Origin of the sequence: Nocardia jinanensis (assembly GCF_014645735.1) — a bacterium.
Classification (GTDB): Bacteria; Actinomycetota; Actinomycetes; order Mycobacteriales; family Mycobacteriaceae; genus Nocardia; species Nocardia jinanensis.
The window spans coordinates 1-57,231 of sequence record NZ_BMMH01000022.1 but is presented as its reverse complement, the minus strand read 5'-3'; the positions used below and the strand labels follow the sequence as shown (position 1 = coordinate 57,231).

The 57,231-nt window shown below is 67.5% G+C and carries 54 protein-coding genes (1 of these 54 only partly in view); 27 read left to right on the top strand and 27 right to left on the bottom strand.

All coding sequences use genetic code 11. The features are described from left to right. On the top strand, positions 1-358 hold the 3' portion of the coding sequence (locus tag IEY68_RS30455) for a winged helix-turn-helix transcriptional regulator (protein WP_063000042.1). The gene continues 101 nt to the left of window position 1, outside the view; only the last 358 of its 459 coding nucleotides appear in the window; the start codon falls outside the window, past its left edge; the stop codon is at positions 356-358. Positions 359-467: 109 nt separating this feature from the next. On the opposite strand, the gene IEY68_RS30450 is transcribed toward IEY68_RS30455, so the two are convergent. Then, positions 468-1,100: a TetR/AcrR family transcriptional regulator gene (locus IEY68_RS30450; protein ID WP_063000040.1), complete on the bottom strand. Its 633-nt coding sequence runs from the start codon at positions 1,098-1,100 to the stop codon at positions 468-470. Positions 1,101-1,186: 86 nt separating this feature from the next. Here IEY68_RS30450 and IEY68_RS30445 point away from each other — a divergent pair, with 86 nt between their 5' ends. Further along, on the top strand, positions 1,187-2,005 hold the full coding sequence (locus IEY68_RS30445) for an SDR family oxidoreductase (RefSeq protein WP_063000037.1): 819 nt from the start codon (positions 1,187-1,189) through the stop codon (positions 2,003-2,005). Between the two features lie 45 nt (positions 2,006-2,050). After that, positions 2,051-2,911, top strand: coding sequence for a haloalkane dehalogenase (locus IEY68_RS30440; RefSeq protein ID WP_063000035.1), 861 nt, complete (start codon positions 2,051-2,053; stop codon positions 2,909-2,911). 217 nt (positions 2,912-3,128) lie between these two features. Here the strand turns inward: IEY68_RS30440 and IEY68_RS30435 are convergent, their stop codons facing one another. From IEY68_RS30435 to IEY68_RS30420, 4 genes are read right to left on the bottom strand one after another with little or no spacing between them, the layout of a single operon-like run. After that, complete coding sequence (locus tag IEY68_RS30435) at positions 3,129-4,433, bottom strand: MFS transporter (RefSeq protein WP_063000032.1); 1,305 nt, start codon at positions 4,431-4,433, stop codon at positions 3,129-3,131. A gap of 30 nt (positions 4,434-4,463) precedes the next feature. Further along, positions 4,464-5,675: a CaiB/BaiF CoA transferase family protein gene (locus tag IEY68_RS30430; RefSeq protein WP_063000030.1), complete on the bottom strand. Its 1,212-nt coding sequence runs from the start codon at positions 5,673-5,675 to the stop codon at positions 4,464-4,466. 8 nt (positions 5,676-5,683) lie between these two features. Then, entirely contained in the window at positions 5,684-7,144 is a 1,461-nt protein-coding gene (locus IEY68_RS30425) for a dihydroorotase (RefSeq protein ID WP_063000028.1), read from the bottom strand. 39 nt (positions 7,145-7,183) lie between these two features. Beyond that, complete coding sequence (locus tag IEY68_RS30420; RefSeq protein WP_229719132.1) at positions 7,184-8,551, bottom strand: FAD-dependent oxidoreductase; 1,368 nt, start codon at positions 8,549-8,551, stop codon at positions 7,184-7,186. A gap of 245 nt (positions 8,552-8,796) precedes the next feature. Between IEY68_RS30420 and IEY68_RS30415 the strand changes: the two genes are divergently transcribed. The 4 genes from IEY68_RS30415 to IEY68_RS30400 are packed head-to-tail and all read left to right on the top strand — an operon-like array spanning position 8,797 to position 12,783. After that, complete coding sequence (locus IEY68_RS30415) at positions 8,797-9,591, top strand: IclR family transcriptional regulator (protein ID WP_063000024.1); 795 nt, start codon at positions 8,797-8,799, stop codon at positions 9,589-9,591. Then, positions 9,588-10,430 (top strand): HpcH/HpaI aldolase/citrate lyase family protein, encoded by an 843-nt coding sequence (locus IEY68_RS30410; protein WP_063000021.1) that lies wholly within the window; start codon positions 9,588-9,590, stop codon positions 10,428-10,430. The genes IEY68_RS30415 and IEY68_RS30410 overlap by 4 nt, the downstream gene beginning before the upstream one ends. Beyond that, entirely contained in the window at positions 10,427-11,266 is an 840-nt protein-coding gene (locus IEY68_RS30405) for a cyclase family protein (RefSeq protein WP_189094569.1), read from the top strand. The genes IEY68_RS30410 and IEY68_RS30405 overlap by 4 nt, the downstream gene beginning before the upstream one ends. Next, positions 11,263-12,783, top strand: coding sequence for an MmgE/PrpD family protein (locus IEY68_RS30400; RefSeq protein ID WP_229719131.1), 1,521 nt, complete (start codon positions 11,263-11,265; stop codon positions 12,781-12,783). The genes IEY68_RS30405 and IEY68_RS30400 overlap by 4 nt, the downstream gene beginning before the upstream one ends. Before the next feature lie 172 nt (positions 12,784-12,955). Here the strand turns inward: IEY68_RS30400 and IEY68_RS30395 are convergent, their stop codons facing one another. Together IEY68_RS30395 and IEY68_RS30390 are read right to left on the bottom strand one after the other, a co-directional pair. Next, a complete protein-coding gene (locus IEY68_RS30395) occupies positions 12,956-13,699 on the bottom strand; it encodes a hypothetical protein (RefSeq protein WP_189094568.1) in 744 nt (247 codons plus the stop codon). Between the two features lie 219 nt (positions 13,700-13,918). Continuing rightward, positions 13,919-14,746 carry an alpha/beta fold hydrolase gene (locus IEY68_RS30390; protein WP_063000017.1) on the bottom strand — a complete coding sequence of 276 codons (828 nt, stop codon included), beginning with the start codon at positions 14,744-14,746 and terminating at the stop codon, positions 13,919-13,921. Positions 14,747-15,003: 257 nt separating this feature from the next. Here IEY68_RS30390 and IEY68_RS30385 point away from each other — a divergent pair, with 257 nt between their 5' ends. After that, the gene (locus tag IEY68_RS30385) at positions 15,004-15,798 is read left to right on the top strand and encodes an LLM class F420-dependent oxidoreductase (protein WP_063000015.1); all 795 of its coding nucleotides are present in this window, start codon (positions 15,004-15,006) and stop codon (positions 15,796-15,798) included. 171 nt (positions 15,799-15,969) lie between these two features. On the opposite strand, the gene IEY68_RS30380 is transcribed toward IEY68_RS30385, so the two are convergent. Beyond that, positions 15,970-16,623, bottom strand: a complete 654-nt coding sequence (locus IEY68_RS30380) for a DUF8020 domain-containing protein (protein WP_063000013.1) — start codon at positions 16,621-16,623, stop codon at positions 15,970-15,972. A gap of 379 nt (positions 16,624-17,002) precedes the next feature. On the opposite strand from IEY68_RS30380, the gene IEY68_RS30375 reads away from it, so the two are divergent. After that, positions 17,003-17,299, top strand: coding sequence for a hypothetical protein (locus IEY68_RS30375; protein WP_063000011.1), 297 nt, complete (start codon positions 17,003-17,005; stop codon positions 17,297-17,299). Between the two features lie 67 nt (positions 17,300-17,366). Here the strand turns inward: IEY68_RS30375 and IEY68_RS30370 are convergent, their stop codons facing one another. Together IEY68_RS30370 and IEY68_RS30365 are read right to left on the bottom strand one after the other, a co-directional pair. Further along, positions 17,367-17,555 carry a hypothetical protein gene (locus IEY68_RS30370; RefSeq protein ID WP_189094567.1) on the bottom strand — a complete coding sequence of 63 codons (189 nt, stop codon included), beginning with the start codon at positions 17,553-17,555 and terminating at the stop codon, positions 17,367-17,369. Beyond that, on the bottom strand, positions 17,552-18,253 hold the full coding sequence (locus IEY68_RS30365) for an SDR family oxidoreductase (protein WP_063000055.1): 702 nt from the start codon (positions 18,251-18,253) through the stop codon (positions 17,552-17,554). Before IEY68_RS30365 ends, IEY68_RS30370 begins: the two co-directional genes overlap by 4 nt. A gap of 237 nt (positions 18,254-18,490) precedes the next feature. Here IEY68_RS30365 and ggh point away from each other — a divergent pair, with 237 nt between their 5' ends. Beyond that, a complete protein-coding gene (ggh, locus tag IEY68_RS30360) occupies positions 18,491-19,828 on the top strand; it encodes a glucosylglycerate hydrolase (RefSeq protein WP_063000054.1) in 1,338 nt (445 codons plus the stop codon). A 9-nt stretch (positions 19,829-19,837) separates the two neighbouring features. Here ggh and IEY68_RS30355 read toward each other — a convergent pair whose 3' ends face one another. Beyond that, positions 19,838-20,257 carry an SdpI family protein gene (locus IEY68_RS30355; RefSeq protein ID WP_063000052.1) on the bottom strand — a complete coding sequence of 140 codons (420 nt, stop codon included), beginning with the start codon at positions 20,255-20,257 and terminating at the stop codon, positions 19,838-19,840. A gap of 309 nt (positions 20,258-20,566) precedes the next feature. On the opposite strand from IEY68_RS30355, the gene leuS reads away from it, so the two are divergent. Continuing rightward, the gene (gene leuS, locus IEY68_RS30350; RefSeq protein ID WP_062999996.1) at positions 20,567-23,461 is read left to right on the top strand and encodes a leucine--tRNA ligase; all 2,895 of its coding nucleotides are present in this window, start codon (positions 20,567-20,569) and stop codon (positions 23,459-23,461) included. A gap of 131 nt (positions 23,462-23,592) precedes the next feature. Continuing rightward, positions 23,593-25,632, top strand: coding sequence for a PhoX family protein (locus tag IEY68_RS30345; protein ID WP_189094566.1), 2,040 nt, complete (start codon positions 23,593-23,595; stop codon positions 25,630-25,632). 19 nt (positions 25,633-25,651) lie between these two features. Here the strand turns inward: IEY68_RS30345 and IEY68_RS30340 are convergent, their stop codons facing one another. Beyond that, entirely contained in the window at positions 25,652-26,407 is a 756-nt protein-coding gene (locus IEY68_RS30340; protein ID WP_373293034.1) for a glycoside hydrolase family 25 protein, read from the bottom strand. A 206-nt stretch (positions 26,408-26,613) separates the two neighbouring features. Between IEY68_RS30340 and IEY68_RS30335 the strand changes: the two genes are divergently transcribed. Genes IEY68_RS30335 through IEY68_RS30325 form a run of 3 tightly spaced genes read left to right on the top strand, consistent with a single transcriptional unit; the run spans position 26,614 to position 28,730 of the window. Next, positions 26,614-27,525 (top strand): TIGR04222 domain-containing membrane protein, encoded by a 912-nt coding sequence (locus tag IEY68_RS30335; RefSeq protein ID WP_062999993.1) that lies wholly within the window; start codon positions 26,614-26,616, stop codon positions 27,523-27,525. Positions 27,526-27,528: 3 nt separating this feature from the next. Next, positions 27,529-28,386, top strand: a complete 858-nt coding sequence (locus IEY68_RS30330; protein ID WP_062999991.1) for an MbnB/TglH/ChrH family RiPP precursor modification enzyme — start codon at positions 27,529-27,531, stop codon at positions 28,384-28,386. Beyond that, positions 28,383-28,730, top strand: a complete 348-nt coding sequence (locus tag IEY68_RS30325; protein WP_062999989.1) for an SCO6045 C-terminal-like domain-containing protein — start codon at positions 28,383-28,385, stop codon at positions 28,728-28,730. Before IEY68_RS30330 ends, IEY68_RS30325 begins: the two co-directional genes overlap by 4 nt. A gap of 163 nt (positions 28,731-28,893) precedes the next feature. Here IEY68_RS30325 and IEY68_RS30320 read toward each other — a convergent pair whose 3' ends face one another. After that, positions 28,894-29,409: a hypothetical protein gene (locus IEY68_RS30320; protein WP_062999987.1), complete on the bottom strand. Its 516-nt coding sequence runs from the start codon at positions 29,407-29,409 to the stop codon at positions 28,894-28,896. Between the two features lie 214 nt (positions 29,410-29,623). Here IEY68_RS30320 and IEY68_RS30315 point away from each other — a divergent pair, with 214 nt between their 5' ends. Further along, positions 29,624-30,136, top strand: coding sequence for an EXLDI protein (locus tag IEY68_RS30315; RefSeq protein WP_062999985.1), 513 nt, complete (start codon positions 29,624-29,626; stop codon positions 30,134-30,136). A 467-nt stretch (positions 30,137-30,603) separates the two neighbouring features. Here IEY68_RS30315 and IEY68_RS30310 read toward each other — a convergent pair whose 3' ends face one another. Beyond that, on the bottom strand, positions 30,604-31,263 hold the full coding sequence (locus IEY68_RS30310; RefSeq protein WP_189094564.1) for a YqgE/AlgH family protein: 660 nt from the start codon (positions 31,261-31,263) through the stop codon (positions 30,604-30,606). Positions 31,264-31,390: 127 nt separating this feature from the next. Here IEY68_RS30310 and IEY68_RS30305 point away from each other — a divergent pair, with 127 nt between their 5' ends. Next, positions 31,391-32,152: a lysophospholipid acyltransferase family protein gene (locus IEY68_RS30305; protein ID WP_062999982.1), complete on the top strand. Its 762-nt coding sequence runs from the start codon at positions 31,391-31,393 to the stop codon at positions 32,150-32,152. A 254-nt stretch (positions 32,153-32,406) separates the two neighbouring features. Here IEY68_RS30305 and IEY68_RS30300 read toward each other — a convergent pair whose 3' ends face one another. Beyond that, complete coding sequence (locus IEY68_RS30300; protein ID WP_062999980.1) at positions 32,407-32,718, bottom strand: GNAT family N-acetyltransferase; 312 nt, start codon at positions 32,716-32,718, stop codon at positions 32,407-32,409. Between the two features lie 74 nt (positions 32,719-32,792). Continuing rightward, positions 32,793-33,890, bottom strand: a complete 1,098-nt coding sequence (locus tag IEY68_RS30295; protein ID WP_063000004.1) for a zinc-binding dehydrogenase — start codon at positions 33,888-33,890, stop codon at positions 32,793-32,795. A gap of 266 nt (positions 33,891-34,156) precedes the next feature. Here IEY68_RS30295 and IEY68_RS30290 point away from each other — a divergent pair, with 266 nt between their 5' ends. Continuing rightward, the gene (locus IEY68_RS30290; protein ID WP_062999978.1) at positions 34,157-34,615 is read left to right on the top strand and encodes a nitroreductase/quinone reductase family protein; all 459 of its coding nucleotides are present in this window, start codon (positions 34,157-34,159) and stop codon (positions 34,613-34,615) included. A gap of 25 nt (positions 34,616-34,640) precedes the next feature. Here the strand turns inward: IEY68_RS30290 and aroQ are convergent, their stop codons facing one another. Beyond that, complete coding sequence (aroQ, locus tag IEY68_RS30285) at positions 34,641-35,105, bottom strand: type II 3-dehydroquinate dehydratase (RefSeq protein ID WP_062999976.1); 465 nt, start codon at positions 35,103-35,105, stop codon at positions 34,641-34,643. A 310-nt stretch (positions 35,106-35,415) separates the two neighbouring features. Between aroQ and IEY68_RS30280 the strand changes: the two genes are divergently transcribed. Beyond that, entirely contained in the window at positions 35,416-37,089 is a 1,674-nt protein-coding gene (locus IEY68_RS30280) for an NTF2-like N-terminal transpeptidase domain-containing protein (RefSeq protein ID WP_063000002.1), read from the top strand. Positions 37,090-37,110: 21 nt separating this feature from the next. On the opposite strand, the gene IEY68_RS30275 is transcribed toward IEY68_RS30280, so the two are convergent. The 6 genes from IEY68_RS30275 to IEY68_RS30250 form a co-directional block, all read right to left on the bottom strand. After that, entirely contained in the window at positions 37,111-37,479 is a 369-nt protein-coding gene (locus IEY68_RS30275) for a DUF3054 domain-containing protein (protein ID WP_062999974.1), read from the bottom strand. 211 nt (positions 37,480-37,690) lie between these two features. Continuing rightward, positions 37,691-38,794, bottom strand: coding sequence for a lysylphosphatidylglycerol synthase transmembrane domain-containing protein (locus IEY68_RS30270; protein ID WP_062999973.1), 1,104 nt, complete (start codon positions 38,792-38,794; stop codon positions 37,691-37,693). A gap of 66 nt (positions 38,795-38,860) precedes the next feature. Next, the gene (locus IEY68_RS30265) at positions 38,861-40,339 is read right to left on the bottom strand and encodes an adenylate/guanylate cyclase domain-containing protein (protein ID WP_189094575.1); all 1,479 of its coding nucleotides are present in this window, start codon (positions 40,337-40,339) and stop codon (positions 38,861-38,863) included. 215 nt (positions 40,340-40,554) lie between these two features. After that, positions 40,555-41,388 carry a helix-turn-helix domain-containing protein gene (locus IEY68_RS30260; protein WP_062999971.1) on the bottom strand — a complete coding sequence of 278 codons (834 nt, stop codon included), beginning with the start codon at positions 41,386-41,388 and terminating at the stop codon, positions 40,555-40,557. Continuing rightward, positions 41,385-41,897 (bottom strand): DUF6879 family protein, encoded by a 513-nt coding sequence (locus tag IEY68_RS30255; RefSeq protein WP_062999998.1) that lies wholly within the window; start codon positions 41,895-41,897, stop codon positions 41,385-41,387. The genes IEY68_RS30260 and IEY68_RS30255 overlap by 4 nt, the downstream gene beginning before the upstream one ends. Continuing rightward, the gene (locus tag IEY68_RS30250; RefSeq protein WP_062999969.1) at positions 41,878-42,210 is read right to left on the bottom strand and encodes a hypothetical protein; all 333 of its coding nucleotides are present in this window, start codon (positions 42,208-42,210) and stop codon (positions 41,878-41,880) included. Before IEY68_RS30250 ends, IEY68_RS30255 begins: the two co-directional genes overlap by 20 nt. A gap of 215 nt (positions 42,211-42,425) precedes the next feature. Between IEY68_RS30250 and IEY68_RS30245 the strand changes: the two genes are divergently transcribed. The 3 genes from IEY68_RS30245 to IEY68_RS30235 all read left to right on the top strand — a co-directional run bounded on the left by IEY68_RS30245 (position 42,426) and on the right by IEY68_RS30235 (position 44,832). Continuing rightward, positions 42,426-42,656 (top strand): hypothetical protein, encoded by a 231-nt coding sequence (locus IEY68_RS30245; protein ID WP_062999967.1) that lies wholly within the window; start codon positions 42,426-42,428, stop codon positions 42,654-42,656. Between the two features lie 82 nt (positions 42,657-42,738). After that, the gene (locus IEY68_RS30240; RefSeq protein ID WP_189094562.1) at positions 42,739-44,055 is read left to right on the top strand and encodes an AI-2E family transporter; all 1,317 of its coding nucleotides are present in this window, start codon (positions 42,739-42,741) and stop codon (positions 44,053-44,055) included. Between the two features lie 123 nt (positions 44,056-44,178). Beyond that, a complete protein-coding gene (locus IEY68_RS30235; protein WP_189094574.1) occupies positions 44,179-44,832 on the top strand; it encodes a DUF1707 SHOCT-like domain-containing protein in 654 nt (217 codons plus the stop codon). A 13-nt stretch (positions 44,833-44,845) separates the two neighbouring features. On the opposite strand, the gene IEY68_RS30230 is transcribed toward IEY68_RS30235, so the two are convergent. The 3 genes from IEY68_RS30230 to trmB are packed head-to-tail and all read right to left on the bottom strand — an operon-like array spanning position 44,846 to position 50,181. Continuing rightward, positions 44,846-48,634, bottom strand: a complete 3,789-nt coding sequence (locus tag IEY68_RS30230) for an MMPL family transporter (protein ID WP_062999958.1) — start codon at positions 48,632-48,634, stop codon at positions 44,846-44,848. Next, positions 48,635-49,363: an NYN domain-containing protein gene (locus IEY68_RS30225; RefSeq protein WP_058853979.1), complete on the bottom strand. Its 729-nt coding sequence runs from the start codon at positions 49,361-49,363 to the stop codon at positions 48,635-48,637. It abuts the gene before it with no gap. Then, positions 49,363-50,181, bottom strand: a complete 819-nt coding sequence (gene trmB, locus IEY68_RS30220) for a tRNA (guanosine(46)-N7)-methyltransferase TrmB (RefSeq protein ID WP_082681209.1) — start codon at positions 50,179-50,181, stop codon at positions 49,363-49,365. Before trmB ends, IEY68_RS30225 begins: the two co-directional genes overlap by 1 nt. A gap of 124 nt (positions 50,182-50,305) precedes the next feature. On the opposite strand from trmB, the gene IEY68_RS30215 reads away from it, so the two are divergent. The 5 genes from IEY68_RS30215 (at position 50,306) to IEY68_RS30195 (ending at position 56,163) form a co-directional block, all read left to right on the top strand. Beyond that, positions 50,306-51,430 (top strand): hypothetical protein, encoded by a 1,125-nt coding sequence (locus IEY68_RS30215; protein ID WP_229719129.1) that lies wholly within the window; start codon positions 50,306-50,308, stop codon positions 51,428-51,430. Beyond that, entirely contained in the window at positions 51,417-52,982 is a 1,566-nt protein-coding gene (locus IEY68_RS30210; protein WP_082681208.1) for a hypothetical protein, read from the top strand. The genes IEY68_RS30215 and IEY68_RS30210 overlap by 14 nt, the downstream gene beginning before the upstream one ends. Positions 52,983-53,223: 241 nt before the next feature. Further along, the gene (locus tag IEY68_RS30205) at positions 53,224-55,056 is read left to right on the top strand and encodes a phosphoenolpyruvate carboxykinase (GTP) (RefSeq protein WP_058853977.1); all 1,833 of its coding nucleotides are present in this window, start codon (positions 53,224-53,226) and stop codon (positions 55,054-55,056) included. Between the two features lie 269 nt (positions 55,057-55,325). Continuing rightward, positions 55,326-55,508 (top strand): hypothetical protein, encoded by a 183-nt coding sequence (locus tag IEY68_RS30200; RefSeq protein ID WP_058853976.1) that lies wholly within the window; start codon positions 55,326-55,328, stop codon positions 55,506-55,508. A 340-nt stretch (positions 55,509-55,848) separates the two neighbouring features. Further along, positions 55,849-56,163, top strand: coding sequence for a hypothetical protein (locus IEY68_RS30195; protein ID WP_058853982.1), 315 nt, complete (start codon positions 55,849-55,851; stop codon positions 56,161-56,163). A 1-nt stretch (position 56,164) separates the two neighbouring features. On the opposite strand, the gene IEY68_RS30190 is transcribed toward IEY68_RS30195, so the two are convergent. Continuing rightward, positions 56,165-56,890, bottom strand: a complete 726-nt coding sequence (locus IEY68_RS30190) for a class I SAM-dependent methyltransferase (protein WP_058853981.1) — start codon at positions 56,888-56,890, stop codon at positions 56,165-56,167. Positions 56,891-57,231 lie beyond the last annotated feature (341 nt).

Here is a 57,231-nt window from a genome sequence, read left to right as displayed (position 1 = left end):
TCGTGACGCCATGGACGGCGCGGCATCGTTCACGGAGTTCCGGCAGCGGCTCGGGATCGCCCGCAATATCCTCACCGACCGTCTCCGCCGCCTCGTCGACCACGGAATCCTCACGACCAGTACAGCTCCCAGCGGAAAGCGGCACGTCTACGAACTGACCGCCGCGGGCAAGGACCTGTTCACCACGATCGTCGCGTTGCGGCAGTGGGGCGAGCGGCACGCGTTCGCCACCGGCGAGCCATACTCGACACTCACCGATCTCACCGGTGCCGAACTCGCCGAACTGAGCCCATGTAACCGAGCCGGCGACGAACTCCGCGCCGATACGACCCGGGTGCGAAAAGTCGGGTCCGGGTGATATCCGGCGAAGTCATGTCGCCGTTTCCGGCGCGCGAATACGACTCGGCCACCGGTCGTTCGCCCTCGCTTGTCGACCCATCATGATGGGGGGTCGCGAAGTCGGTCCGCTACGGGCGCGCCCTGTGAGACGCGGACGCACCACCCGATCTCCGCAGTGGCCGGTCCATCGAATCGATCCAACGCTCCAGGCGACGACCTTCGGTCGACATCAGCTCCGGATCGCGAAGTGTATTGGTCAGTACGGAGACGCCCTGGTAGGCGGCGATCAGCGCGACCGCCGATTCGCGGGCATCGTCGCGGCCCAGTTCGGCGAATTGCCGTTCGGCCCAGTCGATGAGGGCGCGCATCAGGGTGGCGACCGTCGCGTCCAGGCCGTCGGCCCGCTTGTCCAGCTCGGATGCGAGCGTTCCGGTGGGGCAGCCGAACCGTACCGCGGTGTCGCGTTGTTCGACCCATCCGGCGATGAGCGCCTTCAGTCGCTCGGCGGGGGTGGGTAGCGCGTCGAGGGCGTCGATCATCCCCGCCAGGCCCCGCGTGCGGGTCTCGATGGCGGCTTCGACCAGCTCGTTCTTGGTCTTGAAGTCGTAGTACACATTTCCCACGGGAACCTCGGCCGCCCGCGCGATATCCGCCAGCGTGGTCTTCTCGACCCCTTGTTCGTGCAGAACCGTGGCTGCGGCGGCGGCCGGCCGCTCGCGCTTTCCGTGGTTCCGGCGCCCCCCAAGATCTGAGTCAGTCACCTGACTGAATATAGACGAAGATCGTGGAGCCGTGCTACGGTCCGTCTCGCTACTTAGTTAGCTGACTTACTGAAATAGGAGTCTCGATGATCGTAGTCACCGGTGCCACCGGGAACGTCGGCCGCGAACTGGTCCGTGTACTCGCCGCGGCGGGCGAGGAAGTGCGTGCTGTCTCGCGCGGCGGGACACAGGACCTTCCCGCCGGTGTGCCGCACATCCGGGCCGATCTCGCCGATCCCGCAAGCCTGCGTCCCGCGTTCGAGGGCGCCGACGCGCTGCTGCTGCTCGTGGCCGGGGAGGATCCGCAGGGCATCCTCTCCGCCGCGAAGGCCGGCGGCGTCCAACGGGTCGTCCTCGTCTCCTCCCTGGGCGTCGCGACCCGTCCCGGCGCCTATCGGCACCCCGCGGATTTCGAAGCCGCGCTGCACGGCTCGGGTACGGACTGGACCGTGCTGCGCTGCGGCGGCCTGGATTCCAATGCCTTCGCTTGGGCCGAGCCGATTCGCATCGATCGGGTGGTTGCCGCTCCGTTCGGCGACGTGGGCCTGCCGATGGTCGATCCGGCGGACGTCGCCGAGGTCGCCGCCGCGGCACTGACGCTGCCCGGCCACGCCGGTGCCGTGTACGGGCTCACCGGTCCCGCCCTCACCACCCCGCGCGAGCGAGCCGCGGCCATCGGCCGCGCGATCGGTGCGCCGGTCCGTTTCCTCGAACAGACGCGTGAACAGGCACGCGAACAGATGCTCACCTTCATGCCCGAGCCGGTGGTGGACGGCACTCTCGCCATCCTCGGTGACCCGCTACCCGCCGAGCGCCGGGTGAGCCCCGACGTCGAACGAGTCCTGGGTCGCGCGCCGCGCCCTTTCGCGGACTGGGCCGCCCGTAATGCCGGCGCCTTCCGCTGATCCGACCAGGGCGTTCGCGCCCTTCGCTGAACCTCTGGAGATTCCATGCCGGTCACCCCGGTCCTCGATTCGACGATCTTCCACCACGAGCGTGGATCCGGTACTCCGATCGTCTTCCTGCACGGCAACCCCACCTCATCGCACCTGTGGCGCAATGTCGTCCCGGTGGTCGGCCGGGGCCGGTTACTCGCCCCGGACCTCATCGGCATGGGTGCGTCCGGCAAACCCGGTATCGCCTACACCTTCGACGATCACGCCCGGTATCTGGACGCCTGGTTCGACGCGCTCGGGCTCGACGGCGCAGTCCTGGTCGGCCACGACTGGGGTGGCGCACTGGCCTTCGATTTCGCGGCCCGCCACCCCGGCCGGGTCCGCGGCATCGCCTTCACCGAGACCATCGTCAAACCGATGACCTGGGAGGAGTTTCCCGAAGGTGGGCGGGAACTGTTCCGGGCCATCAAGACGGAGGGGGTGGGAGAGTCGATGATCCTCGACGACGATCTCATGATCGCCCAGGGTCTCCCCGGGACCGTCGCCGGCACCCTGGACCCCGCGGATCTGGAGGAATACCTACGGCCCTTCCCGACAAGGGAGAGCCGCCGGCCGCTGCTCCAGTGGCCACGCGCCATGCCCCTGGGTGGTGAGCCCGCCGATGTCGTGGCCCGTGTCGAGGCGTACGGAGCGTGGCTCGCGAAAAGTGACGACGTCGCGAAGTTGCTGATCGAATTCGCGCCCGGACCCGGTGTGATGATGGGCCCCGCCCTGCTCGAATGGTGCGCGGACCATATCGCCGCCCTGGAGGTCGAGCGCTACGACCTCCCGGCCGGGCACCACACACCGGAGGACCGTCCCGCCGAGATCGCCGCGGCCGTTTCCACCTGGACCGACCGCCACGGTCTGCGTTAGATCCGGTACCCGCGGATTTCGGCCGCAGCGTCGCCGCCGGGTACGGCGCTGCCGGGCTTCCGGAAGCCTCTCGCGCTGACCGGAGCACGACGCCATTGGTCGGAAGAGTTTCCGGACCAGGGCCGTCGTCGGCATCCTCGCACGCGAAACGCACCGCGTAACACCCTCATCGGGTCACGCGGTGCGTCGCAGCGATGCCGGATGACTCCGGTGGTCGCTAGCTCGTGGTGGTGAGCTCGCCTTCGGGTTCTTCCGGACGTAGCTGCGCGCCCGCCGGACGTTCCGGTTCCTTGGTGAAGAACAACATCGCCGCCGAGCCGATCAGGCACAGGACCGACATGACGATGAAGCCGCCGTCGTAGGTGCCGGTCTCGGAGACGATGAAGCCCATCACCGACGGGGCCACGATCCCGGATAGGGCGAAGCACGCGTCGGCGAAACCGGCGGCTGTACCGGGCTGGGTCGGGGCGGCGTCGATCGAGGCCACCCACCAGATCCCGCCGGTGATGAAACCGAAGCCGACGCCCGCGGAGATACAGATCAGGGCGATGGTGAGGTTGCCGGGGAAGAACAGGATCGGAGCGATCGAGGCACCGGCGAGCAATAGCGCCACACCGATGATGAGGAACCGCGACCGGATGCTCTCGGTGCGCTTGTACACGCGGTCCACCAGGATGCCGCCGGCGAGCGCGCCGACTACACCGGCCGCCCACGGCGCCACCGAGAATCCACCGACCTGCTTGATGGAGAGCCCGAATTCGTGTTCCAGGTACTGGGGGAGCCAGTACATGAAGGCCCAGAACATGAATCCCCAGGCGAAGTAGCCGAGTCCGACGAGCCACAGATTGCGGTTGCGCAGGATCTCGCCCCAGTCGACCTTCGACTCGTGGCCGCTGTCCTCGCCCTCGGCCTGGCCCGACTTGATGTAGGCCAGTTCCTTCTCCGAGACGAAGGACGCCTCGCTCGGGGAGTTCCTCAGGAACGGATATGCCACGATCACCCAGACGATTCCGGCGATCGCGAGCACATAGAACATGCCCTTCCAGCTGACCAGTTCGATCAACTGGGTGAGGATCGGCCCGCCGATCAGGAGGCTGCCGGAGACGGCGACGCCGCCGATGAGGGCGAGCGCCTTACCGCGTTCGTGCACCGGCAGCCACCGGCTGGCGATCCGCGTCGCGGCCGGGAAACAGGGCGCTTCACCGGCTCCGAGGAGAATACGTAGCAGGATGAGACCGATGAACCCGCCCGCGAACGGGGTCAGCGCGGTGGCCGCGGCCCAGATGAACATCCCCACGATGAGGACGCGACGCGAACCGTAACGGTCGACCAGCGGCCCCGATAGCAGGGCGAACAACATATAGCCGATCGAGAATGCGGAACTGATGAGGCCGTACTGGCCGGTCGTGATGCCGAACTCGTCCCGCAGATGGCTGGCTGCGAACGAGATGGCGCTGCGATCGACATAATTCACCACCACCAGGCCCAAGATGATGGCGATTGTCCACCAACGCGATTTCATTGCGAACTCCTCGGATAAAGCTGCCGCGGGTCAGATGACCCCGCGTGCCCGCAGGTCGTCGATGGCCTCGGGGCTGCGCCCGAGGTGGGTGAGGACCTTGTCGGTGTCGGCACCGGCGGGTCGTCCGGTGTGCCGGATCGCGCCGGGCGATCGGGTCATGCGCCACATCACGTTCTGCATGCGCATGGGGCCGAGCTCGCTGTCCTCGACGGTGGTGACCATGTCGGTGGCGACGACCTGCGGATCGGTGAGCAGGTCGCTCGGGCGGTAGACCGGCGCGACGGCCGCGCCGGCTTCTTCGAAAGCGCTCGTGACCTCGTCACGAGTTCGTTCGGCGATCCAGTCGCCGACGTATGTGTCGAGCAGGTCCGCGTGCTGGGCGCGAGTGCGCCCGGTCGCGAACCATGGCTCGTCGATCACCTCGGGATGTCCCACCAACTGCATCACCCGTTCGGCGATGGCCTGGGCGCTGGTGGAGATCGCGACCCAGTGGTCGTCCTTGGTGCGGTACAGGTTCCGGGGCGCGTTGTTCTGCGACCGGTTGCCGGTCCGTTCCTGGTCGATCCCGAGTTGATCGGCGTAGATCACCCCGGGGCCGACCGCGGTCATGATCGGGGTGAGCAGGTCGAGATCGACCTCCTGCCCGGTTCCGCCGTTGCGTTCGCGTTCGAACAGCGCCATCGAGATCGCCGAGGAACCGGCGACACCGGCGATGGAGTCCGCGAGCCCGAAGGCGGGCAGGGTGGGCGGCCCGTCGGGCTGACCGGTGAGGTAGGCGAACCCGCTCATCGATTCGACGAGCGTGCCGAACGCGGGACGTTTCGCGTAGGGGCCGTGCTGACCGAAACCGGTGACGCGCAGCATGATCAGCCCCGGGTTACGGTCCGACAGCTCCGCGTAGGACATACCCCAGCGTTCGAAGGTGCCCGGCCGGAAGTTCTCGATCACCACATCCGCCTCGGCGGCCAGATCCCGGAAGATCTGCTGACCGTCGGCGGTACTGAGGTTCAAGGTGACCGTCTGCTTGTTGCGGGCGACCATCTTCCACCACAGTGGAATCCCGTCCTTGTCGAGGCCGTGGCCGCGCATCCCGTCCGGTTTCTGCGGGTGCTCGATCTTGATGACCTCGGCGCCGAAATCGCCCAGGATCTGCGCGGTCAGCGGTCCGGCCAGAATGGTGGAAGCGTCCAGGACCTTGATTCCGCGCAGCGGTCCGGTCGGCTGTTTCTCGTCGTTCGACACCGGGCTCCTCAGTACGGACGCGAGATGTAGCGGCCCTCGGGCGCGCCGGTGACGACGCCGTCGGCCAGCACCCGGTTACCGCGCACGAAGGTGTCGGTGACCGCGGCGGTCAGCTCGAAGCCCTCGAACGGCGTGTACTCCTGGGTGGATTCGGATTCCGTGGCCCGTACGGTCCAGGTGCGGTTCGGGTCGACGATCGCGATATCGGCGTCGACGCCCTCCACGAGACGGCCCTTGCCGGGCAGGCCGTAGCGGTCGGCCGGGTTGGACGCGATGAGCTGGGCGATCCGGCGCAGCGACAGCCCGCGCTTACGGCCCTCGGTCACCAGGCCGGGCAGCAGGTATTCGGTACCGCCGAAACCGGACTTGGCGGCGAACACGTCGTCGCGGTCCGCGCCGAACTTCACCTCGTCCTTGCAGCAGGCGTGGTCGGAGACGACCCAGTCGATATTGCCGGCGAGCAGGTGCTCCCACAGCGCCTCGACATCCTCACGCGGGCGGATCGGTGGATTCACCTTGGCGCCCAGGCCGTTCGCGTTGTCGATATCGGTCAACAGGTGCCCGATGGTGACCTCGCGGCGGAAGTTCACATGCGGGAACGCCTCGGCCATCTTCATGGCGGCCTTCAACGCTTTGGCCGAACTCAGGTGCAGCAAGTTGATATTCGGCAGCCCGGTCTCGTCGGCGAGGAAGGACGCGATGGTCACGGCGAGGCCCTCGGAGTGCTGCGGGCGGGAGGCGCTGTAGGCGGCGAGGCCGCTGAGCTTCCCTTCCTGCTCGACGATCTTGGTGTAGGCGCTCATGATCTCGGCGGTCTCGCAGTGCAGCGATAGCGAGATGTGCTCGGCGAGCTCGGGGAATTGCTCACGGGCCTGCTGCACCCCGCGCATCACGAACTCGAAATGGGCGATGTCGTAGCGTTCGTCCTCGGGGATCATGAGGAAATCGCTCTGCGAGGTGGAACGACCGTGCAGGCCGTGGCTGCCGTAGAACATGAAGATCTTGAACGAGGTCACGCCCTGATCGGAGGCCAGGTCCGGGATCTCGCCGATATGTTCCTTGGACATCGGTGCCAGGTGGAACGCGTAGTCGATATAGCTGCGCCCGGCGGAGGCATCGAGGACCTCGGGGAAGAAATCGGCGTAGGAGCCGCCCTTGTTCAGGTAATACTGCCCGGTCCGCATATAGGTCAGCGCGGTGGTGACACCGCCCTGCGCGCTCGCGCGGGATTCGGTCTGCGTGTCCTCGGCCAGGGGGTTGTAGATGCCCCAGTGCTGATGGGCGTCCACCACACCGGGGAAGATCAGCTTGCCGGACGCGTCGACGATCTCGGCATCCGCGGACTGCAGGTTCGCGCCGATGGCCGCGATCTTGCCGTCGACGATCAGGATATCCGCGGCCTCGCCCTCCTCGGGGGCCGCGTTGTCGGTGCGCACCACGGTGCCGTTCTTGATCAGGTACGAGGTCATTTCTTCTCCTGGCGAATATCCGATATGTGAAATCTGTGGTCAGGCGGTGACCGGGCTCGTCACGTGCTCGGCGGCGAGATAGGCCAGCCCGAGCGCGGTGATGAGGCCGTTACCGGCGAGGTAGCCGCCGGCCCCGTGACCGGAGATACCGATGGCCGCGCCGCCCGAGGCGTAGAGGCCGGGAACCGGAGAACCACCGGCCAGCACTCGCGCGTGCTCGTCGACGACCAGCCCGCCCTGGGTGTGGAACAGGGCGGGGGTGACGGCGATGGCGATGTAGGGCGCGGTGACCGCGTGGCGGTCGTCGGTGCGTCCCTGCCGGTCCGGTTCGGCGCCGGTCGCGGCGCGTCCGGCGGCGGCGAGCTCGTCGTCCAGCGTCTCGGCCGGTACGCCGATCCGTTCGGCGAGCTCGGCGGCGGTCGTCGCGCGGACCAGCGATCCGCTCTCGGCGACCGTGCGGAAATCGTCGAACACCGAGCACAGCGCTTCGATGTGCTCGTCGATGACGATCCAGCCGGTACCACCGGGCTGTGCGGCGAGGATGGCCGCGAACTCCGAATAGCCGGTGGTCTCGGGTGCGAACCGGCGGCCCTCGCTGTTCACGATGACGCCGCCGTGGACGACGGTGGCCCAGCCGATGAGGGTCTGGCTGCGCGAGGAAAGCGCCGCGTGACCCTGGTAGGCGTCGAGGTAGCCGGTATCGGCGCCCAGGCCCCGGCCGATCCGCAGTGCGTCGCCCCGGCTGAACCGGCCGCCGTGGTAGTGGGCGTCGGCGATCTCCGGGATCCACCGGCGGACCAGGTCGCTGTCGGCGCCGAACCCGTTGGTCGCGAGCAGTACGGCGGGTGTGGTCAGGTGTTCGGCGTTTCCGTCCGGGGTGGCGATCTCGACCCCGCTGATCCGGCCGCCGGTGGTGTGCGCTTCCCGCAGGGTCATCGGGGCGATGAGTTCGATCCCGGGATGTGCCCGAGCGCGCTCGACGAGGTGGCGCAGCAGCCGGGAGCCGTGGCGTCCGGGGATGGTGTGGCAGCGGTCGGCGCTGTGGCCGGGATAGCGGAAATCGGTGACCAGTTCGAGGTCGAGTTCCTGGGCGTCGGCCAGCCAGGTGACCAGCCGCCCGCTCGATTCGGCCAGGGCGCGGGCCAGGCGGTGATCGGCCGTACCGCCGGTCTTGCGGTCGATATCGGCGAGGAACCGGTCCGGGCTGTCCTCGACGCCCGCGGCCCGCTGCCAGCGGGTACCGGCGGCCGGGATCATCGCGGTGCACATCGAGGTGTTGTTACCGCGCTGGAAGTACTCGTCGGCATCGACCACGAGCACGTGCGCGCCGAGCTCGGCGGCGCGCAGCGCGGCGACGAGCCCGCCACCCGCACCGGCGACGACGAGATCGAAATCCGGACCGTCCACGCTTCCTCCTATCATGTTCCGCTCAGCGGAACGCAAGAATGTGGTCCCCTGCACTATGCACGTTTGACAATCCGGGCACAAGTGCCTGTAGAAAGGATTAACGCCGCAGAAACTCGAGTATGAGCCGATCCAGCGGCCTGGACATTCGTTTCGCTTAGCGGTACAACTTTGTTCAGATGTATGACGGTCACGGCGGTAGCGTCGCTGTCGGAACAACGAAAAGACCCCGCAGAAACGGAGCAACGATGGAGTCCTCCAGTGGAGGCACCACGTCTGCCGCGCGAGCAGCGGATGTGCTGCTCGAGTTCGGCCGCCGGTCGAGCGCGCTCGGCGTCTCGGAGATCGCCCGCTCGACCGGTATGTCGAAGGCGGTCGCCCACCGCATCCTGACCACCTTCGTCGAATGCGGTCTGCTGCTGTACGAGCCCTCGACCCGCCGGTACCTGCTCGGACCGGCGGCGGCGACGTTGGGCGCACGCGCACTGGACGTGTCCCCGCTGCGGCGGATGGCCCGCGAGGCCCTGGTCGACCTACAGCGCGCCACGGGCGAGACGGCGACCGTCACCGGGCGGCTGCCCGGGGGTCGCGTCTACCTCGACCAGGTCGAGAGTACCCAGGAAATCAAGATGACCGTCGAGCTGGGTCGCCGGTTCGACCTGCACAGCGGGTCGTCGGGCCGCATCATCCTGGCCCACCTCTCCGAGGCGGAACAGGACGATCTGCTGTCGCGACCGCTGCCCCGGCTGACCTCCACCACGATCATCGACCCGGAATCGCTGCGCGAAACGCTGCGCGCGGCGCGCGAGCGCGGAGTGTGCCGGTCGACCGGCGAACGCCAAGAGGGCGCGGGGTCGATAGCCGCGCCGGTGTTCGGGGCCGACGGCGCGGTGATCGGGTCGGTCTCGGTCTGCGGACCGAGCTACCGAATGACCGAGGAAGCCTGCGACCGCTACGAGAGCGCGCTGGTAGAAGCGGCGCAGCGGGTTTCGCGCGCGCTGGGCCACCGGGCTCCGGAGGCTGTTGCGGCGGAGGCGAAATGACACCGCGCAGCTGGCTCTACGTACCCGGACATCGTGACGACCGGATCGGCAAGGCGATCGACAGCGCCGCCGACGCCGTGGTGATCGATCTGGAGGACGCGGTACCGGTCCACGCGAAGGATCGTGCGTTGACCAATGCCCTCGCGGCCCTGCGCGCTGCACCGACACAACGACGGATCTGGTTGCGGCTCAATGCCATCGGATCCGCCTGGCTGGACAACGAACTCACCGAACTGGCCGGAACGCCGGCCCCGCCCGCGGGTGTGCGGCTGCCGAAGGCCGAGACACCCGAATCCGTGGCGGCCACGACAGATCGGCTCACCTGCCAGGTGCACGCCATCATCGAATCGGCCGCGGGCCTGCTCGCGGCGCCCGCGATCGCGAAATGCCACCCGCGGGTCACCGGAATCGCACTGGGGGAAGCGGATCTGGCCGCCGATATGCGCACCGAGGGCGACGGCCTGGCATGGGCACGGGGCTGGATCGTCACCGCGGCACGCGCCGCCGGACTGACTTCACCGGTGCAGAGCGTCTGGACCGCGGTCGACGATCCGGGGGGTCTGGCGGATTCGTCGCGCACCGGCCGCACCCAGGGTTTCTTCGGGCGTTCCGTCATACATCCCAATCAGATCGGCATCGTCAACCAGGCCTATACGCCGTCGCCGGAGGAACAGAGCCGAGCCCGGCGGATCGTGGAGTGCGCGGCCGCGTCGCAGGCGGCGGGTGAATCCGCGGTTCTCGACGAGAACGGCAGATTCATCGATCCCGCGGTCGTCGCGAACGCCCGCGTGGTTCTCGACCGGGCCGAGGCCACCGCAGTACGAGGAGTGAGAGCATGACCGAACAAACCGTGACCACCGCACCCGACGCGCTGCTGCACGCGGTGACCAGCAGCGATGTCGATACCGTCGAACTCGGGCACCCGTACACGACCGGGATGCCCTGCTCACCCAACCATCCCGGGTTCCGGATGACCCTGATCCGCCGGCACGGCGATATGGTCCGCCCGGACGGTGGTTCGGCGTCCAACGAGATCATCGTGACCGGTGGGCACGTCGGTACTCATGTCGATGCCCTCTCCCATGTCAGTCACTGCGGCAAACTGCACGGCGATATCGACGCCGAGGAAGCGCAGCGGGGCGGGCGGTTCTCCGAACTGGGTGCCGAGAACATTCCCTTCATGCTGCGGCGCGGGTTGCTCCTGGACGTGCCGCGGGTGCGCGGTGTCGAAACCCTCGACGCCGGCCAGGCCGTCACCGAACAGGATCTGCGCGATGCCGCCGATGCCGCCGGCGTGACGCCGCGGCGTGGGGACGTCGTACTCATCCGCACCGGCTGGGCCCGGTATTTCGACGACGCCCAGCGTTACCTCGGGCAGCAGGACGGGGTACCGGGCGCCGACGTGAGCGCGGCGCAATGGCTCGCCGACGCCGGGATCGTGGCCGCGGGCGCGGATACGACCGCCTTCGAACATATTCCACCGGGCAAGGGGCACAGTGTCCTGCCGGTGCACCGGGTGCTGCTGGTGGAGAACGGGATCCACATCATCGAGCATCTGAATCTCGAGGATGCGAGCGCTCGCGGTCTCACCGAGTTCACCTTCGTGATGGCGCCGCTGCGCATCACCGGAGGCACCGGTTCGCCGGTTCGCCCCGTCGCGGTGGTGCCGGCGTGAGCGAGTCGGGCCCGGAGGCGGTAGCGAAGCGTGACCACGCAGGGCCCTCGCGCACGCCCGAACCACACAGCGTGAGCGGGTCGGGCTCGGAGGCGATCGCCGCCCGTCACGATTTCACCGGTACCGTTGTCGGCCGGCTCGCCGCGCTCGCGGCGAACACCCGCACCGCCGGGCTCTCCGACGAACTCCGTAAAGATGTGGCCCGGCGCGTTCTGGATGTGCTCGGTAATTCCCTTGCCGCGCGAGGACAGCCCTCGGCGCAGGCCGTCACGGCCGTGGCCCGTGGCTGGGCGGGTGCCGCCGCGGCGACCGGTTTCGGCACCGGCGAGCGTTTCCCCGCCGCCACCGCGGCGCTGGTGAACGGCACCCTCGCGCATTCGATGGATTCCGACGACACCCATCTGCCGTCGGTACTGCACCCGTCCGCCTCGGTGGTCCCCGCGGCTCTCGCGGTCGGCGAGGCCACCGGCGCGACGGGCGCAGTGGTCCTCGACGCGGCGGGTGTGGGTATCGAGATCGCGGTACGCCTCGGAATGGGCGGCTACGACGAAGAACTGGGCAACTCCGAATTCTTCGAACGTGGTCAGCACGCGACCTCCATCTGCGGTGCCGTCGGGTCGGCCGCCGCGGCCGCGATGTTGTACGGCCTCGACGCCGAGGGCATCGCCGACGCGATGGGCATCGCCGCCAGTTTCGGCGCCGGTCTGCTGGAAGCCAACCGCACCGGCGGGACGGTCAAACGGGCGCACTGCGGCTGGGCCGCGCATTCGGGCGTCACCGCCGCGGAATTCGCCCGGCACGGGCTGACCGGACCGCCCACGGTGATCGAGGGCCGCTTCGGCTTCCTGCACGCGTTCTGTGGTGACCGCGCCGATACGGCCAAGGTCGTCGATCGGCTCGGCGATCACTGGGAACTCCCGGGTATCTTCTTCAAGCCCTATCCGTGCAACCACTTCACCCACGCCGGTATCGATGCGGCCCGCGCGTTGCGCAGCGGCGGTCTCGATCCGGACCAGATCGTGGAAATCGTGCTCGGTGTGCCGAAACCGGTGTTGCGCACCATCGCCGAACCGCCCGCTGCCAAGGCGGCTCCGGAATCCGGCTACCACGCGGCCTTCTCGGGTCCGTTCACGGTGGCGCGGGCACTGCTCGGCGGTTCCGGGCTGGGTGTGGGACACGCCGATTTCACCGACGAAGCCGCCCGCGACCCACGCACGCTCGAACTGGCCGCACTCGTGGTCAGCCATGGCGACGACCGATGCGACGAGATCTACCCGCACCAGTTCCCGGCCGTGCTGCGGGTGCGGACCCGCGACGGGCAATGGCACGAGGCGCGCGTCGACCACAATCGCGGTGGCCCGGCGAACCCGCTCTCCGATGACGAACTCACCCGGAAGTTCGACCTGAACGTGGAGGGCCGGTTGTCCGAGGTGCAGGCGGCCACGGTCGCCGAGCGGGCGCTCGGACTGCCCTCGGCCCGATCACTGGACAACCTCATGTCGCTCGTCCGGGGCTGATCTGTCCCGGTCGTCCGCCCGGTCCGGTAGCGGTCGCGAACCGTCGCTCTCCGCCGGGGCCGGGGCAGCGGAAGAGCCCCGCGGAATCCAAAGCAAGATCCGCGGGGCTCTTCGGTATTCGCTTTGGCCGATACCTACCGCTGGGCGCCCTCGACCACCGCCCAGAGGAGATCTAGCGGCGTTCTTCCATCTCGTAGGGCGAGTTCACCGACCCACTCGAATCAGACCCCTGACTCGACTGCTGACTGTCGCCGAAGGATCCGGATCGTGACTGCTGACTGTCGACGCCGCCGGAATCGGACTGCCGGCCGTCCACGGACCCGGATTGTGATTGCTGACTGTCGACGCCGCCGGACTGCGGCTGCTGACTGTCGACGCTGCCCCCACCCGGGTACGAGCCGCTGTCCTGGCCGCCGGATTGTGATTGTCGGCTGTCGCCTACGCCGCCGGAGTTCGGTAGTGGGCTGCCGTCCGGGGAGCCGGATTGCGCTTGCCCGCTGTCGCCCGCACCCCACCCTGGGTACGAACTGCCGTTCTGGTCCCCGGATTCTGCTTGCCCGCTGTCGACGCTGCCGGAGTCGGATTGCGTTTGTCCGCTGTCGACGCTGCCGGGGTCGGATTGTGCTTGCCGGCCCTCGCCGATCCCCCCGCCGGGGAACGGGCCGCTGTCCTGGCCGCCTGATTGTGACTGCTGACCGCCGCCGGTGTCCGACGGGAACCCGGGCCGCGAGGTATCCTCCCCACCCGCTGGATCGTCGTCCTGGGCCAAGCGGGTGTGATCACCGATTCCCGGCCGGTAGCTCGAGTGGGTGCCGGGCTCCGCGTCCGGCGCCGCGAGGGCACTCGCCGCGGCGGGTCCGGTCACTGCCGCGGCCGCCATCGCGGCGACCATTACGGCCCGAATGCTGTTTGCCACTGTCCAACCTCCCGTGATCGTTCGGTTTGAAGCGGTACAGCGAAACGGTAGACAAACCCCGCCGAGAATGCCCGGTGTCCGGCGGGGTCGGCGTTTCAGTCGAACGGTGATCCGCTGACCTGCGCCGATGCCGAGAATTACGAATGATCGCCCCTCGGACAGCACGAAGGACCGCGTTCCCGGAAATCCCGATGGAACGCGGTCCGTGATCTGTTGCTGTCAGCGGTCGAGGAATTCCAGCAGATCGGCGTTGAACCTCTCTTTGTCGCCGGGGACCAGCGCGATCCCGTGCGAACCGCCCTCGTACACCTTCAGGGTCGAATCCTGCACGATCGCTGCGGATTTCCGCCCGGTGGCATCGATCGGGACTATCTGGTCATCGTCACCGTGCACGATCAGGGTGGGGATATCGAATTTCCGCAGATCCTCGGTGAAATCGGTGTAGGCGAACGCGTCGACGCATTTCACGCCGGCCTGGATGCTCTCCTGCATTCCCATGTGCCAGAACGCGTCGCGATTTCCCTGAGTCACCTTGTTGCCCGGTCGATTCGCGCCGAAGAATCCCTCGGAAGCGTCTTTCCAGAATTGCGAACGCTCGGTCAGGATCCCGGATTTGATCTCTTCGAAAACCTTGTCCGGCACGCCTTCCGGGTTGCTCTCGTTCTGGCTCATGAGGGGCGGGATCGCCGAGAGCAGCACCGCCGAGTGCACCCGTGCGGTGCCGTGCCGGCCGATGTATCGGGCGAGTTCACCGCCACCCATACTGTGTGCCACCAGCGTCGCGTCGTGGATATCGAGTGCGGTCAGCAGATCGTCGAGATCGTCGGCGAACGTATCGAAATCGTAACCGTTCCACGGCTGATCCGAACGCCCGTGGCCGCGCCGGTCGTGGGCGATACCACGGTAGCCGTTATCGGCCACGCATTTCATCTGATCTTCCCAGGCATCGGCGTTCAGCGGCCAGCCGTGGATGAAGACGACAGGGCGCCCGTTTCCCCAGTCCTTGTAGTAGATGTTCACTTTGTCGCGAGTCGTGCACACAGGCATGGACGTAGCCTCCTTCTGTGCGTGATCGCCGACCGGGAACAGGTCGTGACAACGAGACGCGGTCGAAATGCTACCTACGGAAAAGGACCGAATAGAGGGTGTATTCATCTGTTATGTAATCCATGCCCGAACGGAACTCGCGCAGATATCGACCGCGGGCGATGAGTGGCGGACGCTCCGCTTCCGCCGGGCCGCGGAGGCCTACCCCCGGTAGCCTCGGATCCGGGAGATCACCCGACGACGAGGAGTCAAACAAGATGAGCCGACCGGTTCGGATCGGAGTACAACTCCAGCCCCAGCACGCGCCCGACTACGGACTCATCCGCGATGCCGTGTTGCGGGTCGAAGACGCGGGTGTGGACATCGTGTTCAATTGGGATCACTTCTATCCGCTGTACGGGGACCCCGACGGCGCGCATTTCGAATGCTGGACCATGCTCGGTGCGTTCGCCGAGCAGACCGAGCGGGTGGAGATCGGCGCGCTGGTCACCGGCGGCGGCTACCGCAACCCGGACCTGCTCGCCGATATGGCCCGCACGGTCGACCAGATCAGTGGCGGCCGGCTCATCCTCGGCATCGGGTCGGGCTGGTTCGAACGTGACTACGACGAGTACGGGTACGACTTCGGTACGGCGGGTAGCCGCCTGAACCTCCTCAAGGAGTACCTGCCGCGGATCACCGGCCGGTTGGCGAAGCTCAATCCGCAGCCGGTGCGGGAGATTCCTGTCCTCATCGGCGGTGGCGGGGAGAAGAAGACGCTGCGCCTGGTGGCCGAATATGCCGATATCTGGCACAGTTTCGGTGAACTGGACGTCTTCACCCACAAGAGTCAGGTGCTCGAGGAGCACTGCGCCCGGGTGGGCACCGAAACGGACAAGATCGAGCGCTCGGTCTCCTGGCCGGGTACGGAGAAGGCCCCGGACTATCTGAAGGGTGGTGCCACCCTGTTCACCGTCGGGATCACCGGTCCGGACTACGACCTGACCCAGGTACGCGACGCCATTGCCTGGCGCGACGAGATCAACCCGGAGCCGGTCAGCGGTATCGCCTGACAGTAGACGCGGAAACGGGGCCCGGTCCGCGGGCCGAACTGGTCCCCGGAGAGTTGGACCGAGAAACTCGGTTCCGACTTCCGGGGAGCAGTTCAGTGGCGGACCGGGCCCCGTTACCTGTGCTCGACGGATCGGGTCACCGACCCGTGTTTCCCGATCCGTGGTGGGCACTCAGTTCGTCGACTGCACCTGCTGGCGCGGCGCCCACTGAGTGGTTCCGGGAGCGGCGGCCAAGGTGTTGACCAGGTCGACGCCGGCGATGATCAGCGTCGGCCCGCCCACGACTATGGTGCCGATGATCCCGCCGATCGCGGCGCCGGTGATCACAGTGGCCGGAGCAAAGACGCCGCCGGTCCCCAGACCGGCGGCCAGTCCGACAACTGCGCCGAGTGCGGTCCCGATGAAGCCGCCGATGGCGGTGGCGAGGCCGAACTGTGAGGCGAAGTTGTTCTGTGCCGCGTAGTTCTCCTGCGGCGAGGCCACCGGCTGCGCCGCGGGCCGGGCCGCCGCCACATCCTTGATTGCCGTCAGTTCCAGCACCCTGCCCTCGTCCCGCACGGCGTGCGGAAGCGGGTACTCGGTCGCGCCCTCGCGGACCGCCAGGGGCAGGGAGACGACGGTGGTGCCGGAGTTGTCCAGGATCTCGACGGCTTCGCCGTCGATCTCGAATGTACCGTTGGTGAGAGTGGTGACCACCCTGTTACCGATGAGCTCGGCGCGGTAGCCGATCTCGGGAGTCGCGGGTTCTGCGTGCACGACTGCCGCGCCCACAGTGGTGGTAGCAAGCAGCGGCACTACGGCCGCAACGATCTTGCGGATCATCATGAGGTCTCGTGTCCGATCTTCATCACGGTATTGCCAGTGGGATACCAGCCAGAACTGACGCGCAGCTAAGACCGCCGGGCATAAAGACTGTCGCCCGGCGGTTTCGAACTACACCGACATTACGCGGTTGGTACTCGAAAGACATAGAAACAGCGTGAAAAATTCCCGAATCACGTTTAAAGATCGGATGATTCGGGTAACAGTCAATGTTTGCCACGGTGGGGAAGGGGTGGGGGCGCGGCTGATGAATCGCCGCTATATCGGGGCCGGCGCATATGTAGCTACCTGCATTGATGCGCACTTGGTAATGTATTCGAGTGTGTAGTTCCAGGTGACCGTTTCGAAGAAAGCATCCGCGTCGAGGAAAGAGGGAGCACCGATGACAACGGCACATGATCAGCACACCGAACACACCCATGTGCACGGACCGGACTGCGGTCACGTAGCGGTTCCGCACGGTGATCACGTCGACTATGTCCATGACGGACACCTGCACCGCGCCCACGAGGGGCACTTCGACGAATGCGAGAACCAGGGCCACACCGAGCACGCAGCGCACGATCACGTGCACGGTGAGGGCTGCGGTCACGTCGCCGTTCCGCACGGTGACCATGTGGACTACATCCACGACGGACACCGGCACGCCCCGCACGACGGCCACTACGACGAGCACTGACCGCACCGGGCACGCTGCACACCACGGCTCCGGCGGCGGACGCGGTCTCGCGCCCCCCGCCACACTCTCATCGGAATTGCCCGACGAGCACGCCGTCTTCGTCGAGCATCGCGATCGACGGCGTCCTGTCCATCACCTCGTCGAGGTCGTAGACCCGCCACGGCCCGCCGTAACGCCATGCGCCGACGCGTCGCGCGTGATCGGCGGTCCAGGGCCGTACAACGAGACGATCCGGCCAGGGCCGATGCATGCTCATCTGGGGCGCAGCACGATTTCGGTCGGATGCGCGTCGCCGGGGGTCTCGATCGCGGTACGGATCGTGCGGGCCACCGTCTCCGGGCGCAGGAACTGGTTCGGATCGTAGGCCCGGCCCTCACCGGCGACGATCGCGCGCTGCATATCCGTATCGATGCGGCCCGGATGGATCGAGGTCACCCGCAGTGCGGGTTCCTCCAGGCGCAGTGCGTCGCCGAACGCCCGCAGACCGAATTTGCCGGCCGCGTAGGACGCCCAGCCGGCATGGGCGCGCAGCCCCGCACCCGAATTGATCAGTACTACATGGCCGTTCGCGGCGCGCAGGGCCGGCAACAGCAGCCGCGTCAGTTCGGCGACCGCGATCAGGTTGGCCTCCAGTGTCTCGCGCCACTGCCGCACCGAGGACTCGGCGATCGTGCCGAGATCGGCGATACCGGCATTGTGCACCAGCACATCCAGCCGTTCGATCGGCCGCACCGCCGCCGCTACCGCGTCGTAATCGGTGAGCTCCACCGGCCAACCGGTGGCATCGGGAAGTTCGGCCAGTATCGATTCGAGACCGGCTGCGGTGCGCGCCCCCAGTAGCAGCCGGTGGCCGGGGGCGAGTTCTCGTGCGATGGCCGCGCCGAGCCCGCGCCCGCCGCCGGTGATCAGTGCCACCGGCCGTTTCCGGCGCGCGCTGTCGGCTTCCTGCTGCATATCGCCCACTCCTCGTTTCGTCCCCCGGCTACTGTGTGCCGCCGAACGGTCGACGGCTCGCCGGGGTAGTGCGTACCACACCGCGCCGCGGTCACACGCGGCGATGCGAGGGTTCGGCGAGTTCGTGTAGCGCGCGCGAAATATGGCGCACACTGGAGCGAAACCGTGATTCGGTAGATATTGCGTTCGCACGCACCGATGCTGCGTGCCCCCGGTCCCGACCAGCAAGATGTAGAGATGGCGCACCCAGGTTTCACCCCCACGCAGCTCGCCGCCCGCGCGGCCTATCTGCTGCGCGGCAACGATTTGGGAACCATGACCAGTGCCGCGCCGCGGTTGTATCCGCATATGTGGAGCTGGGACGCGGCCTTCGTGGCGGTGGGGCTGGCGCCGCTGAGCGTGGAACGAGCGGTGATCGAGCTCGACACCCTGCTCTCGGCGCAGTGGAAGAACGGCATGATCCCCCATATCGTCTTCGCCAACGGGGTCGATGGTTACTTCCCCGGACCGGCCCGCTGGGAATGCCGGCTGCTGGCCGCGAACGCGCCGGACGGTCCGGACACCTCCGGGATCACGCAGCCGCCGGTACACGCCATCGCGGTGCAGCGGATCCTGGACCATTCGCGCCGCCACGGTCGCAGTACCCGCGCGGTGGCCGAGGAGTTCCTCAACCGGCGCTGGGCCGACCTCGTACGCTGGCATCGCTGGCTGGCCCACGCCCGCGACCCACTGGGCAGCGGCCGCATCACGCTCTACCACGGCTGGGAATCCGGGATGGACAACTCCCCGCGCTGGGACCGGGCCTACGGGAATGTGAGGCCCGGCGATCTGCCGCCCTACCGGCGCGAGGACGTCCTCGTCGTCGCCGACCCCACCCAGCGGCCCACCGACCGTGAATACGACCGGTACCTGTGGCTGGTGGAACAGATGCGCCGCGCCCGCTACGACGACGACGCGTTGAGTTCGACGATGGACTTCGCGGTCGAGGACGTCTTCGTGACCGCGATCTTCGCACTGGCCTGCGAGGTGCTGGGACAGATCGGCGAGGAGTACCACCAGGCCAAATCCGATACCCGGGAGCTCTTCGGCTGGGCCGAGAGGTTCCGAGCCGGAGTGATCGCCACCACCGATGCCCGCACCGGTGCGGCCCGCGACTACGACACGCGCCTGCAACGCTGGATCACCACCGAGACCTTGGCGATGTTCGCGCCCCTCATCAGCGGCGGCCTGCCCCGGGCCACCGAGAGCAACCTGCTGCGCCTGTTCGAGGGCCCGCGCTTCTGCGGCCATCCGGATCTGCGTTACGCGCTACCGCCCTCCACCTCGCCGGTATCGAAGGATTTCCGGCCGCGCGAATACTGGCGGGGCCCGGTGTGGCCGGTGATGAGCTGGCTGTTCTCGTGGGTGTTCGCCCATCGCGGTTGGGCGGAACGCTCGTACATGCTGCGCGCCGAGGCGCTGCGGCAGGCCAGCGACGGCAGCTTCGCCGAATACTACGAACCATTCACCGGGGAACCGCTGGGCAGTATGCAGCAGTCGTGGACGGCCGCGTCGGTACTGGACTGGCTGGGCTGACCGGCGTGATCAGGCCGACTGCGAGACCGCCGGTGCACAGGTGCTCTCGAGCGAGCAACCCCTACAGGAGCCACCACATCCGCCGGTCTCCGGCGGCGGCGCGATCGCTTCGGCGGCCCGCGCGCCCGCATTGGCACCCGCCCCCAGCGTGAACAGCGCGATCGCCAGGACCACCACTGTCACCACCACGGCGATGAAACCTCCGGCGGCCAGAACCACCAGCGCACCCGCGGCCAGCAACGCACCGGCGGCGATCGAGGTGGGGGCGGCGACCCGGTTGGCGGTGCGGAACGCGGCTTCGTCGCGGAGCGCGGCCTCGGTGTGGACGCCGATGTAGCGGTTGCCCGGAAGACGGCCGACGAAGCCGAGTAAACCCGTCGTCAGGGCCACCAGGGCCACGACGAACAGGAGAATTGCGACAACGAACACCAGGTGAGAGTAGCTGTGTTCATCTGCCCCGCCTGCGGCGGGGCGGGGTCGGGGCCCTGTTAACCCCGGTTCTTCACTCCTGCGCTCAGTCGCTGCGCTCAGTCGCTGCGCTCCTTCGCTTCGTCGCTCCAGAACCGGGGCGGGCCCCGACCACTGGGCTGGACCATCCAGGGTAGAAGGGAGGGTTTCGTCCGTGATCACCGTCACCAGCACCTGCCACGCCCATACCCTTTTGGGCTTGTCAGCTCGCACGTCTTAGGCTGTTCGACGACGGAATTCTCCCCATCAGCAGCTAGAGAAGGCAGGACCGTGCAGGACTCCCGCGCAACCGAGACGGCCGGGCAGGGCTCGGTAGACCCTGGCGCACCCCAGGGTCGCGCCGGTGATACGCCCGCCCACCGGTACACCGCCGAGCTCGCCGGGGAGATCGAGCGGCGGTGGCAGCAGCGCTGGAACGAGCGCGGCACCTTTTTCGCCCCGAACCCGGTCGGTCCGCTGGCGGGGGAGGTGCCGGCCGACAAACTGTTCGTTCAGGACATGTTCCCGTACCCGTCGGGGGCGGGGCTGCATGTCGGCCATCCGCTGGGCTATATCGCCACCGATGTATTCGCCCGCTACCACCGGATGCGGGGCCGCAATGTCCTGCACGCCCTGGGCTACGACGCGTTCGGCCTGCCCGCCGAGCAGTACGCGGTGCAGACGGGGGCGCATCCGCGCGATACCACCGAGTCCAATATCGCCACCATGCAGCGGCAGCTGGATCGGCTGGGGCTGGGACACGATCGGCGGCGGTCGTTCGCGACCACCGATCCCGAGTACTACAAGTGGACGCAGTGGATCTTCCTGCGCATCTACCACGCCTGGTACGACCAGGAGATCGGCCGCGCCCGGCCGATATCGGAGCTGGAGCAGCAGTTCGCGGCGGGCGCTCGTCCGGCGCCGGACGGTAAGGACTGGGCGGGTCTGTCCGTCGCCGAGCGCAATGCGGTGATCGACTCCTATCGCCTGGTCTACCAGACGGATTCGGTGGTGAACTGGTGTCCGGGTCTGGGGACGGTGCTGTCCAACGAGGAAGTCACCGCCGACGGCCGTAGCGAGCGGGGCAATTTCCCGGTGTTCCGTAAGCGGCTGTGGCAGTGGATGATGCGGATCACCGCCTATTCCGACCGGTTGATCGACGATCTGGACCGGGTGGACTGGCCGGAGAACGTGAAGGCCATGCAGCGCAACTGGATCGGTCGCTCACGTGGCGCTCGGGTCGAGTTCGCCACCGCGGCCGGTGATGTCGAGGTGTTCACCACCCGACCCGATACGCTCTTCGGCGCGACCTATCTGGTGCTGGCTCCCGAGCACGAGATGGTGGACCGGTTGACGGCGGCCGCCTGGCCCGCGGGAACCGATCCGCGCTGGACGGCCGGTAGCGCGACACCGGCCGAGGCCGTGGTGGCCTACCGGAAGTCCATTGCCGCGAAGTCGGATCTGGAGCGTCAGGAGAACAAGGACAAGACCGGTGTCTTCCTGGGTGCCCATGCCACCAATCCGGTCGACGGCGCGCGGATCCCGATCTTCATCGCCGACTACGTCCTGAGTGGTTACGGCACCGGCGCGATCATGGCGGTGCCCGGTCAGGACCAGCGCGACTGGGATTTCGCGACCGCTTTCGGTCTGCCGATCATCCGTACCGTCGAGCCGCCCGCGGATTTCGACGGTACGGCCTACAGCGGTGACGGACCGGCGATCAATTCCGGTTACCTGGACGGACTGAACATCGCCGACGCCAAAGCCACCGTGATCGCGCGGCTGGAGGCCGACGGGCACGGCGCCGGCACCGTCCAGTACAAACTGCGCGACTGGTTGTTCGCGCGGCAACGGTACTGGGGTGAGCCGTTCCCGATCGTCTACGACGAATCCGGTGCACCACACGCGCTGCCGGAATCGATGCTGCCGGTGCGGTTGCCCGAACTGGACGATTTCGCACCGGTCACCTTCGATCCCGACGACGCGAACTCCGAGCCGTCGCCGCCGCTGGCCAAGGCCACCGACTGGGTCGAGGTGGAGTTGGATCTGGGCGACGGCCCGCGCACCTACCGCCGCGACACCAATGTGATGCCGAACTGGGCCGGTAGTTCGTGGTACCAGCTGCGCTACGCCGACCCGACCAATTCCGCGGAGTTCTGCGCGAAGGAGAACGAGACCTATTGGCTGGGCCCGCGGCCCGCCGAGCACGGCGCCGACGATCCCGGCGGGGTGGATCTGTACGTGGGCGGGGTGGAGCATGCGGTACTGCATCTGCTGTACGCCCGGTTCTGGCAGAAAGTCCTGTTCGACCTGGGCGAGGTGAGCGGCAGCGAACCGTATCGCCGTCTGTTCAACCAGGGCTATATCCAGGCCTTCGCCTATACCGACGCGCGTGGCGCCTATGTGCCCGCTGCCGAGGTGACCGAACGTGACGGCCGGTTCTACTGGACCGACGCCACGGGTGCCGAGGTCGAGGTGAACCAGGAGTACGGCAAGATCGGCAAATCGTTGAAGAACGCGATCGCCCCGGACGAGATCTGCGATCTGTACGGTGCCGACACCTTCCGCTTCTACGAGATGTCGATGGGTCCGCTGGACACCTCACGGCCGTGGGCGACCAAGGACGTTATCGGCGCGCAGCGGTTCCTGCAGCGGGTGTGGCGACTGGTGGTGGACGAGGAGACCGGCGCGACCCGGGTCACCGAGGACAATCCGGCCGACGAGACGCTGCGGCTGCTGCACCGGACGATCGCCGGGGTCGACGAGGATCTGGCGGCCATGCGCGATAACACCGCGGGTGCCAAACTGATCGAACTGACCAACCACCTGACCAAGGTCTACCCCGGCGGTGCGCCGCGTTCGGCGGTGGAGCCGGTGGTGCTGATGCTGGCGCCGCTGGCCCCGCATATGACCGAGGAACTGTGGGAACGGCTGGGGCACAGCCACTCCCTGGCGCACGGCCCCTTCCCGGTCGCCGATCCGGCACTGCTGACCGCGGAAACGGTGGAGTACCCGATCCAGGTCAACGGCAAGGTCCGCAGCCGTATCCAGGTCGATCCCGAGGCCGATCAGGCGGCGATCGAAGCGGCCGCGCTGGCCGACGAGAAGATCGCCGCCCTGCTCGACGGCAAGGCCCCGCGCAAGCTGATCGTCGTGCCGGGTCGGTTGGTCAACATCGTCGCGTAGCTGTTATCGGCCCGCACGGTGGCCTGGGCTTTCCATGGCCACCGTGTTGGTCCGCAGTTAATTCAACAGACTCCTGGGACTCGCCTGGGTCGGCTAGCGTGCGGGCGTTCAGCCCGGAACAGGAGTCAACTGTGAAACCTCTCGAGCTCTTCGTCGCCCACGACCCGGCCGGGTCGCGGGCGCGCGTCACCTGTCAGTACAAATGCGGAAACGCCTGCTTCCACGAGGTGCCCAACACCTCGTCGAACACCTACTTCGGGGATATCGTCGCGGGGATCTCCCGGCGGCGCCTGCTGCAGGGCAGCGCGGCCGCGGTGGTCGCGGTCGGCGCGGCGAGCGCACTCGCCGCCTGCGGTGACAGCACGGAGGTCGGGACGACCGCGAGCACCGACGGTACGGGAACCGGGTTCACCCCGGTGGCGCCGAACACCCAGGACGCGCTGGTCGTTCCGGAAGGCTACGAGCAGGGTGTCGTCATCCGCTGGGGTGATCCGTTGTTCGCGGACGCACCCGAATTCGATTTCTTCCGCCAGACCCCGGCCGCCCAGGCGAAGCAGTTCGGTTACAACAACGATTTCGCCGGTCTGCTGCCGATCGAGGGACAGCCGGGCAAATACCTGCTCGTGGTGAACCACGAGTACACGACCGAGCAGTTCATGTTCGCGGGGTACAAGCCCGAGGCGATCACCCGCGAGCAGGTCGATATCGCGATGGCCGCGCACGGTCTGACCGTCGTGGAGGTGCACGGTGAGCCCGGGACCGGCCGGCTGGCGCCCGCGTTCGGGAAATACAACCGGCGGATCACCGCGACCACCGAGTTCCGGCTGACCGGCCCCGCGGCGGGCAGTCCGCTGGTCAAGACCTCCGCCGACCCCACCGGCACCAAGGTCCTCGGCACGGTCAACAACTGCTCCGGCGGCGTGACCCCGTGGGGCACCGTGCTCTCCGGCGAGGAGAACTTCAACGCCTATTTCGTGGGCGCCGCCGCCGATCCGGTATCGGCCGCGCGACTGAAGCGCTACGGGATCGGCGAATCCGATGCGCCGCACTACTGGGAGAAATTCGACAAACGCTTCGATATCGCCGCCGAGCCCAATGAATCCCACCGCTTCGGCTGGGTGGTCGAACTCGACCCGTGGGATCCCGCCTCCACCCCGGTCAAGCACACCGCTCTGGGCAGGTTCAAGCACGAGGCCGCGAATATTCATGTGACCGCCGACGGCACCGTCGTCGCCTACTGCGGCGATGACGAACGCTTCGACTACATGTACAAGTTCGTCTCCTCGCGCAAGATCGAGGCGGGCACCGGGGCCGCGAGCCGCCGCCACAATATGACCATCCTGGACGCGGGCACGCTCTACGTCGCGAAACTCACCGGCGACCACCCCGACCGGATCGATGGATCCGGCACGGTCCCGTCCGACAAGGGGTTCACCGGGACCGGCCAGTGGATTCCGATCCTGCGGACGGCCGCGGACGGCCGCGGTGAATCGCTGGTGGACGGGATGACCGCCGAGGAGGTCGCGGTGTTCACCCGACTCGCCGGCGACAAGGTGGGCGCCACCAAGATGGACCGCCCCGAGGATTTCGAGGCGAATCCTAAGACCGGCAAGGTCTATGTGGCGCTGACCAACAACGACAAGCGCGGTACCGAGGGCAAGGCGGCGGTCGACGAGGCCAACCCCCGCAACAAGAACAAGAACGGGCAGGTCCTCGAGCTGACCGATGAGCACGCGGGTACCGCCTTCACCTGGACTCTGCTGCTGGTCTGCGGTGACCCGGCCGTCGCCGACACTTATTTCGCGGGCTACGACAAGACGAAGGTCAGCCCGATCTCCTGCCCGGACAACCTGGCGTTCGACCCGTACGGCAACCTGTGGATCAGCACCGACGGCAACGCGCTCGACGCCAACGACGGCCTGTTCGCGGTGGTGCTCGACGGTGATCGGCGCGGCGAGACCAAACAGTTCCTGTCGGTCCCGGTCGGCGCCGAGACCTGTGGTCCGGTGATCACCGAGGATCGCGTCGTAGTGTGCGTCCAGCATCCGGGTGAAACCGATGACGCGTCGGTGGAGCGGCCCGCGTCGCATTGGCCCGACGGCGGAACGACCCAGCCGCGCCCCGCCGTGGTGGCGGTCTGGAAGTCCGGGGGCGGCCGGATCGGAGTGTAGGGGTACGTGTCCTGCGGGCCTATCCGCTGCCGGTGAGCCCGCCCATCCGGGCGAAGCGGGCGAAATCGCCCTGTGCGCCGCTGTACACGTTCACATCGGTATTTCCGTGGATACCCGGGATCGAGCCGGAGTCGGTCTGCTGCCAGAACGTCCAGGCGGGCCAGCGACCGGGGACCTCTGGTTCGGCCCGGTCACGGTAGTCGGCGATCCACAGCGGGTAGCGGTGGAACTGATCGCTGTCGGCCATCGCGGTCTGCCAGAACCTGGGGTAGGTGTAGACGATCGGAATCCGGCCGGTGAGGGTCTGCACGGTGTTGAGATAGCGGTGGGTCCAGTCGATCAGCGCGCCCGGCGCCAAGCCGCCGGAATTCTCCATATCCAGTACCGGTGGCAGGTCCAGCGGGCCGTTCTGGCCGAGCACGATCGTCGAGTAGAGGGCAGCCTGCGGTTCCGGCGGCAGTTCGGGACGGGCGTAGTGATAAGTCCCGCGGGCCATTCCGGCCACGCGCATCTGCAGGCTGTCCTGCACGAAGAACGGGTTGATGTAGTCCAGGCCCTCGGTGGCCTTGACCATGGCGAAACGGTGACCGGCCGCGCGGACGGAGAACCAGTCGATGGGCCGTCCGCCGCCGTGCTGCCAGGACGAGACATCCGGGCCGGTGGGTTCGGCGTGTGTCGGCGCGGACACCAGCGTGAGTCCCGCTACCAGCGCGAACGTCACCAACCCGAACCCGGGCCGGCCGAAGCGGCGTCGAACTGTGCTGCCCGGCCCCATTTGCGAGCCGGACCTTTTCACGGTCGATCTCCTACGGGCAGTGTTCATGGTCCCCGACCCTAGGCACGCGTCCGGGCACTCTCCGGTATTGAGCCGCCGTGTCCGAAGGTCCCACAGCGACTTCCTTCCCGGAAGGCTTTCCTCGTGGCGTGGCCGGGGTTCGGACCGGATACTGGATTCAATATTGTGCGGAGCCGGAGGTTGGTATGCACACAGTCGAATGGCCGGCGGCGGGTTCGGTGCTGTTCGCCGGGGAGACCTGGGGTATCTCCGGTCCCGGATTCCTGCTGCTCTACCTGCCGTTCGTGATCGTCGCCGTGGCGCTCGGCGTGTGGCTGCGGCACCGGATCGTCACCGCGCCCGCGTCCGCACCGGCCCCGGCCGGTGAGTTGACCGCACCCGAACTCGGTCTGCTGACCAGTGATCGGCGGGCGGTGATGGCTTCGATCGCGTTGTTGCGCGGCCACGATCTCATCGACGCCGGTGGCCGACCGGTCGGTGCCGCCACGAGTACGGTCACGCTCGATCCGTTCACCCTCGCCGTGCGCGATCGCCTCGACGTCTCGACACAGAGCATCACCCTGGTGACTCATCGGCTCCGGGGCGATCTGGATCGGATGCGCAAAGTTCTCGTCGATCGCGGTTACCTGGCCGACGACCGGTTCAGGAAGCAGCTGCGTGAGGCGGGTCTCCCGATCCTGGTAGTCGGCCTCTTCGGGGTGGCCCGCCTGGTCACCGGGCTGTTCAACGGCAATCCGGTGCTCTTCCTGGTCTTTGTGCTGGTGGCGCTGGGTATCGCCTGGTGGCGGGTCGTGGCCCCGGCGCGGGTCACCCCGGCGGGCCGGACGGCGCTGGCGGAGGCCGCGAACGGTCACCGTTATCTGCGTCCGGGCAACTCTCCGTCCTACGAGACCTACGGTCCCGCGGCCGCGGGCCTGGCGGTCGCACTGTTCGGTGTGCAGGCACTGGTATTGCTCGATCCGGCATTGAACACCGCCATGGGTGGTTTCAGCGCCGACGGCGGGTCCGGGGGCGGCTCCGGCGGTGGTGATGCGGGGGGCGGCGACAGCGGTGGCGGCGGCGGCTGTGGTGGTGGCGGTGGGGGTTGTGGTGGCTGATCGGTGACCGGCCCGCTACCCGAATCGGCGCTCGGAATCGGCTGGCGCCCGGAGATCTGCGGTGTCATAGATCAACTGGACGGACTCGGCTTCTGCGAGGTCGTCGCGGAATCGCTGGGCCGCGGGCGCGGCGGGGTCGAGGTTCCGGTCGAGCTGGCGGCGCTGCGGGATCGGGGTACCGCTGTTGTTCCGCACGGGATCTCGCTTTCGCTGGGAGGCGCCGAACCGGTGGACGGCCGCCGGATCGAGTACCTGGCGGCCTGTGCGCGGGCGGTATCGGCGCCGCTGGTCAGTGAGCACATCGCGTTCGTGCGGGCCGGCGGTCTCGAAGCCGGTCATCTGCTCCCGATTCCGCGCAGCCGTGAAGCGCTCGACGCGTTGACCGCGAACATCACCGGTACCCGGGCCGGACTGGACGTACCGCTGGCGGTGGAGAACATCGCCGCGCTGTTCGACTGGCCCGACGACGAATTCAGCGAATCGGAGTTCCTCACCGAGATCGTCGAACGCACCGGGGTGTATCTGCTGCTGGATATCGCCAATGTGTACGCGAACGCGCGTAACCGCGGCCGCGACCCGCGCACCGAGTTGCGGCGCCTGCCGGCCGAGCGGATCGCCTACTGCCATATCGCCGGCGGTCACGAATCCGGCGGGCGCTATCACGACACCCATCGGCATCCGATACCCCCGGAGGTGCTCGCGCTGGTCGCCGAGTTCGTACACGATCATCCGGTTCCGCTCATGCTCGAGCGGGACGGTAACTATCCGCCTGCCCATGAGCTGCTCGACGAGCTCGATGCGATAGCCGACGCCGCGGCCCGCGCACCGATCACCGCCGCCGCCCGGGCGGGGTCGCGGTGACCGACGTGCCCGGATTGGCGGACCGGCAGGCGGCGCTGGTGCGCGCACTGGTGGCGGGGGCAGCCGTCCCGCCGGGTTTCGATCGGGCCGCGGTGTGCGCGGCGGCGCACGCACTGCGGCACAAGCGGGCCCGGGAAGTCGCGGCCCGCTATCCCGAACTGGTGCATGCGGCCGGCCCGGATTTCACCACACGGTTCGTCGAGTGGGCGCGCGACCGGCCGAAGGTCGGAACGACACCCGACGCCCTGAGTTTCGCCCGCGAGTGCGGTATTCCGTGGCCTCCGTCCCGCCCGGGATTCTTCGCCCCGGTCGCCCGGCTGTTCCGGCGACTTCGTTCGCGCTGAGCATCGGAATCGCCATCGCCGCCGATATCGGCGGCGACGCCACTGCACAGGCCAGGGCTGCGGGTGGTAGACCCGCCCCCATCGGGTTCCCGATAACGACTCGTTTATCTATGTGCCGCTGAGCAACGGCAACTTATAACCGGTATCGGTCCACACTGCCCGCTCACGGGAGCGGCGGCAGGCCCGGCAGCGCGAACGGCAGTTGCGGCAGAGACGGCAGATGGACCTGCGGCAGCAGGCTCGGTGTCGGCGGCGGGATGTAGGGGTTGGGTACGTTCCAGGCGGCAGGGCTCTGAGAGCCGCCGCTGTTGTTCTCGCGGTCCCAGTCGGCCGGCTGGTCGTAGCCGCGGCCGCCGTCGTGGTTGCTGTGCGAGTCGCGGTCGGGGTACTGGTTCCCGCCGCTGTTGAGGTGGTCTTCGTACCCGTCGTAGTTCTGCCGGTTGTGGTCCGTGTAGCCGTACTGGCCGTTGTCGTCCCAGCCGAAGTCGCCGTTGCCGTTCCAGCTGTCGCTATCGCCGAAGCTGTCGCCGGAATCGTGGGAATCGCTGATCTGGGACGCCTGGCCGGGGCCGGCGAGGGCGGGGCCGGCGGTGAGGGCCAGCGGCGCGAGGGTGATGACCGCGATCGCGGCGATTCGCGCGGCGAGGCGGCGGGTGCGCTGTTCGGGGTTTCGGTTCATCAGTGGGTCCTCACTCGGTCACGCCCCGGTGCGGCCTTTGGGGTGAGCCGCACTCTTCGGAGTGCTTTATTGGAACACTGCCTACCGTACCGCTGATTAACGGCACGTTCAATAGGTGGGAGCAAAGGGGGCTTGACCCAGTTCGTCCGGCGGTGCGGAAGATGAGCGCCCCTGCTTGCTTGCCTATACGTATATGTCTACGTATAGTTGGCTCATGCCGAACAAGACCATCTACGTCGCCGACGACGATCTGCCACTGTTCCAGCGGGCGCAGGAACTGGTCGGCGGCAATCTGTCCGGCGCGGTGGTCACCGCACTCAAGCGCTTCATCGAATTGGAGGAGGGCAAGCTCGAGGGGTTCGAGGAGATCGTGCTGCGGGTCGGTCACAACGGCGCCCGGCAAGTGAGATTCCAGGGTGCTCTGCTCGCCGAGCACCGGGACGTCGGCGACGAGCGGATGGAACATATGCGCGTGTTCCGTAGCCGGAAGAACAAATTCGTACTGCACGAGCAGTATGCGAACTGGTCGGAATATCCGGAATCGGAAAACTGGCTGCGCGATCTGAAGAACTGGCGCCGCATGCTCGGTATCGAGCACGACTGGGGTGACTACACGCTCACCATCGTCGACACGGTCGAGGACTTGAAAGGCAAGATCCCCGACCTGCTATACCAGCGCGTCTCCGATATCGCCGAGCACGCCCCCGTCGAAGAACTCGATATCTGATCCTTCCGGTGGGGTGGCGCCCGCCGGAATTCTCTCTTGACGCTCCGCCCGCGATCCGGGGAGCGGTGACGATAAAACCATCGGCCGGCCGCCGAAGGACTGGCCGTGCACATCCCGAACCTGGACGACGTCTTTCGCACTCTCACCGGAAACACCACCGCAGAAAAGGAACTCGTGCGATCACAACCCTGACCACCCGCCCGCCGCGTCCGGCGACGGCACCGGCCGATTCCTGGACCATGCCGCGGCGCAATCTGTTGCAGGCGCGGCGCTATCCGAGCATGACTATTCCCGTCACGGTGCTGCCGATCGTTCTGATGGCCGTTTCGGTGTGTACCGACGTCACCAAGGACATCGTGAACCGGTTCCGGACCATGGCCATCTCGCGGTCCTCATTGCTCACCGGGCATGTGCTGGGTGTGCGGGTGCGGATCCCCGCCGGTCCGCCGGCGGGGATCACGGCGTCTCTAGTTGCGCTCGACCTCGATCGGATGGGTGGCCAGCAGGGACAGCGGCAACGGCTGCCGGCGCAGCACCTGGGCCCACATATCGGTGCGCCGACCGGCGATCGGATCACTGGGCAGGGCCGACACCACGATCCAGTCGTCGTTGGTCAGTTCGCTGTCCAGCTGACCGAAGGTCCAGCCGGCGTATCCGGCGAAGATCCGGACACCCTCGACCAGCGGGCCGATCCGGTCCGGGTCGGCGTCCAGATCGACCAGCACCACCCGGCCGTCCACCCGGCGCAGCCCCGGCACCCCCTCGATGGACGCACCCACTCGGAGCGTGCCCAGGCAGAGCGCGGCATCCCGCTTGACCGGGCCACCCACGAACAGGGTGTGCGGCTGCGCGGACAGCTCCGCCCACTGCGGGAGCACATCGTGCACCGGGGTATCACTGGGACGGTTCAGCACCACCCCGAGTGTTCCGGCGTCGTTGTGCTCGATGATGTATACCACTGTGCGGCGGAAGGTGGGCTCGGCCAGTTCGGTCGAGGAAACTAGCAGCGTACCTGCCCGCACCGTCTGCTCACCCTGCCGGTTACCGCGACGACCAGGTTCGGGCTCGTGCCCGTCACCGCGGCCGCCCCGGGTCTTGCGATCATCGGGGTCATCTGCCTGCGCCACCTGGCCATCATCGCAGTTATTGCCCGACTGTGCCGCTCTGATCAACTGTTCACTTCGCGCGGAGTTCACCCGGCGGCCGTTTCCGGGCCGTCTGGACATACCGCCGCAGACTCGTAGAGTCAGCCGTATGCGACCCCCCGAGGTGCTGTTGGACAACAGTGACGATGTGTACGAGTTCTATCGTGAGCACCGGCAGAATCGGCTGCAGGCGATGGGGGCCTACGCCCTGCTGGGACGGCGCTACCGGCCGCGGGTCGGTTACGCGGCCGGAGCGCGGGAGGCGATCCACGAACTCATCCGTTCCCGGACCCCGCTGCTGATCGCGGTCAACCACCTGTCGCAGCTGGACCCCTACACCCTCGCGGCCGCGGCCTGGCGTAGCGAACTGCGGCCCATCATCGGGCGCACCCGTGTACTGGCGAAGGACGAGCTGTTCGAACAGATCAAACTGCGCCGCCGCATCGACATGATGGGCGGGATCCCGGTGTTCCGCGGCAGTGACCACGGACTGCGGGCGGTGAACGCCGCCGGTCAGCGGATGATGGATATCTGCGCCGAACGCCTGGCCTTCGGCGACAGCCTGGCGATCTTCCCGGAGGGCACCTGCAACGACGTCGATCCGGCGCAGGTGCAGGCCGTCGGAACGGGTATCGGGCATATCGCCTTCCGGACGGCCAAGCTCGGTGCCCGGCCCGCGCTGGTCAGCCTCGGTCTGAGCTACGGTCCACGGGCCGATCCGGCGGTGGCACCGACCAAGGAAGAGGTGAAGTCGGCGAGCTTCCACTTCGGGGTGCCGCACACCGACCTCCCGACGCGGCCCGCGGAGATCGCGCGGTTGGTCCGCGCCGACCTGCAGCAGGCATTGGACGGCGCCGTGGCCGCCTACTGAGAGCGCGTGCGCGGGCCCGTGGGTGCTCTGTGGCTCGGTTGTTTCCGAGACGCTGGACAATCGCATCCCGGACAAGTGGCTGCGCGGCCTGCTGTGGGGTTGTCTTTGGGGGAGGTTCGTTTCCTGGGGCGCTGGACTGTCGCGCCTCGGACAGGTGGTGGCTGCGCGGCCTGCTGTGGGGTTGTCTCTGGTTGGGAGGTTCGTTTCCTGGGGCGCTGGACTGTCGCGCCTCGGACAGGTGGTAGCTGCGCGGCCTACTGCGGCAGTCCGAGGCGGTCGCGAGCCCAGTGCGGCACCATCGACAGGTACTGCGGCCGGGTCTCGATGAAATGCTGGACCACCCGGCACATCGGTAGCGCACCCAGACCCTCACGGTGGGTGGCATCCAGAGCGCCTTCGACGAGGGTCCGGGCGTAGCCCTGACCGTCGAAGCGCGGATCGACCTCGGTGTGCACGAACGCGCGCTCGCCGACGGTGTCCTGATATTCGGTATATCCCGCGACCTCGCCGTCGATCGTGATCTCGAAGCGTGCCAGTGCGATGTTGTTGCGGACCTCCGTCGGCATGGCTCGACGTTACTCGGTCGGCGGTGAATTTTCGCATTGATCCGCGCGGCGCGGACGGTCGGTCGCGCGGCGTCTCAACCCATTTCGATGATCGCCCGTCCCACGATCTCGCCGCGGCCCAGCGCGCCGTAGGCCTCGTCGGCCCGGTCCAGGGAGTAGCGGCGAGTGATGACCTCCTGCGGACGCACCGTGTTCGCCGCGACCATCCGGAGCAGCGCGGGCATATCGGTGCGGGCCTTCGCGCCGTATGAGCCGCGGATCTGCAGCTTGCGGCGGACCAGGCGGGCCAGGTCGATCGCGCCGGTGGAGCCGGCCGGGGCGATCCCCACCACCACGGCGCGGCCGCCGTCGTCGAGCACGTCCAGCGCGGTCGCGAAGGTCGCGGCGCTGCCCAGCGCCTCGAATGCCACATCGACTCCGTGCCCGTCGGTGAGTTCCCGGACCCGGGCCGCGGCGTCCTCGGCCCGCGAGTTGATCGTATGGGTGGCGCCGAGTTTCGCTACCGCCGAGAGCTTTTCGTCGCTGATATCGATCGCGATGATCTGGGCGACCCCGCTCGCCGCCGCGAACTGCACGATCGAGGATCCCACACCACCGGCCGCGACCACGGCGATCCGGTCGCCGAGACCGAGTTCGGCGGTGTGTATCGCGCCGAGCGCGGTGAACGAACTGCAACCCAGGATGGATACGGCTTCGAGACCGACGTCGCCGGGCACCTCGAAGACATCGGAGGCAGGTACCACGCAGTACTCGGCGAGCCCACCCATCGAGTACATGGCCAGGGGGGTGCCGTCGGCCCGGGCGAGCCGGCTCGTGCCGTCGTAGAGGGTGCCGTTGAGCCGGTTGTGCGCGAAGAACTTTTCGCAGAGGTCCTCCGCGCCGCGTACACAGTGGCGGCAGTCACCGCAGGGCATGATGAAACTGCACACCACGTTGTCGCCGATCGCGATATCGTCCACGCCCTCGCCGAGTTGTTCGACAACCCCGGAGACCTCGTGACCGAGCACGGCGGGCGCTGGGAACTTCACCTCGGATCGCAGGACGTGCAGGTCGGTATGGCAGACCCCGCAGGCGGTGACCTTCAGCAGGACCTCGCCCCGCCGGGGGACCGGCACCGGGATCTCCTCGATGACCAGCCGGGGTTCGGCTCCGTGGAAAACTGCGGCTCGCACGCCACTCTCCTCCGCCATTCGTTTCAGCACGCACGCCCGATATCCGCGGGAGACCGGGTCCACGACCACCGTCTCAGAAAATCGGGCTGCCGGTAGCCGGTTCGGCGGGCCGGCGGAAATCGCAGCCGATCGTTTCGGCTCTGTGCACACGCCGGGCGCATCCTGACCTGTGGTTTCAATGAAATGAGAGCACTGCTCTTGACTTCCTCGGGTCAAGGTGCGATTGTTGTTCACAACAGAGAGCACCGCTCACAAAGGAGAACGAGATGACCGACGCGACGACCCGCTACCTCGGCCCGACCGGTTTCGACGCGATCTTCAACCGGATCGCCAACCTGCTGCCCAAGCTCGGTATCAGCATCGCCGGGTCCCGGTTGCTGGCGGTACGCGGCCGCAGATCCGGAGAGTGGCGGACCACCATGGTCAATCTGATGACCGCCGCCGATGGGCAGCGCTACCTCGTCGCGCCGCGCGGCCACACCCAGTGGGTGCGCAACCTACGCGTCGCCGGCACCGGCGAGCTGCGGCTGGGCCGGCGGACCGAGGTCTTCGGCGCGGTCGAGGTCGACGACGCGGACAAGGTCCCGCTGCTGCGGCTCTACCTCGAGCGCTGGGGCTGGGAGGTCGGCCGGTTCTTCGAGGGCATCACCAAGGACTCCACCGACGCCGAACTCGCCGGAATCGCCCCCGGCTTCCCGGTTTTCCGGATCGAGAGCGCGAGTTGAGTGCCGGCCCCGTGAGCGGGGCCGGTCACACCCGGCGGGTGAGCAGGAATTCGATCGCCGCCGCGTAGCCCTGGATGCCCATCCCGGCGACCACCGCGTCGGCGATGGGCGAGATATACGAATGCCGGCGGAAATCCTCACGTGCGTGCACATTGCTGATGTGCACCTCGACGATCGGCACCTCCGGAATGACCAGTGCGTCGCGCAGCGCGACCGAGGTGTGGGTCAGCCCGCCGGGATTTATCACGATCGCCGAGACCGTGCCGTGCGCCCCATGGATCCGGTCGATGAGATCACCCTCGGAATTCGACTGGAAATGGGAGATCTCCCGGCCGTGCGCCGCCGCGGCGCGACGACACAATTCGATTACATCGGCGAGGGTTTCCGACCCGTACACCTCGGGTTGCCGGGTGCCGAGCATATTCAGATTCGGGCCGTTGAGGACCAGAATCGGGCTGCTCGAGGTTTGCGGGAGGGTGCCGTCGGACATGACAGCAACCCTACCGACACCTCACTCGCGAGCGGATGATTCTGAGCTACCGTGAGCGGGTATCTCTCCGATGAATGCGGACTTGCGGGGTAACGGCGCACCGCTTCTGATCGATCGGTAGCGTAGCGTCGCCGGGTGTTCTCGGGCGCCCCGATAATTGATCATGGTCCGCTGTGCGGCGAGTTGGGCTCGGCCACAGCTACACACAGTGGGTCCGGGTACGATTTCGGGTTTGCGATCACTCGCAAGCAGGCATTTTTCAGGTACGGTGGTCTTGTTACTGGAGTGACAAGAGTGAAGAGTGGGCGACATGGACGTGAGGGGATCGCGCCGCTTTCGCTTCCGGGGCGCAGTGGCCCTTATGGGGGTGGCGGCTCTGGCAATTGCGATGGGATCGTGCGGGACCGGAACCGAGGCGGCCGGGCCCGAAGCGGTCGTCGACCGATTCACCCAACGACTCGACGAACACGACTACGCCGGTGCGGCCGAGTTGACCTCGTACCCGTCGGCGGCCTCGGCAACTCTTCAGCAAATGTTCGAAGGTCTCGAATCGGGCACCGTCGACTACGAGAAGGCGCAATTCATCGGACTCGATGCCGAATCCGGGATCTTCAACCTCGACGTGAAATGGAGCTTCGGCGAGCAGAAGAACTGGACGTACGGTCTGGAGGGTACCGTCCGCAAACTCGCCAACGGCTGGCGGATCTCCTGGGACCCGGCCGTGGTCATGCCCGAGCTCCGTCAGAACCGCACCGTCCAGCTGGTGCGCACCACGCCCGACCCGGCGCCGAAAGTCGTCGACAACGTCGGTAAGCCGTTGATGACCCAGCAGATCATCAACGTCGTCGAACTCGATCCCACCCGGATGCCCGATCAGGTGACCTCCACCGACGCGCTGGCCCGTGCCATCGAACCGGTCGCGCCACTGATCACCGGCGCCTCGCTGCGCGAGGATCTGGCCGCGGCCGGCGGAAAGCCGATCACGGCGGTCAGCCTGCGGGAAGGTGATTTCGCGATTCTGGAACCGCGAATGGCGCCGATCCCGGGTGTGGTGATGAAACAGGAGCCGCGGCTCATCGTCTCCGATCGCCGGATCTTCTCGCCGATGCTCGACGCCATGAAGAAAGTCTGGGAGGAAAGCCAGGACCGGCACTCCGGTTGGGGTGTGCAGCTGTTCGAGAACGGGCGATTCGTCAAACAGCTGGCCGGCAACCAGGGTCCGGCCGGTCCCGATATCGCAGGGACCATGGACCAGCGATTGCAGCGCGCGGCCGAGGACGCGGTGGTCAGCGTCGGTTCGCCCGCCTCCATCGTCGTCACCCAGCCCTCCACCGGCGCCGTCGTCGCCGCGGCGCAGAACAACTACTCCAGTGCCCAGGGGGCGGTCGCGTTCACCGGGCTGTATCCGGCGGGCGGCACCATCGACCTGTTCCGGAAAGCGGCCGGAGCGGCCAAGGGCAAGGCGCCCGGGGATGTCACCGATCAAGAAGTCATCGAGGCGGCCGCCATGCTCGGAGTCGGGGTGGACTTCCGGGTTCCCGGGCTGGAGGAAGTGACCGGCCGTCCGGCCGGCGCGGGTGGCGCCGAACCGGTGCGCCAGGGTGGTGGTTCGGACGCGCTGCTGGTCAGCCCCTTCGGAATGGCGATCGCGGCCGCGGCCATCACCAACGGCACGGTTCGCCCGCCGATGCTCGAACGAGGCCGTCCCGGCGAGACCGACGCGCCGATGGGGCCGCTGCCGGGCCCGGTCGACGCCGCCCTGCGCGCGGCGCTGCGCGAGGGGATGAACGCACCGCAGATGGCGCGACTGCGCGGATTCCGTGACGTCAACGGGTTCTCGGCGAAAGCCGGTGACGACGGCTGGTTGATCGCGAGTATGGGTGATCTGACGTTCGCGATCCATATCGCCGATGTCGACAGCGGCGATATGGTCGTCCGGATGGGCGAACGGATGCTGCAGGCGCTCGCCAAACCGGACGAATGAGCAGCGGGCGGGTCCCGGTGATCACCTGATCGCCCGGACGACCCCTCGCCAGCCGAGCAGGAACAGCGCCAGTACCGAGGTGGCCACCACGATGAAACTGAACGCGGTGCCCTGACCCGCCACCACCCGCAGCAGCATGCCGAATACCAGGGTGCACAACCAGATCACCACACCGGTGGGCCAGAAGCGGGAACCGTCGAACGGTTCGGCACCGGCCGCGCGGCGGGCGATCGCCACCGCGACGACCCAGCCCACGGCCAGCCCCGCCGCGAACGGCCAGACCGTGTGCAGCAGACCGGTGAGTACGGCCTCGTCGTGACTGCGCCGCCCGATGGCGCAGAACACCACCACCAGCACGATATCGACGGCGATCGCTACGAACCACTTCACGCCGAGGAGCTTAGTGGGCGCAGTCGGCGAAGCCGCTCCGCAGTCCGCGTACGGCCGCGGCGGAGGCGGAGGTACGCCTGATCGGCGCAGTCGGGCGATGCCCATCGGCAGTCCGCGTACGGCCGCAGCGGTTGGCGGAGGTACGTCCGGCCTGCGCGCATGGTGTCCTCCGCGTGCCCTGCCACCTGTATCTGGAGGGCGCCCGGCCGGCTCAGGTATTGCGCCGGGAGAACTCCTTCTCGTACTCGTCGTCCTCGGCATTGCGGGTGCGGAACACGAACGCGAAGACGATCCAGCCGATGATCGCGATCAGCACGAAACTCACCAGCCGGTACACGAACGCGGCCGCGACGGCCTGCGCCGCCGGCAATCCGGCGGCCGCGGTGAGGCCGTAGATCAGGGTCGCGTCCACATAGACGATCCCGCCCGGCGCGAAGGGGATAGAGCCGACGGCCTTGCCCGCCGCGAAGGCGATCAGCAATCCCGCCCAGCGCGGATCGCCACCGATGGCGTAACAGGCGGCGCCCAGACAGGCGATATCGGCCAGCCGGTGGACGACCGCCCACCCGGTGACCCACGCGCCGTCCCGGGTGCCCAGCCGCACCGATTCGACCTGGTCGAGCATTTCCCGGATCTTGTCGATGCCGATGTCCCGTGGACGTTTGCGCACCCGGTTGACCAGTACCAGGGCCCGGCGCAGGACCCCTTCGAGGGTGCCCGGATGCCGGGAGGCGTAGTTCCCCGCCCAGATCAGTGCCACCACCGCGGCCGCCGAAACGATCAGGTTGACCGGCCCCACCCGGCCACCCGCCAGCACGGTGCCGAGCACCCCGATCAGGGCCAGGCCCGCCGCGGAGACGACACCGGAGAACACCAGTTGCCAGGAGGCGACCACCGGACTCGCACCCCAGCGCCGGGTCTGCCGGTAGGTGAAGGCTGTGGAGAACACCTGACCGGCGGGCAGGGTCACCGACATGGCGGTGGCGCCGTAGACGACCGCGACCGACCTGTGCTGGCTCACCTCGACGCCACCGGCGCGCAGGAGCTGTCTCTGGACATGGCCGAAACCGGTCATGGACAGCATTTGCGCGGCGATACACAGCGCGACCCAGCCCCAATGGATTTCGGTGAGCTTTTGCCACGATTCGTGTAATCGTGGCCACAGATAGAAAGCCTCGCCGATCAACAGGAGAAGTACGATCGAAACGGCCAGCCATTTGAGCCAGCGGAATATCCGGCGCCGGTTCTCGGTGGGATCCGGTTTCCCGGCCGGAGGCACAGCAGCGGTACCCGCTGCATCACCGTTGGCCGTCACGGGCCCAGCCTAATGGACACCCCTCGGCGGAGTCCGCTGCCTGCTCCGATACCGCGGCGAGCGGGTCTACTGCACGGTTTCGCTCGGCCAGGACAGCCGTGTCTTGCGCCGCCGACCGCGCAGCTGCACTTCCTCGCCCGCCGTCCAGCGCCGCTGTTCGCCGTCCTCGGCGAAATACAGTGCCGAACCGGACGCCAGCACCCGGCCCGGATGATCCTTGGCGAGTTCGGTGAGTCGTGAGGCCTCGTTCACCGGGTCGCCGATCACGGTGTATTCGAAGCGGTTCGCGGCCCCGATATTCCCCGCGACCGCCAAACCGGCGGAAACCCCGATACCGATATCCAGTCCGGATACGGTGCGCAGGGCTTCGCGCAGATCGCGCGCGGCGGCCAGCGCGGCAGTAGGCGCGTCCGGCCGGTCCAGCGGCGCGCCGAAAATCGCGAGGGCGGCATCACCGACGAATTTGTTCACGAATCCGTGATGACGGTCGATCACATCGACCACGACCCGGAAGAATTCGTTGAGCAGGCTGACCACCTCGGTGGGTGGATGTTCGGCGGCCGTCGCGGTGGAACCGACCATATCCACGAACAGGACTGCCACAAATCGGGTCTCCCCGCCCAATTCGGTACCGTAGTCGAGGGCACGCTGAGCCACCTCGGCGCCCACATGCTGGCCGAACAGTTCCTGCAGCCGCTGCCGGCTCGCCGCCTCCTCCATCATCCGGTTGAAACCGACCTGCAGCAGACCGATCTCACTACCGTCGAAAACCTCGACCTGCACATCGCGCGCACCGTTCTGCACCTGGTCGATGGCCTGGCTGAGCTGGCGGACGGGGTCGGAGATGCTGGACGCTGTCAGCATCGACAGTGCCAGCGCCTGCATGATCACCACACCGCAGAGCAGCAGGATCGAGACGGCCAGGGACTGCGCCGAGAACTTCACATCCGACGAGATCTGGGTGACGCACAGCAGCACGATCGCGATGGTGGGGGCGAAGGTGCCCATCCCCCAGGTCATCGCCATCCGGGTGCCGACGCCGGGAGTGAGGGTGTGGTCGAAACGGCCCGCGGTGAGGGCCTCGGCGGCCACCGGGCGCAGAATCCGTTCGCCGAGCATGTAGGTGAACCCGAACACAATGGTCGCCGCCATACATTCGGTGATGATCACGGCGCCGGCCAGCGCGGGGGTCTCGGAGATGATCGCCGCGCCGAGGACGCCGCCACCGAGGACCCACAGAGCGAGATGCACAATCGCCTGCCGCAGCGGCGCGTGCAGGGCTGCCATCTGCTCCTGGCGACTGGGTGGTCCACCGCGCACCTGCCAGCGCATCACCGGCCGCAGCATCAGGGCCGAGGCGGCCACACTGAGCACGCCGCCGGTGAGGAAAACGATAGCCGGGACCAGCAGGCCGACCTGCCGGGTGCCCGGTTCCTCACCCTCGGGGACCGGTAACCCGTATTGGATGAACGCCCACACCAGCACGGCTCCGAACGCGTTCGCGAGCAACATCGAGGTCAGGTATAGGGGCCAGCGCGTATGCATGGTCTGTTTGACCGCTTCCAATGGCGCTGACACGTGTACCAATCTAGCGCCCGGGGCCGACCGTCCGGTGCTCCCGGGTTGCGGGCAACGCGGAAACCGCTCGAACAAGCATTCGGGCATTGTCGATGGCTGGTGGCCAGTAACGGAGTTCGAGAAGGTGTCCCAGCGTTTCCGAAGACCGCGAGACCGGATGTGTCACAGCATGGCCGACCTTTCTAGCGCCGACGTTCCAGCGTGGCCCGGATCAACCCCCGGGCGTCGTCCCCGGTGACCGACTGCACCGCCAGGGTGTCGAACGCTCGTCCGTATAGGTCGACCTCCCTCGGCTGAGTGATAGTCAGCTCCGCGGATATCCCCTCTACCAGAACGATGGTGTTATCGAACATCGAGAAGTTGGTCGGGGGGAACGGGATTTCAGCGGCAGCCGGCACAATTCCGAAGCTCACCCGCGGCAGCCCTGTGATGGCAAGCAAACGGTCGAGCTGGCCGATCATCACTTCATCGCTGCCGACCGTGGTCGACAACGCCTGTTCTCCGATCAGCAAGTGGAACCGGCGGTTTCCTCGATATATCAGCTGCTGGCGCTCGAGCCGTTTGGCTACGCCGGCCTCGATGTCGCTGGGTGTCTGATAGAAGCTGCTCACGTTCTGTAGAACCACGGCGGCGTATTCGGCGGTTTGGAGGAATCCTGGAATGAAGTACGGGTTGTAGATGCGGATGATCTCGGCGGCCTCGGTCAAGCCGACCAGCGCATGCTGGCGCCTCTTGGTGCCGGTCCCGAGCACCTTGCGCCACTCCTGGTATGCGGTGTCGATGTTGTCCAGACTGGCCACCAGGTCCGGAGCTTGGTCCACGGCGTTGCAGTGCTCGCACCATGCCCGGATATCGTCGCGGGACGGTTTGATCTTGCCGTACTCCACCTTTGGCACCTTGGTTTGGTGCCAACCGCTCCGGCGGGCCAGCTCCGCTCCGGATAAGCCCGCGTTGAGGCGAAGCTCCCGGAGCCGACCCCCGAGAGCTTCGCGCTGCTGGTGAATGGAGCCGGTCACGACGTGACGTACTCCATGTACGGCGTCGCCAGCTTCCAGAACCTGTCTCGAACACTCCGGCAGTAGTCCACGATCCTCGGATCTGTCGTCAATGCCGCTCCTGCGGGCCTACCACCGTCATCTGCAAGGTTATAGACCACCCGTTCGTCATCGAACAGCCAGAAGTCATCCGGCGGAACCTCTCCCGCATCATGCCGTGGCAGGTACCGGATGTCCTCCCCTGACCGGATATTGCGACCGGTGATGGACAACAACCACCGGTGGTAGTCGCTGTGCGGGACGGTCACTACTCGCACGCGCGTCACCGAAACGCCTCGACCGGTGACCCTGTGCATGAGCGCGTGCCACGGTACCGGCGGCTCATCCGGTACGGCCTCACCTGCGAGGAACGCCCGAAACCGGTTGTCCTCGGAAGGTTCGACGTAGGAGTCTCGTACTTCGAGGTGAAACGCGCTGCGCTGTAATCCATGGAACCAATCTGTCCAGGGATCATCCGCGACTAGCAGCATTGCCGAAAAACGTCCTCTCTCGCTTGGCGACCAGGATTGCGGTCTCGTCGCCGGCGAGATCGAGCTGGCCGACTACCGCCGGATCGGTCACGGGCTGGCCACTGAGCCGGAACGTGCCTCTCCCGGTGTCGGTCATGTTCGCGCCCAGGTAGGTGTCGGGCTCGGCGAATCCTGTCAGCAGGTGAGGTATCTCGACGGTGCCGAGTAAGTCTGTCTCCCACCCCTGAACCAGGTAGCTGTTCTCGTCGGTTGCATACAGCGCGGGGCAGCCCTGGGATTCGCTTCCGCCCTTGCCGAGGAATGTTAACCGCATCGCGTGATCCTCCTGTCAGTAATGCTCGAGCATGATGCTCTACCAGCTAGTGTGGCTGAGCACTTCACGAGTTAGCCGCGTTTTCTCATTATTGTGCATTATTGTGCATAGATGTAGACCGTCGCGCCTGGACGTTCGTAGCTTCGTCTCAGCCGCCGCGCCGGGTGTCTTCTCCTCGGCGCGGCGTGCAAGCCAATGACGAACAAAGGGCGGTCATGCTGTTCACAGTCGAGGTGAGTTGCTGCGGGTCGCAGTGGTACTTGTACGCGCCTGCCTTCGGGGTATCGCGGTTCGTATCGGACAAGGAGCGCATCCGGGAGGAAGCGCGGGCGATGATCGCGAAGTGTGGTGCTGCGCCGTCCGAGTTCGAAATCGATCTGGAGCTGGGCCGGGTCATCGACAAAGCGGTGTTGCTGGGGATCGAACTGGTGACAGATCAGCCGTGAAGCGGCGCGGCAGTCCGGTCCTCCGTCCGCGCGTTCTGTGTACTTCCGCAACCTTGCGGCCACCGTGACTAGGCTCGATCGGGTGACCGAGCCGAAACCATCTGCCGCAGACGCCGTTCACCCCATCGTCCGGCAGACCGCCGAATGGGCCTGGCGGCTGCTGGTGATCTTCGCCCTGGTCGGGGTGCTAGCGGCGGCGGTGCGGCGGCTCGACACCGTGGTGATCCCGCTGGCCATCGCCATGCTGGCGGCAGCGCTGCTCGCGCCACTGGTGGATTGGATGCAGCGTCGCGGGCTGCCCCGCGGGATCGGTGTTTTCGTGGCGCTGGTCGGCTCGCTGGGGCTGGTCGCCGGCGTGGTCACCTTTGTGGTGGAGCAGTTCGTGGTGGGTGTGCCGCAGCTGTCCGACGAGTTCACCAACAGCATCCACCAGGTGCAGGACTGGGCCATCAACGGTCCGATGCATCTGAGCGATGAGCAGATCCGCAATGCCGGTGATGCGGCGGTCCGGGCCATCCAGTCCAATCAGGACACGCTCACCAACGGTGCGCTCACCACCGCCACCATGATCGGTCACATCCTGACGGGTACTTTCCTGACCCTGTTCATCCTCATCTTCCTGCTCTACAGCGGCGACCAGATCTGGCGTTTCATCACCCGTGTAGTGCCGGCCGCGCACCGGGAACGGGTGCGCACCGCCGGGGAACTCGGATTCGGCTCGCTGGTGGGTTTCGTGCGGGCCACTGTCGTGGTCGCCGCGGTGGACGCGATCAGTATCGGTGCCGGGCTGGCCCTGCTGGGCGTACCGCTCGCGCTGCCGCTGGGTTCCCTGGTGTTCATCAGCGCGTTCATTCCGATCATCGGCGCGTTCCTGGCCGGTTTCGTGGCGGTGTTCATCGCGCTGGTGACCAAGGGTTTCGTGACCGCGCTCATCGTGCTCGGCATCATCGTCGCGGTGATGCAACTGGAGGGGCATGTGCTGCAACCGCTGTTGCTCGGGCGGGCGGTGCGGATCCATCCGCTCGCGGTGGTGCTCGCGATCGCCGCCGGTGTGGTGCTGGGCGGTATCGCCGGTGGTCTGCTCGCGGTGCCGCTGGTCGCCGTGCTCAATACCGCCATCCGCTCGCTGCTCGCCACGGACCCCGAGGAGATGCTGGGTGAGCTGACACCGGACCGTAAAGGTATCTATGTGGCCGAACCGGATTCACCGGAGAGTGGTGACCATTCCACGGTCGGCACACAGACCCTGGGCCGTTTCGATATCGGTGCCCTCCTCGCCGAGGCACAGCGCCGGCTGCCGCTCGCCCGAACCGGTGACCCGGACCCGCGACCTACCGGCCTCGGCCCAGGGACGAGTACGGTCGCCGATCAGCGGGAAACCCGAGATGAGCAGGGCTGACCGTGGCCCGTGCCACCCCCGCATCCGGGAATGCCCTGATGCGGGATCCCGGCGCCGCTGGGTAATCTCGGATCTATGAACGGCCCCGATCCGGTTTACGACGGTACGGGTTCCGGTGGCCAGGTGGTCAACCGGGACCTGCGTGTTTCCGATGCGGAACGGGAACACGTCGGGCAGCTGCTGCAGCGTGCGGTCGGTCTGGGCATGCTCTCCCTGGGGGAGTTCACCGAGCGGATGGATACCGCGCTGGCCTCCCGGACCCGCGGTGAACTGAACTCGGTGCTCGTCGACCTGCCCGGGGTTCGGTTGATCGGCGAACCGGCGACCGAGCGGGCGGCGGGTCACGGTAAGCCCGTACCGCTACCGCAACCGGGCCACGCCGCCGCCTCGGGTCTGGCAGGCGTGGTGCAGGGCGGGGCCATCCGGCCGCGTATGTCGGGGGTCAACCGCCGGGGCAACTGGCAGGTCGCTCCCATGCTGCGGGTCAACAGCTGGTTGTCCGGGGTGACTCTGGATTTCACCCAGGCGATCATGACCACCCAGGTGGTGGAGATCCAGGTCGACGACTACGCGAGTTCGCTCACCCTGGTGGTGCCGCAGGAGGCCACGGTCGATCTGGATGGCCTCGAACTGGTCGGGTCCAGCGTCAACAACAAAGTGCGCAGTGGCCCGCCGATCGGCCCGCTGCATCTGCTGGTGCACGGCCGGGTCCGATTCGGATCGGTCACCGCCAAACAGCCCTTCATGGCCCACTGGCGGCGACTGCTCGGACAGTGAATCCCGGGCGCCGCTAATCCTGTTCGCGGCGGCGCAGCAATTCGTTCACGCTGACCGACCGGCCCTCACCGTGCTGGTGGCGACCGCTGTCATCGGCCGGGGTACCGGCCTGCTGACGGCGTGCGGAACGCAGACCCGCCATCCACGATTCGATGCTGTTGCGTTCGCGGGGATCCGGATTCTGCTGGGCGCCGGGCTCTTCGGCGGATTGCTGGGCCAGGCTGTCGGGTCGCTGTGTGCCGGGAGCGGGACGTTGGGCGGGCCGGGTCGGCGGCTCCGGGGCACGGTAGAGACCGGGCACTGCCGGAGGCTGGGCGCCCGGCACCCGGCGCGGGAGTTCGGGCAGACCCGAGGCGGGCCCGCCTGGAGCGGTACCGGGATCGGGAATCCGGGGGAGCGGCCGCGGCTGCGAACCCTGGTCCTGTGGCGACCGCGTATCGGGCGGTCCCGGTTGGGCATCCGGGCCCGTGCGGCGCGGCGGAACCGGCGGTCGCGCGGGACCCTGGCCGGGGGCGGGCCGGTTACCGTCGCCCGCTCGCCCGCCGGGCTGTCCGGGTCCGGGCCGACCGGGCGGGCGTCCTTCGGGGGCCGGCGGACGCGGTGGCGCGGGCGGTCTGGCGGTACCGCCGGGCTGCCCGGGCGCGCCGGGTATCCGCGATGAACTGTCCGGCCGCGGGCGCGGTGCGCTGGTCCGGGCCTGCTGTGGAGTGGGCGGCACGGGAGGAGCGTCGGCCGGTGTCGGGTAGACGGTGCGCCCGCTCGCATTCTGGCTCTCGGCATCCTCGGTCGGCTCCGAGGCGAACAGACCCCGTAGGTTCGGCGTGGCGAAACCGGGCTGGGGCCGGCCTGCCTGGGGCCGACCCGGGGGCGGAGTGCGCTGCCCGTCGGCGGGGGGCGCGGGCTGGTCCGGGCCGGCCTGGTTCGCCTGAGGGCGGCCCGGACCGGGCTGGTTACCGGGTTGCGGCCGGAAATCGTTGCGCGGGCCGGGGCGGCGGGCGGCTTCGGGACCTGGAGCGCCGGGGCGGCGGGCGGCTTCGGGACCAGGAGCGCCGGGGCGGCGGGCGGCTTCGGGACCAGGAGCGCCGGGGCCGCGGCCGGTTTCGGGGCCCGGGGCGCCGCGACCGGGTTCGGGTGCGCGGGCCGGAGGACGGACCGGGGCCGAACCGGGCTGCGGAGTCGCACCGGGCTCGGAACGACCCGCGGGCTGCTGCGGATTACGGTTCGGTGCCTGGCCCTCGGCAGGAGACCGCATCGCGGCCGGCTGCGGGCTGTGCCCCTCGGCGGGCGGGCGCGGACCGCGGCCGGTGGACTCCTCGGGAGCGCTGCGGCCGGATTCACCGGGACCGTCCGCGGGCGGGTTCGCGCGCGGACGCGTCGGGTCCGGTGGGGTGGGCATCTGCTGTTTGGGAGCCGTCGGCTCGGCGGGGGCCTGTTTGCGGGCGCTCTTGCGCTGTCCCTTCGGCACCGCCTGCATATGCGCGGTGGGCGCGGCGGCCTCGATCTCCTCGCGGCTGCGTTTGAGCACCGGGGTTTTGCGTTGCTTCTCGGTGCCGATCGCCGGCATCTGCATGGTGACCGGATCGGTGACCGGAGTGGTCTTGACCAGGTCGACCACATCGCCACCGCCGGGGCGCTCATCGTCCAGGATGGGTTCGCCCAAACCGATCTTCTGCTGGATCCGCTTCATCCAGGCCGGAGCCCACCAGCAGTCGTCGCCGAGCAGTTTCATGGTCGCCGGGACGAGCAGCATCCGCAGGATGGTGGCGTCGATGATGAGCGCGGCGATCATGCCGTAGGCGATGTACTGCATCATCACCAGATCGGAGAACGCGAAAGCGCCGGTCACCACCAGCAGGATCAGGGCCGCCGCGGTGATGATGCGGCCGGTGTGCGCCGTGCCGATACGTACCGCTTCGGTGGTGGAGGCGCCCTGGGCGCGGGCCTCGACCATCCGCGACAGCAGGAACACCTCGTAGTCGGTGGACAGTCCGTAGATGATCGCGATGATCAGCACCAGCACCGGCGACATGATCGCCTGCGGCGTGAAGTTGAGCAGGCCGGCGCCGTGACCGTCGACGAATATCCAGGTCAGGATGCCGAGCGTGGAACCGAGGCCGAGCGCGCTCATCAGCGCGGCCTTGATGGGCAACACCAGCGATCCGAATGTCAGGAACATCAGCACCGTGGTGACCAACAGCACCAGGGCGATCATCAGTGGTATTCGGTCCAGGAGCGCGTCGATACTGTCCATCTGCAGTGTCGGCTGACCGCCGACCAGCATGGTCACATCGTCGGGGACCTCGATCGACCGGAGATAGTCGACAGTCGGTTCGTAGTCCTCGGAATCGAGCAGGGTCGCGCTCGAGCGGAAGAGATCCTTGCGCTCGGGGGATTGGGAGGGAACCGAGAAGCCGGAGGAATCCGCCAGACCCGGAGCCTTGTCGGCCTCCTTCATCACTTTCGCGATGGACCTGGTGTTCTCTCCGATGAAGACCAACTGGATCGGATCGGATTGGCGAAGCGGGAAGGTCTGGTCGAATTCCTCCTGCGCGACGCGAGTGGCATTGTCCGGCGGCAGATAGCGTTCGCTCATACCGCCGAAGGCCAGGTTCTTCACCGGGATGATCAGCAGCAGGAGCAGTACGCAGATCGGGATGGCGATCTTGAGGGGGTGCTGCATGACCCAGGTGGTGGCCCGGCCCCAGAAGCTGGCCTCCACCTCCTCGGCGGATTTGGTCCTGCGGATCTGCTTGAAGCTGAGCATGTCCACCCGTTTGCCCAGCACACTCAGCATGGCGGGCAACAGGGTGATCGAGGCCAGGGCGGCCAGCGCGACGGTGGCGATGGTGCCGTAGGCCATCGATTTCAGGAAGCCCTGCGGGAACAGCAGCAGGCCGCCGAGGCTGGCGATGATCATGGTCGCGGAGAAGATGACGGTCCGGCCCGCGGTGGTCACCGATCGCCGGACCGCGGCCTTGGTGTCGTAACCCTCGGCCAATTCCTCTCGGAACCGGCTGACGATGAAAAGTCCGTAGTCGATGGCCAGGCCGAGGCCGATCATCGACACCACCGCCCCGACGAACGAGTTCACTTCGGTGAATTTCGTCAGCATCATGATGATGCCGTTCGCGCTGATGATGGTCAGGCCACCGATGATCAGCGGCAGGGCCGCGGCCACCACGCCGCCGAAGATGAAGAACAGCAGGATGCCCACGGCGGGGATGGCCAGGATCTCCATGCGGTGCTGGTCGTGCGCCATGGTGTCGTTGAGCGTGCCCGACACCGGCTGCAGTCCCGCGACCTGCACATTCACGCCTTCGATGTCGAAAACGTCCTTGACGGCGCGAAAGTTGCGGACCATGTCGGTGTCGTTGTCACCGACGATCGCGATCGAGGCGAAGGTCTTGGTCTTGTCCTGGGAACCGAACACCGCGGGCTGGGCCTCACCGGTCTCGGTTTTCCAATAGGCGCCCTTCACCTGGGCTATCTGATCCGGATACTCCTTCGGCAGCCTGTTCAAGCTGTCGACGATCTTGTCCCGGAACGCGGGGTCGGTATCGATCGTCTGGCCCTCGGGCGCGGTGTACAACACCAGCACATCGGCATTGTGATCGCGGCCCCACGCTCCGTCGGAGAGCTCGGCGGCCGCCACCGACTCGGAGTTCGGATCGAACAACCCACTGGAGCTGAGATGATCCGCCAGACCGAGACCGTAGGCCCCCAGGCCCAGCATCCCGGCGACGACCACTCCGATAACGGCGAATCGCAACCGATAGACCAGATCGCCCCAGCGGGTGAACACTTAAGCGACTCCTTGTGCGGGGCGAGAGGTGAGTAGCGCCGACAGCGGCCGGAACGGCTGCAGCCAGGCACCCTCGTCGGGCAGCGAGTCGAGGCTCACCCGTGGGAGCGGTTCACGGAAAACTCCCGGGATGTCCTCGAGGTCGACGAATTCGAGAGTATCGGATGTTACTGCCCAACTCGCGTGCTCGCGGAAGCCGAGCACCTGAACCGGGATGCCCTCACCGGCCAGCAGCTCGAGCGGTTCGCGGAACGCCTGGCCGTCGGCCGAGGCCACGATGATTCCGGCCAGACCCGAACCCCGGGTGCGCTGGGCGATATGGCCGAGCATATCCGAATCGACATCGGAATCCTCGTCGATCTTCGGCTTGGCGAAGACGGCGTAACCGACATTGCGTAGCGCCTCGACCCACGGCCGGACCACATCCGCGGTCCCGGGAGCGATATTGGTGAACACGGTGGCTTCCGGTTCCAGCCGCTGCTTCTCGCCGGCCGAGAGTTCGGAGGTACGGGCCAGCAGCCACCGGCCGAGCGCGTCGAAACGAGGCCGATAGGCGGCGGTGGGCCGCCCGCCCAGGATGGCACCCAGGCCCATGTCCAGGTTCGGCGCGTCCCAGACCAGCAGGACCCGGCGCAGCCCGTCGGTTTCGGGGCCGACGGCCTCGTCGCCGGAATCGTGCAGACTTCCGGCAACCTCGTCGCCGGCCGGGGCCATCTCACTGACGCTCATCATTCGATCTTGCCCCATATGAACTCGTTGATCGCACTACCGGCGGTGTGTGCCTTGCTCTCGAATTTGGTGACCGGACGCTCGAAACCGATCGGCGCGGCCTCGCGTTGCTCGGCGCTCGTCCCGCCCGTGGTCTCGTTCAACCCGATGAGCAGGGGTTCGGCCGCGCCGACCGCGGCGATGTGCTCGGCGTACCCGGCGTGGTCGGTGGCCACGTGCAGCACACCACCGGTCCGCAACCGGTCGGCGATGAGGGCGACGGTGGCGGGCTGCAGCAGCCGGCGCTTGTGGTGGCGGGCCTTGGGCCACGGGTCCGGGAAGAACACCCGCACGCCGGTCAGCGATCCGGGAGCAATCATGTTCTCCAGCACATCTACAGCATCGCCGCGCAGTAGCCGGATATTACCGATCTCCTCGCGCTCGATCCGCTGGACGAGCTGGGCCAATCCGGGGCGGTACACCTCGATCCCGATCAGGTTCAGCTCGGGTTCGGCCAGGGCCATCGCGGCGGTCGCGGTGCCGGTTCCACAGCCGATCTCTATCACCAGCGGTGCTCGCCGGTCGAACCAGGCGTCGGCGTCGAGCGGTTCGTCGGCGACCTCGCGACCGAGTACCGGCCAGGTGCGGTCCCAGGATTTCTGCTGTTTGGGGGTGAGCGCGCCGCGCCGGGAACGGAAGCTGGTGACCCGCGGGTACAGGCGGGAACCGGCATGCCGTCGCTGCCGGCCGCCGGTATCGCCGGATGTTTCCGAGAGAGCGACCGGAACGGAGTCGGAGCTGGGATGCACGGCGTCGTTCACAGCCCTATTGTCCAGCATGGCCGGTTCGGGGCCGCAACGGACCGGTAGGGGCTACCGGTTGGTAGGACCGACTCGGTCCGCACCCGCCGCGGCAGGGCCCCGGTTCTGACAGAATGCGCACCGGAAGAAGGGGGTGAGGCACGTGGCGGTAGTAGAGGGATCGGACGGATATATGCGTGAGGTGGGGCCGGGGGATCCGCTGGATCGGATGATCTCCGCGCTCCGGATGGGCGACGGCACGGACGCGGGGATCGCGAACGGTATCGAGGTGGCGGTACAGCGCTGGCGGACCCTGCCGCGCGCGCAGGTCGCCGGGCGCACCCGGGCCGGGCGGACCACGGTGTCCGGAGCTCTCGGGCTTCAACCGGGGGTGGAGACCGCGCCGGTGGACGAACCGGGCTTCCCCGATCCAGTGCTGGACGCCGATATCGTCGTCTACGTCCTGGCCAGTACCCCGTCGCCGGGGGACCGCCGGATTCTCGCGTCGTTGCGCCCGGAACGCACGATCCTGGTGCTGAACAAGGCCGACGCGATCGGCACCGGCTGGGCCGACGCGGTAGGGGCGGCCCGGCAGTTCGGCCGGGAATTCGGTCTGCCCGCGTTCCCTGTGGTCGGGTCGCTGGCCGCGCGGACCGTTTCCGGTGCCTTCCAGGAAACCGATCTGGCGTTGCTGCGCCGGTTGGCGCAATCCGGGACCGCGGCGACGGTATCCGCCGAGGCGTTCGTCTCACCGGCCGCCGGCCCCGATACCGCCGCACGTGCGGAACTACTCGAACGCTGGGACCTGTACGGACTGGCGTGTGTGCTGGCCGCGCTGGAACGCGAACCGGAACTCGCGCCGCAGACCGTGCTCCAGATTCTGCACACGGTCAGCGGGATCGATCCGGTGGCGCGACTGCTCGGGCAGCGCTATCAGCAGGCGATAGCCCGGCGAGCCGGCACGCTGATCGACGAACTGACCCGGTTGGCGGCCCGCGCGGTACCGCACGGGCGCAGCCGGGCGCGGGCGCTGATCACCGAATATCTGGACACCGACGAGGCCCGGTGGCTTGCCCTGTGCGGCGGTCTGGTCGACCCGGAGGTCGCTCATCTGGCCGCGGGCTATCCCCGGCCGGAGCCCGAGGACGCCGACGACGCGCTGGCCCGCGCCATCCGGTGGCGGGCGGTGGTGGCCGGTGAGATGTCGCCGGCCGCGCGTCGCGCGGCCATCCGGGTCCACAACGGATATGTCCGCATGTGGGAGCGGATGAGCAGTGTCGGACTCTGACCGGGGTCCGGCGGACGCGGGTCTCCCGGAAACCTCCCGGGACTCGGTGAGCGAGGCTACGGTTCCGGCCGAACACGGACTGCCCGACCGGGTCGCCGAGGTGGTGGCGCGCTGGAATCCACAGGGGATGGGCCTGTTGCGCACGATGTCGGTGACCGGCACCGCCGCGCAGATCCGGCTCGTCGGCGCCGACGATGCCAATACCGCCCTGCTGCGCACCGAGCTGACCCGTATCGAACCGCGTATAGATCTGAGCGCGCCCACGTCCGATCCGTGGGTGAGCGCGGTGCCGGGAGCGGTGGTGCTGCTGATCCTGGACGCCGGAGTGGTTATCGGCGCGGCGGAGCTGGACACTGTGCGCCGGTTGTGTGCCGAGGGGGCGCGGGTGCTGCTGGTGCTGAACGGCACCCATGCGCACAAGGACTGGCAGCTGGTCCGGGATCGCAGCGCCGGGTTGCTGGCCGCCGCGGATCTGGACTGCGAGATCGTGCCCGTCTCGGCCCGCCTGGCCATGGCCGCGCGGACCGGCGCCGATTCGACCTTGCTCGATCGTTCCGGGCTCGCGGCGCTGCACGCCCGGCTGGTCGAGTTCACCACCGATACCTCGACCGCGGCCGCGCGGCGTACGGCGGCGGTCGCGCAGGTCGTCGCCGGTACCCGGGAGCGCATCGTGCAGGAGGAAGCGCTGCTGCGGTCGGGTACCGAGGCGGAATTGCTGCGGGGGGAACGGGCCCGGCTGCTGGCCGATCGCGACGGCGGTCGCGCGGTGGCGGTGTCCACGCTGCGCGCCCAGATCAATCTGGCCCGGGTCGATCTGCTCACCCAGGTCGGTTCCCGGGTCCGGGCGCTGCATACCGAGGCCCGGGCCGAACTCGACAGTATGGACGGGGCGGGCCGCCGTGCTTTCCCGGAGCGACTGCGACAGGCGGTGGGTCAGCTGACCGCGACGGTGGATCTGGATATCGCCGCCCGGCTGACCGAATTGCGGGTACGGGCAGCGACCGCGCACCCCGCGAGCGTGGCACCACCGGAGGGCGCATCGGCGCTCCGGTACGAGCCGGCGCCCACGCTCGGTCCTGATCCGCAACCCCGGCGCGGGGGTGTCGAAGATCACCTCATGATCGTGCTGGGCGCCTCGGCCGGCGTCGGTCTGGGACGGCTGATGGTGTCTCCGCTGGCATTGGTACCGGCCCTCGACGCGGCCAGCGTTCCGTTCACGCTGCTGCTCGGCGCGGGCGCGGCCGCGTGGGTGGTGCGGGCGCGCCGCCAGCTCGCCGACCGTGATCACCTGCGGCAATGGGTCGCCGACGCGGTGGCGAATGTGAAAGCGCAGCTCGAGCAGCGGGCGGTGACGGCGCTGGTGGAGACCGAATCCGACCTGTCCGACGAAATGGTGCGGGCCGCGGCGGCGGGCATGGTGGATGTGGATCGCCGGGTCGCCGAACTCGAGACGGCATTGCGCCGCGTCACCACCGGACAACCCGGCCGGCTCGCCGCCTGCGCCCGCGACAGGCAGATACTGGAGCAGTGGACACCGGCTTCCGGAAATTAGTTTGTCCACCCCTATAGATCGGCAACCCGATTCCATAGGGGGCGCAATACCGCGTTAACCTCTAGACAGGAACCTGGGCGTCCGCTTCGCCCTGAGTACACTGCCTCGATCCGGCGGTGCACAGGATGGACCGTTGCGGAAGCCTTACCCGCCAATGGTGGCGCTAGGTGTTTTCGCGCTGGTCACGGGCCCAAGGGCCAGGGCGGAGGCAACCTTCGCCGCCCATTTCAGGAGAATTTTCATGACCTCAGCGACCATTCCCGGTCTTCGTGGATCCGACGGCACCGCGCCGACCGAACACAGCGAACTGCTCGCCTGGGTTCAGGAGGTCGCCGAACTGACTCAGCCGGAGCGAGTCGTCTGGGCGGACGGTTCCGACGCGGAATGGGACCGGCTCACCACTCAGCTCGTCGAGGCGGGCACATTCCAGAAGCTCGACGAGAAGAAGAAGCCGAATTCTTTCCTGGCTTTATCCGATCCTTCCGACGTGGCCCGGGTCGAATCGCGCACCTTCATCTGTTCGAAGACCGCGGCCGACGCCGGGCCGACCAACAACTGGGTCGAACCCGCGGAGATGCGGGCCACCATGACCGAGCTCTACCGGGGCTCGATGAAGGGCCGCACCATGTACGTGGTGCCGTTCTGCATGGGCCCGCTCGGCGCCGACGACCCCAAACTGGGCGTCGAGATCACCGATTCGGAATACGTCGTGGTCTCCATGCGGGTGATGACCCGGATGGGCCAGGCGGCGCTGGACTCGCTGGGCGCGGATCGGCCCTTCGTGAAGGCACTGCATTCGGTGGGCGCGCCGCTGGCCGAGGGCCAGGCCGACGTCCCGTGGCCGTGCAACGACACCAAGTACATCACCCACTTCCCCGAGGATCGCGAGATCTGGAGCTACGGTTCCGGCTACGGCGGGAACGCGCTGCTCGGCAAGAAGTGCTACTCGCTGCGGATCGCCTCGGCCATGGCCCACGACGAGGGCTGGCTGGCCGAGCACATGCTCATCCTCAAGCTGATCTCTCCGGAGAACAAGGCCTACTACGTCGCGGCGGCGTTCCCCAGCGCCTGCGGTAAGACCAACCTCGCCATGATCCAGCCGACCGTGCCGGGTTGGCGCGCGGAGACCTTGGGCGACGATATCGCCTGGATGCGTTTCGGTGAGGACGGCCGCCTGTACGCGGTGAACCCGGAGTTCGGTTTCTTCGGTGTCGCGCCCGGTACCAACCGTTCCTCCAACCCCAACGCCATGGAGACGCTGGAGGCCGGTAACACCGTCTACACGAATGTCGCGCGCACCGACGACAACGATGTGTGGTGGGAGGGCTTGGAGGGCGAGCCCGATCACCTGACCGACTGGAAGGGCAACGACTGGTACCTGCGGGAGACCGAGACGCTGGCCGCGCACCCCAACTCCCGGTACTGCACCCCCATGTCGCAGTGCCCGACGCTGGCCCCCGAATGGGACGACCCGAAGGGTGTGCCGATCTCGGCGATCCTGTTCGGCGGCCGCCGCAAGACCACCGTGCCGCTGGTGACCGAGTCCTTCGATTGGCAGCACGGCGTGTTCATGGGCGCCACGCTGTCGTCGGAGCAGACCGCGGCCGCCGAGGGCAAGGTCGGCACCGTGCGCCGCGACCCGATGGCCATGCTGCCGTTCCTCGGTTACCACGTGGGCGACTACCTGGGCCACTGGATCAATCTGGGCAAGAACGCCGATTCGGCCAAACTGCCCAAGATCTTCTACGTGAACTGGTTCCGGCGCGGTGACGACGGCCGTTTCCTGTGGCCCGGCTTCGGCGAGAACTCCCGGGTGCTGGAGTGGATCGTCGGCCGGATCGAGGGTTCCGCCGATGCCGAGAGCACCGCGATCGGCCATGTGCCGACCGCCGCTCAGATGGATCTGGCCGGGCTGGACGTGAAAGCCGCCGATGTCGACGCGGCGCTCGCGGTGAACGTGGACGAATGGCGGGCCGAGATCCCGCTCATCGAGGAGTGGTTCGAATTCGTCGGCGACAAGCTGCCCTCGGGTGTGCGCGACGAGTTCGAGGCGCTCAAACAGCGCGTGCAGTGAGCACCGCGGTCATCCGGCTGCGGCCCGGGTGACCCGATGGATTCCCACCGGCGACCCGCGGCGAGCAACTTTCGCCGCGGGTCGCGTTGTGCCACGGGCAGGGGTGTTCGCCGGTGCGGGGGCGGGTTCGACGAGGTCGTGTGTCTTATTCTGGATGTGTCTGGATCTCACGACCACGCATTCCCGATTGGACCGTCCTGATATCGCCCGATCGGCTCACCCGCAGCTGTTCGTGACCGAGCCGATCACCCCTGAGAGGTGGTTGGAATATGGCCGACGGGTTCATCACCCCGGAATCTTCCGGTGATACCCCGGTGAGTACACCGCTGCACCGCGTCGCGGGCCGGCTGCAATCGGCCCTTCCGGACGGCTGGCGGGTCGAGGTGGTCGCGGTCGAGGACCCGATGACCGGCGATCAGCCAGTGCTGCGCGCATTGCTGACTACCGATTAGTTCGTTACCCGAATTTTCTCGCTCCGGCGCCCGAGATCGTCTGCTGTAGCCGCTCTTTCGTGTGTCCGGCGTTTCGGGCACGGCCGAAACCGCAGGCTGTGGCACACTTTCGGTGTGTACGGGTGTCATGCCGCACGCGAAGAGAATTCGCGAATTCTCCCCTCGGATCAGCCGTCCGTGTGTTATTAGACCAGATGGTCGTTACTCCGAAATCCGACCTCGCGGTTCGTATTTCATCGAACGCACTATTGCGTTTTGTTGCTGGAGGGCGCATGCTGTTAGCCAGATATCAGCTCGCTCCATTCATCGAACCGAATACCCGCGATTGGGAGAGGTGTTCATGGCGGTGCAAGTGATCGGCCGGGCGTTGATGACCAGCGACCAGACCGACCATCAGGCGAAAAGCGTTGGCAGCGGCGGCTGGGTCGTCTCCTTCCTACCCGGACGGACCCTGACCACAGAGCAGGCTGTAGCGGCTATGCAGGCCGCCGAGGCCGTGGCGGTGGTCGGCGGCCTGGCCGATCTGGTGGGGCTCACCACCCTGGAAACCGTCGGGCTGGCGATTCGGGAATCACCGTGGACCCGAGCCGACCCGGTGGTCCGCAGCGGCTGGCGCGGCCGGATCGGGCGGAGCCGCGCGCAAGTGGCGCTGTAGATCAGCCGGGTTTGCTCGCGACCACCACCAAATTGCTGACCAGTAGCTCCCGGATTCCGGGCACCCGTACCAACCACCAGGCCCATCGCGGGTGGTATCGCGGGAACAGCACGCCGATGTGCGCGGGTGTGCGCCGCGACCAGCGCACACCGTCGGCGGCCCGGATCGCGAACAGGGAGGTGCCGAAACGGTTCTTCGGCTCCTTTCCGTTCCGGCGCCGATACCGCCGGGCGGCGTACTCTCCGCCGAGGTAGTGCCAGGGTCCGGTCTCGTGGCCGCCGAACGGGCCGAGCCACACCGTGTAGGAGAGCACGATCATTCCGCCGGGTCTGGTCACCCGTACCATCTCATCGGCCATCCGCCACGGATCCGGCACGTGCTCGGCCACATTCGACGAGAAACAGATATCGACCGCGTCGTCGCGGAACGGCAGGGCCATCCCGGAACCGCGGACCGCGGCCGGTACCGAGATCCCGGCGGCGTGCATTTCCGAGGGGTCGGGTTCCACCGGAATATAACGGGCGCCGGCTCGAGCGAACTCGTCGGCGAAATAGCCTGGGCCGCCTCCGACATCGAGCACGGTGGCGCCGGTCAGATCGCGGCCGGTGAGATCGGCGTAGAAATCGGCGAGCAGCTCGGCGCTGTCGGTGGCGATACCGCCGTAGAACCGGGCAGGATCGGTCTGCTCGAACCGGAAACTGTGCAGTAGGCGCAGCGACCGGCGCACAGTGGCCCGGCGCGCGAACCGGAAACGTTTCGGCGTCGATCGGGTGAAGGCCGGGCGGGCAGCATCGTCCGGCTCACCGCCGGGGCGAACTGCGGTATCGACGGCACCACCCGTCGTGGGCGTTATCCGGTCCACAGGAGATTCCTCGGCGTCGAGCACGATGCCGAGTCTCGCATATTGTGGTGGGTGACAAATCCCGCCTCCGTGGTCGGGCCGGCCCCGGAGCCGCAGCGCGTGTCGCACGCCGTCCGAAGTCGTCGACCGTTGAGCAGGTACAGAGTGGTGCGCCTGCTCAGGCTGGTCGAGGTGCATCTCTGCCTTCACCTTCCGTCTATTCCGAT

Bases quoted from the DNA above. Each gene is read 5' to 3' on its own strand.
- IEY68_RS30445 (WP_063000037.1), top strand. From the start codon at position 1,187: ATGATCGTAGTCACCGGTGCCACCGGGAACGTCGGCCGCGAACTGGTC.
- IEY68_RS30440 (WP_063000035.1), top strand. From the start codon at position 2,051: ATGCCGGTCACCCCGGTCCTCGATTCGACGATCTTCCACCACGAGCGT.
- IEY68_RS30435 (WP_063000032.1), bottom strand. From the start codon at position 4,433: ATGAAATCGCGTTGGTGGACAATCGCCATCATCTTGGGCCTGGTGGTG.
- IEY68_RS30425 (WP_063000028.1), bottom strand. From the start codon at position 7,144: ATGACCTCGTACCTGATCAAGAACGGCACCGTGGTGCGCACCGACAAC.
- IEY68_RS30415 (WP_063000024.1), top strand. From the start codon at position 8,797: ATGGAGTCCTCCAGTGGAGGCACCACGTCTGCCGCGCGAGCAGCGGAT.
- IEY68_RS30410 (WP_063000021.1), top strand. From the start codon at position 9,588: ATGACACCGCGCAGCTGGCTCTACGTACCCGGACATCGTGACGACCGG.
- IEY68_RS30405 (WP_189094569.1), top strand. From the start codon at position 10,427: ATGACCGAACAAACCGTGACCACCGCACCCGACGCGCTGCTGCACGCG.
- IEY68_RS30390 (WP_063000017.1), bottom strand. From the start codon at position 14,746: ATGCCTGTGTGCACGACTCGCGACAAAGTGAACATCTACTACAAGGAC.
- IEY68_RS30385 (WP_063000015.1), top strand. From the start codon at position 15,004: ATGAGCCGACCGGTTCGGATCGGAGTACAACTCCAGCCCCAGCACGCG.
- IEY68_RS30380 (WP_063000013.1), bottom strand. From the start codon at position 16,623: ATGATGATCCGCAAGATCGTTGCGGCCGTAGTGCCGCTGCTTGCTACC.
- IEY68_RS30375 (WP_063000011.1), top strand. From the start codon at position 17,003: ATGACAACGGCACATGATCAGCACACCGAACACACCCATGTGCACGGA.
- IEY68_RS30370 (WP_189094567.1), bottom strand. From the start codon at position 17,555: ATGAGCATGCATCGGCCCTGGCCGGATCGTCTCGTTGTACGGCCCTGG.
- IEY68_RS30365 (WP_063000055.1), bottom strand. From the start codon at position 18,253: ATGCAGCAGGAAGCCGACAGCGCGCGCCGGAAACGGCCGGTGGCACTG.
- ggh (WP_063000054.1), top strand. From the start codon at position 18,491: ATGGCGCACCCAGGTTTCACCCCCACGCAGCTCGCCGCCCGCGCGGCC.
- IEY68_RS30340 (WP_373293034.1), bottom strand. From the start codon at position 26,407: ATGGGGCCGGGCAGCACAGTTCGACGCCGCTTCGGCCGGCCCGGGTTC.
- IEY68_RS30335 (WP_062999993.1), top strand. From the start codon at position 26,614: ATGCACACAGTCGAATGGCCGGCGGCGGGTTCGGTGCTGTTCGCCGGG.
- IEY68_RS30320 (WP_062999987.1), bottom strand. From the start codon at position 29,409: ATGAACCGAAACCCCGAACAGCGCACCCGCCGCCTCGCCGCGCGAATC.
- IEY68_RS30315 (WP_062999985.1), top strand. From the start codon at position 29,624: ATGCCGAACAAGACCATCTACGTCGCCGACGACGATCTGCCACTGTTC.
- IEY68_RS30305 (WP_062999982.1), top strand. From the start codon at position 31,391: ATGCGACCCCCCGAGGTGCTGTTGGACAACAGTGACGATGTGTACGAG.
- IEY68_RS30300 (WP_062999980.1), bottom strand. From the start codon at position 32,718: ATGCCGACGGAGGTCCGCAACAACATCGCACTGGCACGCTTCGAGATC.
- IEY68_RS30290 (WP_062999978.1), top strand. From the start codon at position 34,157: ATGACCGACGCGACGACCCGCTACCTCGGCCCGACCGGTTTCGACGCG.
- aroQ (WP_062999976.1), bottom strand. From the start codon at position 35,105: ATGTCCGACGGCACCCTCCCGCAAACCTCGAGCAGCCCGATTCTGGTC.
- IEY68_RS30280 (WP_063000002.1), top strand. From the start codon at position 35,416: ATGGACGTGAGGGGATCGCGCCGCTTTCGCTTCCGGGGCGCAGTGGCC.
- IEY68_RS30265 (WP_189094575.1), bottom strand. From the start codon at position 40,339: ATGCATACGCGCTGGCCCCTATACCTGACCTCGATGTTGCTCGCGAAC.
- IEY68_RS30255 (WP_062999998.1), bottom strand. From the start codon at position 41,897: ATGCTGCTAGTCGCGGATGATCCCTGGACAGATTGGTTCCATGGATTA.
- IEY68_RS30250 (WP_062999969.1), bottom strand. From the start codon at position 42,210: ATGCGGTTAACATTCCTCGGCAAGGGCGGAAGCGAATCCCAGGGCTGC.
- IEY68_RS30245 (WP_062999967.1), top strand. From the start codon at position 42,426: ATGCTGTTCACAGTCGAGGTGAGTTGCTGCGGGTCGCAGTGGTACTTG.
- IEY68_RS30225 (WP_058853979.1), bottom strand. From the start codon at position 49,363: ATGAGCGTCAGTGAGATGGCCCCGGCCGGCGACGAGGTTGCCGGAAGT.
- trmB (WP_082681209.1), bottom strand. From the start codon at position 50,181: ATGCTGGACAATAGGGCTGTGAACGACGCCGTGCATCCCAGCTCCGAC.
- IEY68_RS30205 (WP_058853977.1), top strand. From the start codon at position 53,224: ATGACCTCAGCGACCATTCCCGGTCTTCGTGGATCCGACGGCACCGCG.
- IEY68_RS30200 (WP_058853976.1), top strand. From the start codon at position 55,326: ATGGCCGACGGGTTCATCACCCCGGAATCTTCCGGTGATACCCCGGTG.
- IEY68_RS30195 (WP_058853982.1), top strand. From the start codon at position 55,849: ATGGCGGTGCAAGTGATCGGCCGGGCGTTGATGACCAGCGACCAGACC.